Source organism: Streptomyces sp. NPDC048277, assembly GCF_040652235.1.
Lineage (GTDB): Bacteria > Actinomycetota > Actinomycetes > Streptomycetales > Streptomycetaceae > Streptomyces.
Genome location: NZ_JBEZLQ010000014.1, coordinates 112,837 through 160,940, shown reverse-complemented (window position 1 = coordinate 160,940; position 48,104 = coordinate 112,837). Strand labels below are relative to the sequence as shown.

The 48,104-nt window shown below is 73.0% G+C and carries 40 protein-coding genes and 1 pseudogene (1 of these 41 running past the window's edge); 23 read left to right on the top strand and 18 right to left on the bottom strand.

Annotated elements, in window-relative coordinates; all coding sequences use genetic code 11:
• Positions 1–698: pseudogene (locus tag AB0D85_RS28920) on the bottom strand (Toxic cation resistance protein); the annotation flags it as partial.
• A gap of 254 nt (positions 699–952) precedes the next feature.
• Here AB0D85_RS28920 and AB0D85_RS28915 point away from each other — a divergent pair.
• Complete coding sequence (locus AB0D85_RS28915) at positions 953–3,010, top strand: PhoX family protein (RefSeq protein WP_362326281.1); 2,058 nt, start codon at positions 953–955, stop codon at positions 3,008–3,010.
• Positions 3,011–3,021: 11 nt separating this feature from the next.
• On the opposite strand, the gene AB0D85_RS28910 is transcribed toward AB0D85_RS28915, so the two are convergent.
• Together AB0D85_RS28910 and AB0D85_RS28905 are read right to left on the bottom strand one after the other, a co-directional pair.
• Positions 3,022–5,001: an FUSC family protein gene (locus tag AB0D85_RS28910; protein WP_362326278.1), complete on the bottom strand. Its 1,980-nt coding sequence runs from the start codon at positions 4,999–5,001 to the stop codon at positions 3,022–3,024.
• A gap of 30 nt (positions 5,002–5,031) precedes the next feature.
• On the bottom strand, positions 5,032–5,820 hold the full coding sequence (locus AB0D85_RS28905; RefSeq protein WP_362326275.1) for an alpha/beta hydrolase: 789 nt from the start codon (positions 5,818–5,820) through the stop codon (positions 5,032–5,034).
• A 72-nt stretch (positions 5,821–5,892) separates the two neighbouring features.
• On the opposite strand from AB0D85_RS28905, the gene AB0D85_RS28900 reads away from it, so the two are divergent.
• Positions 5,893–7,293, top strand: a complete 1,401-nt coding sequence (locus AB0D85_RS28900) for a PLP-dependent aminotransferase family protein (protein WP_362326272.1) — start codon at positions 5,893–5,895, stop codon at positions 7,291–7,293.
• Here the strand turns inward: AB0D85_RS28900 and AB0D85_RS28895 are convergent.
• The 3 genes from AB0D85_RS28895 to AB0D85_RS28885 form a co-directional block, all read right to left on the bottom strand.
• Positions 7,272–7,868, bottom strand: a complete 597-nt coding sequence (locus AB0D85_RS28895) for an HAD family acid phosphatase (protein WP_362326269.1) — start codon at positions 7,866–7,868, stop codon at positions 7,272–7,274. The two genes, AB0D85_RS28900 and AB0D85_RS28895, sit on opposite strands and share 22 nt — an antisense overlap.
• Before the next feature lie 114 nt (positions 7,869–7,982).
• Positions 7,983–8,894: a hypothetical protein gene (locus AB0D85_RS28890; RefSeq protein ID WP_362326708.1), complete on the bottom strand. Its 912-nt coding sequence runs from the start codon at positions 8,892–8,894 to the stop codon at positions 7,983–7,985.
• A gap of 465 nt (positions 8,895–9,359) precedes the next feature.
• Positions 9,360–9,800: a hypothetical protein gene (locus AB0D85_RS28885; RefSeq protein ID WP_362326266.1), complete on the bottom strand. Its 441-nt coding sequence runs from the start codon at positions 9,798–9,800 to the stop codon at positions 9,360–9,362.
• A gap of 143 nt (positions 9,801–9,943) precedes the next feature.
• On the opposite strand from AB0D85_RS28885, the gene AB0D85_RS28880 reads away from it, so the two are divergent.
• Positions 9,944–11,068: a PP2C family protein-serine/threonine phosphatase gene (locus tag AB0D85_RS28880; RefSeq protein WP_362326263.1), complete on the top strand. Its 1,125-nt coding sequence runs from the start codon at positions 9,944–9,946 to the stop codon at positions 11,066–11,068.
• A 131-nt stretch (positions 11,069–11,199) separates the two neighbouring features.
• Entirely contained in the window at positions 11,200–12,255 is a 1,056-nt protein-coding gene (locus tag AB0D85_RS28875) for a hypothetical protein (RefSeq protein ID WP_362326260.1), read from the top strand.
• A 4-nt stretch (positions 12,256–12,259) separates the two neighbouring features.
• Here AB0D85_RS28875 and AB0D85_RS28870 read toward each other — a convergent pair whose 3' ends face one another.
• Complete coding sequence (locus AB0D85_RS28870) at positions 12,260–14,227, bottom strand: Ig-like domain repeat protein (RefSeq protein WP_362326257.1); 1,968 nt, start codon at positions 14,225–14,227, stop codon at positions 12,260–12,262.
• A gap of 206 nt (positions 14,228–14,433) precedes the next feature.
• Complete coding sequence (locus AB0D85_RS28865) at positions 14,434–15,198, bottom strand: NPP1 family protein (protein ID WP_362326253.1); 765 nt, start codon at positions 15,196–15,198, stop codon at positions 14,434–14,436.
• A 355-nt stretch (positions 15,199–15,553) separates the two neighbouring features.
• On the opposite strand from AB0D85_RS28865, the gene AB0D85_RS28860 reads away from it, so the two are divergent.
• A complete protein-coding gene (locus AB0D85_RS28860; protein WP_362326250.1) occupies positions 15,554–19,264 on the top strand; it encodes a hypothetical protein in 3,711 nt (1,236 codons plus the stop codon).
• A 43-nt stretch (positions 19,265–19,307) separates the two neighbouring features.
• On the opposite strand, the gene AB0D85_RS28855 is transcribed toward AB0D85_RS28860, so the two are convergent.
• Complete coding sequence (locus AB0D85_RS28855; RefSeq protein ID WP_362326247.1) at positions 19,308–19,481, bottom strand: hypothetical protein; 174 nt, start codon at positions 19,479–19,481, stop codon at positions 19,308–19,310.
• 112 nt (positions 19,482–19,593) lie between these two features.
• Here AB0D85_RS28855 and AB0D85_RS28850 point away from each other — a divergent pair, with 112 nt between their 5' ends.
• The 3 genes from AB0D85_RS28850 (at position 19,594) to AB0D85_RS28840 (ending at position 22,800) form a co-directional block, all read left to right on the top strand.
• The gene (locus AB0D85_RS28850; RefSeq protein ID WP_362326244.1) at positions 19,594–20,937 is read left to right on the top strand and encodes a tetratricopeptide repeat protein; all 1,344 of its coding nucleotides are present in this window, start codon (positions 19,594–19,596) and stop codon (positions 20,935–20,937) included.
• Positions 20,938–21,046: 109 nt separating this feature from the next.
• Entirely contained in the window at positions 21,047–22,051 is a 1,005-nt protein-coding gene (locus AB0D85_RS28845; protein ID WP_362326241.1) for a permease, read from the top strand.
• Positions 22,048–22,800 carry a TIGR03943 family protein gene (locus AB0D85_RS28840; RefSeq protein ID WP_362326705.1) on the top strand — a complete coding sequence of 251 codons (753 nt, stop codon included), beginning with the start codon at positions 22,048–22,050 and terminating at the stop codon, positions 22,798–22,800. The genes AB0D85_RS28845 and AB0D85_RS28840 overlap by 4 nt, the downstream gene beginning before the upstream one ends.
• On the opposite strand, the gene AB0D85_RS28835 is transcribed toward AB0D85_RS28840, so the two are convergent.
• The gene (locus tag AB0D85_RS28835; RefSeq protein WP_362326238.1) at positions 22,797–23,576 is read right to left on the bottom strand and encodes a hypothetical protein; all 780 of its coding nucleotides are present in this window, start codon (positions 23,574–23,576) and stop codon (positions 22,797–22,799) included. The two genes, AB0D85_RS28840 and AB0D85_RS28835, sit on opposite strands and share 4 nt — an antisense overlap.
• A gap of 176 nt (positions 23,577–23,752) precedes the next feature.
• On the opposite strand from AB0D85_RS28835, the gene AB0D85_RS28830 reads away from it, so the two are divergent.
• Both AB0D85_RS28830 and AB0D85_RS28825 read left to right on the top strand, forming a co-directional pair.
• Positions 23,753–24,316 carry a helix-turn-helix domain-containing protein gene (locus AB0D85_RS28830; protein WP_362326235.1) on the top strand — a complete coding sequence of 188 codons (564 nt, stop codon included), beginning with the start codon at positions 23,753–23,755 and terminating at the stop codon, positions 24,314–24,316.
• 101 nt (positions 24,317–24,417) lie between these two features.
• Positions 24,418–25,779: a prolyl oligopeptidase family serine peptidase gene (locus AB0D85_RS28825; protein ID WP_362326232.1), complete on the top strand. Its 1,362-nt coding sequence runs from the start codon at positions 24,418–24,420 to the stop codon at positions 25,777–25,779.
• A 383-nt stretch (positions 25,780–26,162) separates the two neighbouring features.
• Here AB0D85_RS28825 and AB0D85_RS28820 read toward each other — a convergent pair whose 3' ends face one another.
• Positions 26,163–26,612, bottom strand: a complete 450-nt coding sequence (locus tag AB0D85_RS28820; RefSeq protein ID WP_362326229.1) for a hypothetical protein — start codon at positions 26,610–26,612, stop codon at positions 26,163–26,165.
• 313 nt (positions 26,613–26,925) lie between these two features.
• Here AB0D85_RS28820 and thrS point away from each other — a divergent pair, with 313 nt between their 5' ends.
• Both thrS and AB0D85_RS28810 read left to right on the top strand, forming a co-directional pair.
• Positions 26,926–28,143 carry a threonine--tRNA ligase gene (gene thrS, locus AB0D85_RS28815; RefSeq protein WP_362326226.1) on the top strand — a complete coding sequence of 406 codons (1,218 nt, stop codon included), beginning with the start codon at positions 26,926–26,928 and terminating at the stop codon, positions 28,141–28,143.
• 66 nt (positions 28,144–28,209) lie between these two features.
• Positions 28,210–29,178, top strand: a complete 969-nt coding sequence (locus AB0D85_RS28810) for a nucleoside hydrolase (protein WP_362326223.1) — start codon at positions 28,210–28,212, stop codon at positions 29,176–29,178.
• Positions 29,179–29,309: 131 nt separating this feature from the next.
• Here the strand turns inward: AB0D85_RS28810 and AB0D85_RS28805 are convergent, their stop codons facing one another.
• A complete protein-coding gene (locus tag AB0D85_RS28805) occupies positions 29,310–30,257 on the bottom strand; it encodes an LAETG motif-containing sortase-dependent surface protein (RefSeq protein ID WP_362326219.1) in 948 nt (315 codons plus the stop codon).
• 268 nt (positions 30,258–30,525) lie between these two features.
• Here AB0D85_RS28805 and AB0D85_RS28800 point away from each other — a divergent pair, with 268 nt between their 5' ends.
• Entirely contained in the window at positions 30,526–32,172 is a 1,647-nt protein-coding gene (locus AB0D85_RS28800) for a glycoside hydrolase family 13 protein (RefSeq protein ID WP_362326216.1), read from the top strand.
• Between the two features lies 1 nt (position 32,173).
• On the opposite strand, the gene AB0D85_RS28795 is transcribed toward AB0D85_RS28800, so the two are convergent.
• Positions 32,174–32,929 carry a DUF4142 domain-containing protein gene (locus AB0D85_RS28795; protein ID WP_362326213.1) on the bottom strand — a complete coding sequence of 252 codons (756 nt, stop codon included), beginning with the start codon at positions 32,927–32,929 and terminating at the stop codon, positions 32,174–32,176.
• 326 nt (positions 32,930–33,255) lie between these two features.
• Here AB0D85_RS28795 and AB0D85_RS28790 point away from each other — a divergent pair, with 326 nt between their 5' ends.
• Both AB0D85_RS28790 and AB0D85_RS28785 read left to right on the top strand, forming a co-directional pair.
• Positions 33,256–33,900 (top strand): DUF6445 family protein, encoded by a 645-nt coding sequence (locus AB0D85_RS28790; protein ID WP_362326702.1) that lies wholly within the window; start codon positions 33,256–33,258, stop codon positions 33,898–33,900.
• Between the two features lie 139 nt (positions 33,901–34,039).
• Positions 34,040–34,762 carry a DUF4232 domain-containing protein gene (locus AB0D85_RS28785; RefSeq protein ID WP_362326210.1) on the top strand — a complete coding sequence of 241 codons (723 nt, stop codon included), beginning with the start codon at positions 34,040–34,042 and terminating at the stop codon, positions 34,760–34,762.
• Between the two features lie 23 nt (positions 34,763–34,785).
• On the opposite strand, the gene AB0D85_RS28780 is transcribed toward AB0D85_RS28785, so the two are convergent.
• Entirely contained in the window at positions 34,786–35,625 is an 840-nt protein-coding gene (locus AB0D85_RS28780; protein ID WP_362326699.1) for a formylglycine-generating enzyme family protein, read from the bottom strand.
• Positions 35,626–35,888: 263 nt separating this feature from the next.
• Between AB0D85_RS28780 and AB0D85_RS28775 the strand changes: the two genes are divergently transcribed.
• Positions 35,889–36,557, top strand: coding sequence for a hypothetical protein (locus AB0D85_RS28775; protein WP_362326207.1), 669 nt, complete (start codon positions 35,889–35,891; stop codon positions 36,555–36,557).
• Positions 36,558–36,591: 34 nt separating this feature from the next.
• Here AB0D85_RS28775 and AB0D85_RS28770 read toward each other — a convergent pair whose 3' ends face one another.
• Positions 36,592–36,969, bottom strand: a complete 378-nt coding sequence (locus AB0D85_RS28770; protein ID WP_362326204.1) for a hypothetical protein — start codon at positions 36,967–36,969, stop codon at positions 36,592–36,594.
• 156 nt (positions 36,970–37,125) lie between these two features.
• Between AB0D85_RS28770 and AB0D85_RS28765 the strand changes: the two genes are divergently transcribed.
• The 3 genes from AB0D85_RS28765 to AB0D85_RS28755 all read left to right on the top strand — a co-directional run bounded on the left by AB0D85_RS28765 (position 37,126) and on the right by AB0D85_RS28755 (position 39,621).
• Positions 37,126–37,803 (top strand): DUF4328 domain-containing protein, encoded by a 678-nt coding sequence (locus tag AB0D85_RS28765; protein WP_362326201.1) that lies wholly within the window; start codon positions 37,126–37,128, stop codon positions 37,801–37,803.
• A gap of 63 nt (positions 37,804–37,866) precedes the next feature.
• Positions 37,867–38,532, top strand: coding sequence for an SDR family NAD(P)-dependent oxidoreductase (locus AB0D85_RS28760; RefSeq protein WP_362326198.1), 666 nt, complete (start codon positions 37,867–37,869; stop codon positions 38,530–38,532).
• 141 nt (positions 38,533–38,673) lie between these two features.
• A complete protein-coding gene (locus tag AB0D85_RS28755; protein ID WP_362326195.1) occupies positions 38,674–39,621 on the top strand; it encodes an MIP/aquaporin family protein in 948 nt (315 codons plus the stop codon).
• 4 nt (positions 39,622–39,625) lie between these two features.
• On the opposite strand, the gene AB0D85_RS28750 is transcribed toward AB0D85_RS28755, so the two are convergent.
• On the bottom strand, positions 39,626–39,856 hold the full coding sequence (locus AB0D85_RS28750; protein ID WP_362326192.1) for an antitoxin: 231 nt from the start codon (positions 39,854–39,856) through the stop codon (positions 39,626–39,628).
• Positions 39,857–39,980: 124 nt separating this feature from the next.
• Between AB0D85_RS28750 and AB0D85_RS28745 the strand changes: the two genes are divergently transcribed.
• Positions 39,981–41,216: an amidohydrolase gene (locus AB0D85_RS28745; RefSeq protein ID WP_362326189.1), complete on the top strand. Its 1,236-nt coding sequence runs from the start codon at positions 39,981–39,983 to the stop codon at positions 41,214–41,216.
• 9 nt (positions 41,217–41,225) lie between these two features.
• On the opposite strand, the gene AB0D85_RS28740 is transcribed toward AB0D85_RS28745, so the two are convergent.
• On the bottom strand, positions 41,226–43,961 hold the full coding sequence (locus AB0D85_RS28740; RefSeq protein ID WP_362326186.1) for a LuxR C-terminal-related transcriptional regulator: 2,736 nt from the start codon (positions 43,959–43,961) through the stop codon (positions 41,226–41,228).
• Between the two features lie 533 nt (positions 43,962–44,494).
• On the opposite strand from AB0D85_RS28740, the gene AB0D85_RS28735 reads away from it, so the two are divergent.
• From AB0D85_RS28735 to AB0D85_RS28725, 3 genes are all read left to right on the top strand, one after another.
• Complete coding sequence (locus AB0D85_RS28735; RefSeq protein WP_362326183.1) at positions 44,495–45,148, top strand: response regulator transcription factor; 654 nt, start codon at positions 44,495–44,497, stop codon at positions 45,146–45,148.
• 112 nt (positions 45,149–45,260) lie between these two features.
• Positions 45,261–45,920, top strand: a complete 660-nt coding sequence (locus tag AB0D85_RS28730; RefSeq protein ID WP_362326180.1) for a DUF4255 domain-containing protein — start codon at positions 45,261–45,263, stop codon at positions 45,918–45,920.
• Positions 45,917–47,872 (top strand): ATP-binding protein, encoded by a 1,956-nt coding sequence (locus AB0D85_RS28725; RefSeq protein WP_362326177.1) that lies wholly within the window; start codon positions 45,917–45,919, stop codon positions 47,870–47,872. Before AB0D85_RS28730 ends, AB0D85_RS28725 begins: the two co-directional genes overlap by 4 nt.
• Before the next feature lie 4 nt (positions 47,873–47,876).
• Here AB0D85_RS28725 and AB0D85_RS28720 read toward each other — a convergent pair whose 3' ends face one another.
• Positions 47,877–48,104: the final stretch of a DUF4157 domain-containing protein gene (locus AB0D85_RS28720; RefSeq protein ID WP_362326174.1), read on the bottom strand. It continues 1,821 nt past the right edge of the window; only the last 228 of its 2,049 coding nucleotides appear in the window; its start codon lies beyond the right edge, outside the window; it ends in the stop codon at positions 47,877–47,879.

Here is a 48,104-nt window from a genome sequence, read left to right as displayed (position 1 = left end):
ACAGCGATCGGCTCGGCCTTGGGCTTCGCCTCAGCCTCGGTCACCGGCTCGACCTCAGCGACCGGCTCGGCCTCGACCTCAGCGACGGGCTCAGCCCCCGCCTCCGTCGTCGCCTCGACGTCGGCCTCCGGCTCGGTCTCGGCCTCAGCGGTCGCCTCGGGTTCGGCTTCCACCTCAGGCTCAGCCACGGCCTCAGCCGTCACCTCGGCCTCGGCCACCGGCTCCGCCTCGACCGTCACCTCGGCCTCGGCTTCCGTCACGGGCTCGGTCTCGGCCTCCGCCTCGGCTTTCGCCGCGGGCTCGGGCTCGGTCGGCGCCTCAGCCTTCGCTTCTGCCTCCGGCTTGGCCTCGGTCGCTGCCTCAGGCGTCGGCTCGGCCTCGGCTTCTGCCGCGGGCTCGGGCTCGGCCTTTGGCTTCGGGGCGGCTTCCGCCACCGGCTCGGTTTGGAGGGCGAGTTCCGGTTCGGTTGTTCGGGTCGCCTGCTTCGGTACCGTCACGTTGTCGAACGCCGCCGACACCAGGTCGTGCTCGTCGTTCGTCGCCGGGCGGGGTTCCGGGACCCCCGTCGGCGTCTCCGGTGTCGGTGTCGGCGCTTCCTGCTTCGACTGCGAAGGGAGCTGGTCCGCACCCTCTGCCTCGGCAGGGCGCGGCTTTCGCGACCTGCCGAATGCGTTCCGCAGGAGAGTGAGAATGCCCATGTGCGCAACCCTTCGCGTGAGTTGATACCCGTCAATCGCTGGCCAGGACGGACACGTAAGGTTAGCGGCCCCAGGTTGCGATCTTGGGGAGGGTCGATGACTCCTGTCGGGCGTACGGCGGTCGAGTCCGGGCCCACTCTCAACTTCCCCCCGGTTCCAGTCAGTTCATCTTTCGTTCATTTGGCTGCCCCTCTTGTGCACAGTCGCGCCCTTAGCGTCACGTTCACGCCAAGAGATCGCAAGGGGAGAGTAAAGTGCGCAAGCTGCTGCCCATCGTCGGCACGTCCGCCCAGCCGCATCCGGGCGGGCGGTCCGCCCTCACCTGTCGGTTCCGGTGCGGTGACGCCTGTTTCCACGAGGTGCCCAACACCAGCTCGAACGCCTACGTCGGTGACGTGATCGCCGGTGCGCTGAGCCGCCGTGGTGTGGTGAAGGCCGCTGCCGTGGTCGCCGTCGCCGCGGGGGGTGTGGGCGTCGGGGGGACCCTGCCCGCTGCCGCCGCCCCGGCCTCCGCCGCTTCCAAACCCGCCGGCGGTGCCCGCGGGCTCCGGTTCGCCCCGGTCGCTCCCAACACCGCCGACACCGTCACCGTGCCCGAGGGCTACGGCCAGAACGTGGTGATCCGCTGGGGCGAGCCCATCCTGCGGGGCGCGCCCGCGTTCGACCCGGAGAACCAGACCGGCGCCGCCCAGGCCGGGCAGTTCGGCTACAACAACGACTTCCTGGCGCTGCTGCCGCTGCCCGGCGAGCACCGCCGGCAGATCCTCGTGGCCAACCACGAGTACACCGACGAGGTGCTGATGTTCCGCGGCTACGACGCCGCGAACCCGACGCGTCAGCAGGTGGAGGTGGCCTGGGCCGCGCACGGGCTGGGTGTGGTGGTCGTGGAGGAGGACCGCAGGACGGGCGCGCTGAGCGTCGTACCGCGGCATCCGCTCAACCGGCGGGTCACCGCCACCACCGAGTTCCGGCTGACCGGCCCGGCCGCCGGGTCCGAGCTGCTCAGGACCTCCGCCGACCCGACCGGGCGCAAGGTGCTCGGGACCTTGAACAACTGCTCCGGCGGGACCACCCCGTGGGGCACCACCCTGCACGGCGAGGAGAACTTCAACCAGTACTTCGCCAACGGGACGCGGACCATCGACAAGCGGTACGGGGTCGGCACCGGGGCCACCGAGCGGAAGTGGGAGCGGTTCGACAAGCGCTTCGATGTCGCCCAGGAGCCCAACGAGTCGCACCGGTTCGGGTATGTCGTGGAGCTGGATCCCTACGACCCGGAGTCCGTTCCGCGCAAGCGGACCGCGCTCGGGCGGTTCAAGCACGAAGGGGCGACCGTCCGGCTCACGGATGACGGGCGGCCCGTCGTCTACTCCGGTGACGACGAACGGTTCGACTACTTCTACAAGTTCGTCGGCAGCAAGAGGATGAAGGGCGGCAGCGGCAGGGCCGCTCGCGAGCACAACGCCACGCTGCTCGACGAGGGGACCCTGTACGTCGCCCGGCTGACCGGGGACTCGCCCGCCATCGAGATCGACGGCACCGGGAAGCTGCCCGCCGACGGGGAGTTCGACGGGAGCGGGGAGTGGATCCCGCTGGCCACCGCCACCGCGAAGGGCGCCGTCTCGCATGTCGAGGGGATGACCGCCGAGGAGGTGTACGTCTTCACCCGGCTCGCCGGTGACAAGGTCGGGGCCACCAAGATGGACCGGCCCGAGGACATCGAGCCCAGCCCCCGTACCGGCAAGGTGTACGTCGCGCTCACCAACAACACCAACCGGGGTGTCGGCGCGAACGCCGCCGCCGACGAGGCCAACCCGCGCAACGCCAACAAGCACGGGCACATCCTGGAGCTGACCGAGCACCGGAACCGGCCCGAGAGCACGCGCTTCGGATGGCTGCTGTTCCTCGTCGCCGGTGATCCCGAGGACCCCGCGACCTACTTCGCCGGGTTCCCGAAGGACGACGTCAGCCCGATCTCCTGCCCGGACAACGTGGCCTTCGACCCGCACGGCAACCTGTGGATCTCCACCGACGGCAACCAGCTCGGCTCGCACGATGGCCTGCTCGGCGTCGCGACGACGGGTGCCCGGCGCGGTGAGCTGAAGCAGTTCCTGACCGTGCCGACCGGTGCCGAGACCTGCGGTCCGCTGGTGCAGGACCGGCGGGTGCTGGTGGCCGTGCAGCATCCCGGTGAGATCGCGGGGGCGAGTGTGGAGAGCCCGGCGAGCACCTGGCCCGACGGTCCCGGGAAGATCGTGCGGCCGGCCGTCGTCGCCGTGTGGCGCAAGGACGGGTGCGACATCGGCGTGTGACGCGGACGCGTTCAGTGCGGGGACGCGATCGCCCTGGCCGCCGCCACCTCCTGGCGCAGGGGTTCCAGGACGCTGTCCGGCGGGCCCGTGAGGTCCGTGCGGACCGAGATCAGGGTCTCCGAGCGGCGGACGCCCTCGGCCAGCTCGCGCAGTTGCAGGGCGACCTGGTCCACCTCGGCCCGGGCCGGGGGCGGTGCTCCGTGCCGTACCCGGACCCGGGCCGCCGTCGTCGCGTCGACGATGCGTTCCACGGCGACGACCAGGGGCCACCAGGCGGCGGCCCGGCGGCCGGTGGGCGGGGGTTCGGTCAGGGCGCGCTGGAACTCCGTGCGGATGACGGACAGGTCGCGGTAGAGGCGGCGGCGCAGCCGGGCGCGGGCGGCCGGGTCCGCGCCCTTCTCGTACGCCGGCTCCTCGAACGCCAGCTCCACGTACGCCGCCGTGTCCGCCACCGCGTCGGCCAGGCGGTCGCCGACCCGGGTGCGCCAGCTCTCCGGCCAGAGCAGATAGCCGGCGATCAGCGCGATCGCGCAGCCCATGAGCGAGTCGAGGAGACGCGGGAGGAGCAGGCCCGTGCCCTGGTGGTTCAGGACGTCGGAGAGGAGGAGGATCACCGGCGTGATGGCCGCGGTCTGGAAGCCGTAGCCGCGGGGCGTGAGGGCGGGGATCAGCGGGGCCAGGACCAGCATCACCGCCACGTCCCACCAGCCGCGCGGGACCACGGTCAGGACCGTCGCCGCCAGCACCAGGCCGGCCACCGTGCCCAGCGCGCGCAGCAGGGCGCGGGAGAACACCGAGCCGAAGTCGGGCTTGAGGACGAACGTGATGGTCAGGGCGACCCAGTAGGAGCGCGGCACCGGGACGAGGGAGACCAGGGCCTGGGCGATGCCGATGCACAGGGCCAGCCGGATGCCGTAGCGCCAGGAGTTGGCGGACAGCACGACGTTGCGGGCGGCGCGGGCGGTGCGGATGCCGAGGGCGGCGGGGCGGCCCAGGCGGTCGTCGATGCCCCGGGGGTCGACGTCGGGGGAGGTGGCGACCTCGGCGGCGTGGCGCAGGGCGTGGTCGGCGGCCCGGCCGGTCTCGTTGCGGGGCTCGGGCAGGTGCAGCCCTATCGGGCCGGTGTAGCCGGTCTCGATGGCGTCGGCGATGTGCCGTACCGCCGCCGGGAACTCGTCCGGGAGCGGCTTTCCGCTCAGGTGGATGGCGGGGGCGGCCTCGACGACCGGGGTGATCGCGTTCAGCTGGGCCAGCATGCGGGTCAGTTCGCGGTTGCGGCCGTGGAACCGGGCGCGCCGGGCGAGGATCAGGTCGTACGACTGGTTCAGCGACTGGGTGACGGTGTGCCGGGCGCTGTCGTAGGCGTCCTTGGCCTCCGAGTCCCCCTCGTGGCCCGCGCCGGTCGCGGCGAGCAGGTCGGCGACGGTGCGGTAGGTGTCGGCGACCGCCGAGCGTTCCGGTACGCCCGAGCGCAGCGGCCAGGCCAGCAGGGCGAGCAGCAGGACCCACAGCCCGCCGCCGGTCATCAGCACGGGGGTGAGCCACCAGGCGCCGGGCAGCGGCAGGCCCGCGCCGATCACGGAGTTGAGCAGCAGGAGGAGTCCGGAGACGGAGGACACCGCGCCGATCGTCGAGATCATCCCGGAGACCAGCGCGATGCCGGTGACGGTGGCGACGGTGACCCATCCCTGGCCGTAGGCGAGGGAGCCGAGGGTGACGCCGACGGCGCCGAAGAGCTGGGGTACCGCGATGTTGAGGATCCGCATGCGGTAGGCGTCGGCGGTGTCGCCGATGACCCCGGACAGGGCGCCCATCGAGGCGAGCGCCCCGTACGCGGGCTGTCCGGCCGCGAGTCCGACGGCGAGCGGGAGGGCCATACCGAGGGCGGCGCGGGCGAGGGCGGCCCAGCTGAGGGGCGGGGCCTGCTGGGGCCGGAGGTTCCTTACCAGCCAGTCGGGAGGGGTGAGGCCGATGGGGAACTCGCGGGACATGCGCCCATTATCGGGCCTTGCGCCGATTGACTACGATCCTTCGTCCACCCGTGCCAGGAACTCCCCCAGCACCCGGTTGAAGTCCGCCGGGCGTTCCAGGTTCGGCAGGTGTGCCGCCCCCTCGATGATCCGCAGCGTCGAGTGGGGCAGCGCCGCGTGCATGGCCTCGGCGTCGAAGACGGGGGTGTACGCGTCGTCCCTGCCGACCACGACCAGTGCGGGGACGGTGACCCTGGTCAGCAGGGGGCGGTAGTCGGGGCGTTCGGCGCGGCCGCGCAGGGCCGCCGCGGCGCCCTCGGGATCGGTGGCCGTCATCATGCGGTGGACGTGGGCCTTCACGTCCGGGTGGGCGTAGGGGGCGACCATCTTCTCCAGGACCTCGTCGGCGTAGCCGCCCATGCCCTCGCGGAGGAGGCGGTCGGCCATGGCGTTCCGGGACCGTCTGCCCTCCGGTGTCTCCGGGGCGGGGAACGTGTCCGCCAGGACCAGGCCGCGGATCCGCCCGGCGCCGAGGCGGTCGTAGCACTCCATGGCGATCTGGCCGCCCATGGAGAGGCCCGCCAGGACGCAGGTCTCCACGCCGAGTTCGTCGAGGAGTTCCTCCAGGTCCGCCGCGAAGCGGGAGAGCGGGGTGATGCCGGGGGCGACCGGGGAGGCGCCGTAGCCGCGCAGGTCGGGGGCGACGACCCGGCGGTCGGGGGCGAACGCGGTCCGCTGGGGGTGCCACATCGTGCGGTCGAAGGGGTGGCCGTGGACGAGGAGCAGGGGGGTACGGGTGGTTTGCGCGGTGTTGTCGTCGTATGCGAGGAAGGGGGGCATGTGATCGACCCTAGGGTTGCCCAACTCCTCGGTGCAATAAGATCTTTGCTCTCGGTGCAATGGGGAGGGGCCGTGGACGACTTCCGGGGGATCGCCGACCGGATCGCGCTGGACATCGCGCGGGGGCGGTTGCGGGCCGGGCAACGGCTGCCTCCGCAGCGGGCGTTCGCGCGGCGGCACGGGATCGCCGCGTCCACCGCCGGACGCGTGTACACCGAACTCGTGCGGCGCGGGCTGGTGGTGGGCGAGGTCGGGCGGGGGACCTTCGTCCGGGCGGCGGAGGCCTCGCCGCAGGGGCGGGCGCTCGTCGAGACGGGCCCCGCGCCGGTGAACCTGGAGCTCAACTACCCTTCGGTGCCGGGGCAGTCGGAGCTCCTGGCCCCCGCCCTCGCTCCCCTGCTGCGGCCCGACGCGCTCACCGACGCCCTGCGCCCCGCCCCCGCCGACGGCACCCCGCACGCCCGCGAGGCCGTCTCCGCACTGCTCGCCACCGGCGACTGGCGGCCCGACCCCGGCCGCATCCTCTTCACCGGCAACGCCCGGCAGGCCCTCGCCGCCGCGCTGGCCTCCCTGGTGCGGCCGGGCGGCCGGCTCGGGGTCGAGGCGCTGACGTATCCGCTGGTCAAGGAGATCGCCGCGCGACTCTCCGTGACGCTCGTGCCCGTCGAGTCGGACGCGGAAGGGCCCGTCGTCGAGTCCGTCCGCGCCGCCCACCGGTCCGCCCCGCTCTCCGCCCTCTACCTCCAGCCGACCCTGCACAACCCGACGTCGGTGACCGTCACGACCGGACGGCGCCTTCAACTGGCGCGCGCGGTGGGCGACATGGCGCTGCCCGTCGTGGAGGACCGGGTGTGGGCGTTTCTGCGCTCCGGTGCCGAGCCGCCGCTCGCCGCGCTCGCGCCCGGCCTCGTGCATGTCGTCGACTCGCTCTCCAAGCGGGTCGCGCCCGGGCTCACCGTCGGGTTCGTCGTCGTACCGGAGGGTCGGGAGGACCGGGAAGGCCGGGAAGGCCGGGAGGACCGGGTGGACGCGGTGGCGGCCGCCGTGCGGTCCGGGGGGTGGAACGCGGGGGCGTTCGCGCTGGAGGCGGCGGTGCGGTGGATCGGGGACGGGACCGTGGCGCGGCTCGTCGAGGCCAAGCGGCAGCAGGCCGGGCGGCGCCAGGAGCTGGTCCGCGAGCTGCTCGACGGGTTCGCCGTACGGGCGGATCCGTGCGGGTACTTCGCCTGGTGGGAGCTGCCGGCGCCCTGGCGGGCGGACGGCTTCACGGCGGCCGCGGCGGCGCACGGGATCGCGATCACGCCCGGCACCGCCTTCCGCGTCGACCCGAGGCGGACGCCGGACGCGGTGCGGATCGGGCTCGCCTCGGCGGGCGAGCCGGAACTGGTGGGGGCGCTGCGGACGCTGGCCGCGCTCGCGGCGCGCGGTCCGCGGCACCCCCACCCGGACGGTCAGTCCAGCAGGCCGTCGTAGTCCGGCAGCTTGTAGGTGGTGTCGGCGTAACCGCCGGTCAGGTCCGTGGTGTTGTTGCCGATGTTGGCGACGATGTCGTAGCCGTTGGCCTCGATCGTCTTGCGCGAGGAGGTCTTGAAGTCGGCGACGGACTCGGTCAGCAGCTGCGCGACCGTGCGCGCGTAGAGGCCGTCGACCGTGTAACCGACCGACGTCAGGTTGGACTTGGTGATCGCGTTGAACAGGTTGCTGCGGGCGCTGACGAAGAACACGCTGACACCCTTGGCGTGCGCGTCCTGGGCGAGCGCGAGCACCGGCGGGGTGGCGGGGGTGCTGGTGCCGACGCCCTCGAAGTAGCTCTCCAGCGCGGTGTTGTCGATGTCGAGGACGATCGCCAGCTTGGCACCGGAGGTGTTGCCGGCGACGCGGGAGTCGATGTAGGTCTGCGCGGGGCCCGTCACGGCGGCGACGTCGGACAGCCACTGGGCCTCGGTGACGGTCGAGTCGGCGGCCTGGGCGGGCAGGGCGGCGGCGAGCGACAGGGCGAGGCCGGCGGTCACGACAACGGCGGCACGGCGCGCGGTGAGACGGTTCATCGGGTGGGGGCTCCTCAGCTCACGTCGGCCCCCGGTGTTCCGTACCGGCGGCCGTCGTTGCGCCACAGTGCTCGGCCGGGGCGCCCACCGTGTGACACCTGGCGGAGCGGACGGTTACGTGACTGGCATGTTCTGGTCAGGAGACTGTGAATCCGCTCTGAGAGAAGGGGAATTGGGCGTGTCGGAGTTCGGTTCCTGCGTCTCGTCCCGGCCGGACCGGCGGACGAGTCCGGCGATCCAGGCCAGCGCGGCCACCGTCAGGCCGACGCCCAGCAGCAGCCAGGAGACCGTGCGCAGGGTGGACGTCAGGGCGTCGTAGACGGCGCCCGCGGCCGGGTGCGAGACGTCGGACGGCAGGTCGGCCAGCGTGAGCCGGCGGCCGACGGCGAGGGCCAGGCCGAGCAGGGCGCCGCCCACGGCCGTGCCCAGCGCGGTCGCCATCACGGCACGGCGGCGGTGGACGGCGAGGGCGATACCGCCGACCGCGAAGACGACGGCCGCGACGGGAAGCCAGAAGCCGGCGACTTCGAGCACGTGGAACCCCTTCCGGAGCCGGTCCAGTTCCGGCGCCGGGAGGACCGCGACGGCCGTGTGCTGGACCGGGATACGGGCCGCGAACGGCACATGGTCCTGGGTGAGCTGGTCTCTGACCTGGGCGGTGACCGGGGCGAGGTCGACGGTCACGGTCTCCTCGCGCCCGTCCTCCAGCGCGCGCAGCACGGCGTCGTGGGTGGCCCGGTTGCCCGCGTCCCAGGCCAGCCGGAACGCCCGCGTCTGGGTGAACGAGCGGACCGCCTCGCGCACGAACGGCGCCACCGTGCCGCGCATCGGCAGGCCGACGTCCACCTCGCGCATGATGCCGTCGCCGACCGTGTCCGCCACGGCGTCCCGGACGTCCGGGTCCTCGGCCAGCGGCGCCATCGTGGTGACGTACTGTCCGGTGTCCGCCAGCCCGTACGCCGCCCAGGCCGCCAGCGCGCCGAACGGCAGCAGCAGGCAGGACAGCGCGATCAGCAGCGCCGACAGGGCGCGGCGCAGAGGCGCGGACCGGGTGGGCCGGGCGGGCCGGGGAGACCGGGGAGGCCCCGCGGGCCCGGGGGGCGCTGGGGGCACTGAGGGCACGCTTCCAGGCAAGCCCCTGAGGGCCGGTCAGGCGAGCGGTGTGACTCCATTCGGGGCATGCCGGGCCACAAGTCGAGCCGAACGGACGGTACGCGAACGGACGGTACGGCGGCCCGGGGCGCGGCAAACGCGCGCCGCGAACCCGCGCCGGAATCCTTGGGGCACCGCGCTCCGGTGGAGGGTTCACCCGAACGGGTGTTTCCTGGTCTCGAGGAGATCTCCGGAGATCTCCTTCCCGCAGGAACGACCGGAGCGGCTTCGCAGGGACGTCGTCGAGCCCCCCCCCGAGTGGCGTCGACGACTGGTGAGGGGAAAAGGGGAATGCGTGGGCCCCGGCCGTGGCATGCCGGGGCCCATGCGTCGGAGCGGCTACCGGATGCGGTGTCCGGCCGCGTCCTCGTGCGTGTAGAAGCGGTAGAACGTGATGATCAGGGTGACGGCCGCGACGGACAGGGCCATGCCGATGGACCGGATGACCGCCTCGCCGGTCGAGCTGTACAGGAAGCCGAACGCGATCCCGGCGAAGGCCGCCCACACCACCGCGTGCAGCTCGCGCCGCAGCCGCGGGGCGTAGGTCATGACCGCCCACAGCACGACCGCGAACACGATCGCGCTCACGAAGCCGGTCAGCAGGTTCCAGCCGGTGATGGGACCGCCGCTGCGGCGGTTGGCGGCGACCCAGTCGCCGTAGATCAGCCCGGTCACGACGGAGATGGCCACCCGCGCCCTCGTATGGGTCCGGGCGCTGAAGATGTCGGGCGTACCGCCGCCCCGGGGCCTGCTGCCGGTCGTGGGTGCCGCTTGAGCCATGAGAGTGCTCCTCTCTCCTCGCCCCCACCCTCCAGAGCACACCTGCGGGTACCCCGTGGCAAGTCGGTCTCACGATTCCGTACGACTCCGTACGACATGCGCCCCGCCCCGGCGCGTGTTTCCCTGTCTCTCGTGAGTCTCTCGTGAGCGACCACCAGGCCCCGTGGCGGCGGCGGGATCTGCTGCGGGTCCGGGGCAGGAGCATCGCCTGGGTGCCGCCGCTCCTGCTGCTGGCCGGGATCACACTGGTCGACCTGAACACCACGGAGCGGTTCCGGATCATCTCCTGGATCGTGCTGGTCCCCGGCATCGCGGCGGCGATCTGCGGGGTCTGGACGACGGCGGCCTTCGCGGTGCTGTCGCTCCTCGACTACGCCACCGTGAACGCCCTGTGGCCCCACCGGTACCAGGCCGCGCTGCCCGACTTCCTCCTGGTCGCCCTCGCCGGTCTGCTGGCCGCCCTCGCGTGCGCGGTCCGGCTGGACGGCGAACGGCGGATGCTGCACATGCGGGACATCGCCGAGACGACCCGGCGCACCGTGCTGCGTCCGCTGCCGCCGGGGTGGGCCGGCCTCGAGCACGCGGCGGTCTATCTCGCCGCCGACACGGAGGCCCGGGTGGGCGGCGACTTCTACGACATCCAGCCGGGCCCGCACGGGACGCGGGTGCTGGTGGGGGACGTCCAGGGGAAGGGCCTGGGCGCGGTGGAGACGGCGGCGGCGCTGCTCGGCACCTTCCGGGAGGCCGGCTACCACGAGAAGGACCTGGCGACGGTGGCCGACCGTCTGGAGACCCGCATGATCCGCCACCGGAACCACACGGTGGCACTGGGCCGCGACGACGGCGACCGCTTCGCGACCGCGGTCCTCCTGGGCTTCCCGCCGGGCGCCCCCGACGTGGTGGAGGTCGTCAACTTCGGCCACGAGCCCCCGCTGGCGGTGGGCCCGGCAGGGGTCCGCTCGCTGCCGCCGGGCGACGGACTCCCGCTGGGCATGCGCGAGTTGGCGACCGGTTCCGGCCCGCCGCCCACCCGCACGATCGCTCTCGCTCCGGGCGAGACCCTCCTGATCACGACGGACGGTGTGACGGAGGCGAGGAACGGCGACGGCGAGTTCTACGACCTGCCCGCCCAGGCGTCCCGCGCGGCCACGGCCGACCCGGCCCGCCTGGTCGCCGGCATCCGCGACGGCGTACTGCGCCACAGCCAGGGCCGCCTGTCGGACGACACCACGGTCTTCGCGGTACGGCGGGCCGCAACGCCGCGTTAGGGGCGCGGGGTTGTGGGCGTACCCCGCAACACCCCCATCCCGTCCCAAACCCCTCCCGTGCCCCCCGCTTTGCAAGCGCAGCGGTTAACGTGCTGACGTAAGTGAACCCGGGGAACAAAGGGGAGGGCCCGATGCCCGGAACCGTGCTGCTGATCGCGGCCTCGCCGACAGGCAAAGCGCGTCTGGTGGACGCGGCCTCCGTGCTCCCCGTGCTCGCGGCCGTGCCCCCGGCGATACTCTCCGGCACCGACACCGCCAACGTCGTCGAACTCGCCGACCCGCTGGAGCCGCAGGCCGTGCTCACCCGGCTGCGGGCCGCCGCGGCCGCCCCCGGTCCGCTGACCGTGTTCGTCACCGGGCAGCTGCACCTGGACCGCAAGCAGCGTCTGCCGCATCTCGCGCTCGCCCGGACCACGCCGGCCACCGTCCGCTACACCGGGCTCCCCTGGCACTGGATCCGGGAGGAGCTGAGGCTGCGGCCCGCCGGGGCCACGACCCTCGTCCTCGATCTGCACGCGGAGCACGAAGCCTGGGAGCGGCTGCGTACCGTTCCCCTCGACTCCGGGCGGAACAACGCCGTGCACGGGCGTATCGCGCCCCCGCCCGCCCGGCGGGAGGTCGCCGTGCCGTCGTACATGAAGGCCGTGGCGACCGTGTTGCGCAGTGGGCACCGGCCGCCGATGGAGCAGTTGCACCAGCAGGTGCTGGCCCGGATCGGGGCGGAGGCCGCCACCAACGTGCTGTTCAGCACGCACACCGCCGACAGCGGGGATCCGCACGACGCCATCAGCGCGGCGGTGCGGGACGGGCGTTATGCCGAGGCCGACGAGCTCGCGGCGCGGTGGGAGCAGGCCGCCGCGCGGGCGCACGGGCCGGCGTCGGAGGACGCGTTGCACTGGTCCGAGGTGCGGGCCGATCTCGCGATGTTCGCGGGGGACGCGGCGCGCAGCTGCCGTACCTGGCTGACGGTGGCGAAGGCCCGGCTGGGCGCGGGGCAGCCCGCCGACGCGCCGCAGGTCGAGGCCGCCGTGGACCGTGCCCACCACCAGTGGGGCGCCATCAAGGACGCGGCGCGGGCCCGTGAACTGGGGCCCGCGCTCGCGGAGTTGAGACTCAGGGTGCCGGGCCGCCGGGAGGGTGCCCTGGACCACGTCCAGCAGCACCTCCGGCAGCTTCAGGCCAGTTGAGCCGTTAGCTCGTGAAGGTGAAGTACTTCCAGGCGCCGTACGTCGTGGAGTTGACGGTGTCGCCGGACGAGCCGTTGATGTAGTCGGAGCGCACCCGGAAGCGCCAGCCGACGTCCTCCGCGTGGTTGCCGGTGATCTCGACCGAGGAGAGGCCGCTGCCGGCGAGCCCGAAGTACTCGGAGTCGCCCGCGTACCACTTGCCCTGGTAGTAGACCTGGAAGTCGAAGCGCTGGGCACGGCCGGTGTAGTACGGCATCTTGGTCGTGAACAGCGGGTTCTTGTTCTTGTGGAAGAAGGCGTAGGTCTGGCCCCAGGCCTTCTTCGTCTTGTACTGGCGGCTGGCCGTCATCGAGACGCTGACCTTGGCACCCACGGTGCTGGACACCGAGCGCGGCTGCCAGCGGGCGTCGCCCGAGAACTTCGCGGTGACCTTGGTGTCGCGCTTGAGGTCGAGGACGACGGACAGGTTGCCGTGCGAGTCGACCTTGCCGGACTTCACCAGCTTGTTGGGCTTGTCCGAGCCGAACGGGTCGGCCCAGATCTCCACCGTGCGGTTCTTGTACGTCGTCCCGAGATGGGCCGTGAACTTCACGTCCTTCCCGTACGAGTACACCTTGCCGTTGTTGTTGATCGACAGCGTCGGCTTCGCGCGGGAGACATCGACGGTGTCCTTGCCGGCGGCGGCCGCGTGGTCGGCGTCGCCCGCGTAGGAGACCTTGTACGTCACCTTGCCGCCGGCCGGCGGGGTGTCGGTGAAGGAGAACGTGCCGTCGGCCTTGGTCGTCACGGCGGCGAGCGCCTTGCCGTTCGGCGAGTCCAGGTCGGTGCGGGTGACCGTGAGCCGCGCGCCGGCCGGGACCGCGACCGTCGAGGAGAGCTTGCCGGTGACGGTGAGCTGCTTGGCGCGCGTCGCCGACGCCGGGGCGTTCACGGTGAGGGTGGTGGCCGCCTTGGCCGGGTCGTCGAACTCGCGCAGGGAGTAGACGCCGTTGCTGTTGTACGACACCGCGAACAGCCGGGAGGCGTCGGGCGCCCAGGCGAGGGCGGAGTCGGCGAGTTCGTCGGAGCCGCTGGTGCTGCCCGTGTTCGGGAAGTCGTACGTGTGGACGGCCTCGCTGCTGCCCGGGTGGAAGATGTAGACGTCCGGGTCGTACCAGGCGTCGCTGCCGCCCGCGACCGTGCCGTCGGGCGCGATGGCGACCGCGTTCGGGTAGGCGGTGCTGGTGTACTTGCCGTCCTCGGTCAGGTCGGCGGTCTTGAACACCTGGTGGTAGTACGGCGCCCCGCTGGCCACCACGACGTCCTTGCCGTCGGGGGTGACCTGGAGATCGCGCAGGTTGCTGCCCGCGTCGGCGCCCGCCAGCCTGGTGGGGGTGCCCGAGGAGACGTCGTACGACGTGATCGTGGCCGGGCTCTGGCCGGGCTGGCCCGCGACCAGGGTGCCGGAGCCGGGCGCCGCGTCCAGGATCGGCGCCGAGTAGGAGCCGGCCTGGTCGAGGGTGACCTCGTGCTGGTCGCTCGTCAGGTCGACCGAGCCGATGCGGCCGGCCCCGGCCGCGCCGTAGCCGAACCACAGCCTGCCGCCCGCGAGAGCGACGCTCAGCGGCTGGTCGCCGACCGTGTAGCGGGTGGTCTCGGTGTCCGTCGCGGTGTCGATGACGGCGATGGCGTCCATGTCCCGCACGGCCGCGTAGAGCGTGCCGGAGTCGGCGGACAGTTCGAGGCCGGTGACCCCGGACAGATCGGTGCTGAGCTGCTTGAGCACACGGCCCGAGTAGTCGGTGACGACGATCTTGCCGTTGCTCGGGTCGCTGATGAAGACCTGCTGGTGAGCGCCGTCGACGACGATGTCACCGGACGACTTGATCGGCAGCAGCCCGCTGGTGTCCGCGAAGGCCGGAGTGGCGGCCAGGGCGGCGGAGCTGAAGAGGACCGCCAGGGTGGTGGCGGCCGTGACGGTGCGCATACGCACGCTGATTCGAACCCCCCGGATCGAATGAAGTGGACGCCACGGAAGGCGGCCCACGGATGTGTGTTCGCTGTGGGCCGTGTGTGGCGGATGTGTTGAAGACTAGGTCATGCCACTGACAATCGGCACCCGGGATTCCCGGGGGGTGTGCGAACCGGCCGCCGACGCCGGGGTGCGTCGGCGGCCGCCGCTGCCGGGTGCCGGCCGGCTCAGGCGTACGGGTCGAACGTGATCGCGCTCGGCTTCGCCTTGTTGAGGTGGTCGTCGAACTTGGAGTCCTGGAGCGGGAAGTTCGCGCTGCCCCAGTCGGAGGCGTTCAGGATGTCCCGCAGGTTGGACGCCATGTTCTCCCAGGTGAGCAGGTTCTCCTGGTGCCAGGCGGCGTCGTCGTTCTCCGGGGTCTCGCCCCACTTGGCGAACCGGAAGTCGTGGGTGCTCAGGCCGTCCTTGTGGTAGACGACCTGGACGCGCTGGCTGCTCATCGGGACGTCGGCGACGGCCTCGGTCTCGAAGTCGCCGTGCTGGGAGGCGGACAGGTACGACGGGGTGGAGTCGCCCTGCTTGACCCAGACGACGATGCACTCCCAGTCATGGCGGTGGCCGATGCCGGGGGACGCCTCGTCCTTCTCGAAGTAGCTGGCGTAGATGGTCCCGCACCAGCCGTTGTTGCACTTGGTCCGCGAGTAGGTGTTCGCGTGGTCGAGGTGGCCGGTGCGGCAGCTGCCGGTGACGGAACCGGTCGGCTTCAGGCCGCCGTTGAGGTTGCCGTCGGGGTCGATGGCGGCGGCCGGGTAGCAGCTGTCCGTGTCGTAGTCGTACAGCGGCTCGAAGTTCTTCTCGTACGCGGTCGCGTTCTCCGGGAGGTTCTGCAGCACTCCCGCGAAGGCGCTGGAGGGGAGGGCGAGGGTGAGCGCGGCGGCGCTGCCCACGACGGCGGCGGCTCGGCCGAGGCGGTGGGTCCTGGTTCGGGACATCGGGGGCTCCAGTCGACGGTCCAAGGTGCGGTGGTGCGTGCGGTGGTGCGTGCGGTGGTGCGGTCCGCTGTTCGTCCCGGACATGACACCCGGGTAGGAGGAAAGACTGGCAAGTTGAGAGTTCAAAGGAAGGGCTTTCTGCCAAACAGGGGGCGGCATTTCGCCGAACTGATCAAGGTGCGTTCACAGGAAGCGGGCGCGTCCCTTCCATGGGTGCGGTAGGAGCTGGAGCGCGACAGCACATCGGACCGGTGTCACCCGGGCGTCACCTGCGGTCAATGCACCCGTTTCCCGCCGACCCGTATGGTCGTCGCTCCCGATGTCGCTTTCGCCAGGTGTACGGAGGTGCGCGAGCATGGGGCGTCCCGAGAGACCGGTGGACCCGGAGGCCGGTCCCGTCCAGTGGCTCGCGCACGAGTTGCGTGAGCTGCGCCGGACCGCGGGCGGTCCGTCGTACCGGACGATGGCGAAGGCGGCCGGGTTCTCCGCGACCACGCTGTCCCAGGCCGCCGCGGGCGAGCGGCTGCCGTCCCTCGCCGTCGTCCAGGGATACGCCCGCGCCTGCGGCGGCGATCCCGACGACTGGGCGCGCAGATGGAAGGAGGCCGACGCCGAGGCGAGCCGGGCCCCCGCCGAGGAGGCCGAGGAGGCCGCCCCGGCGCCGTACCGCGGGCTCGCCCGGTTCGAGCCGGACGACCGGCACCTGTTCTTCGGCCGGGACCGGGTCGTCGCCGAGGTCAACGAGCTGGTGTGCGAGCACCGGTTCGCCGTGCTGTTCGGCCCCTCCGGCAGCGGCAAGTCCTCGCTGCTGCGCGCCGGGCTGATCCCCCGCCTGCGCGAGGAGATCGCGGCGCGCGGCTGCCCGGCCCGGCTGCGCATCCTCACCCCCGGCCCGACGCCCGCCACCAGCTACGCCCGGCTGCTCGCCCCGGCCGCGGGGGAGCCGGAGAGCTGGGTGGTCGTGGACCAGTTCGAGGAGGTCTTCACCCTCTGCCGCGACCCCCGGGAGCGCTCCCGCTTCCTCGACCTCCTGCTCGCCTCCCGCGACCCGGCGAGCAGACTGCGCGTGCTGGTCGCCGTACGCGCCGACTTCTACGCCCGCTGCGCCGAGCACCGGGACCTGGCCGACGCGCTGCGCGGCGCCGGGCTGCTGCTCGGGCCGATGACGGCGGAGGAACTGCGGGAGGCGGTGGTCGGCCCGGCCCGGGCCGCCGGACTCATCGTCGAACGGACCCTGACCGCCCGCCTGGTGGAGGAGGTCCTCGACGAGCCGGGCGGGCTGCCGATGCTCTCCCACGTCCTCCTGGAGACCTGGCGCCGCCGCAAGGGCCGGCTGCTCTCCCTCGCCGGGTACGAGGCGGCGGGCGGGGTGCGCGGCGCGATCGCGGCCACCGCCGAGGAGGTGTACGGCGCCCTGACCCCGGCCCGGGCCCGCACCGCCCGCCAGGTGCTGCTGCGGATGGTCGAACCGGGCCAGGGCACCCCCGACACCCGCCGCCCCCTCACCCGCGCCGACCTCGACGCCTGGGCCGACCCCGGGGCCGGGGCCGTGGTGGAACGGCTGACCCGGGCCCGCCTCCTCACCGCCGACGAGGACGGCGTCCAGCTCACCCACGAGGCCCTGCTCACCTGCTGGCCCCGGCTGCACGGCTGGGTCGAGGCGGACCGCGAACGGCTGCGCCACCACCGGCTGCTCACCGACGCCGTCGCCACCTGGGCCGAGCACGACCGCGACCCCGGCGCCCTCTACCGGGGCACCCGGCTGGCCCGCGCCGAGGAACTCTTCCCGGACCACGCGGGCGACCCCGCGCTCACCGGACCCGAGCGCGCCTTCCTCACCGCTGCCCTGGAGGCCCGGGAGACGGAGCGCCGCACCGCCGCCCGGACCGTGCGCCGGCACCGGCTCCTCACCGGCTCCCTCTCGGCCGTCCTCGCGGTGGCCCTGCTGACGGCGTTCGCCGTCTACCGCGAGCACAGCGACAACCAGCGCCAGCGCACCCAGAACGCGGCCCGCCGGGTCGCCGAGGTCGCCGACGCCCTGCGCACCACCGACCCGCGCACCGCCCTGCTGCTCGGTGCCGCCGCCTGGAACACCGCCGAACTGCCCGAGACCCGCCGCGCCCTGCTCGGCTCCCTCGCCCAGCCGGAGACCGACACCTTCACCGACCCCGCCCCCGGCGACGGCCCCGTCCGGATGCTCACCGACGGCGGCCGCACCCTGCTCAGCGCCACCGGCGCCGGCTGGCGCACCTGGGACGTGCCCACCCACCGCGGGACCGCCGCCGGCCGGGTGCCGCGGGGCACGGTGACGGAGTCCGGCCCGGACGGGAGGATCCTCGCGGTCACCGGCACCGACAACGCCGTACGCCTGTGGGACACGGCGGCGGGCCGCTGGACCACCGGACCCCTCGCGGACGTCGGTGACGTGCGTTTCACCGCCGACGGCCGCTCCGTCCTCACCACCGAGGGGGACCGGCTGCGGCTGCGCTCGGTCACCGACGGGCGGGTGCTGTTCGGGACGGCGGCACCGGACTCGGGGATCGCCGAGGTGAGCGCGGACGGCCGGCGCGCGGCCGTCTGCCCGTCCGGGCGGACCCCGCAGGTGTACGACACCGCCACCCGCCGAGCCCTGGCCGGCGACTGGCAGCGGGACCGGGTCTGCGACGAGTACACCGGGCTGCTCGCCCTCGGCACCGGCCGCCTCGCCGCCGCCACCGGCACCGGCATGCGCGTCTGGGACACGGAGAGCGGCCGCAGAACCGCCGACATCCACGACAGCGGCGTGCAGTACGCCTCCTTCAGCCCCGACGGCGCCTTCCTGGCGACCGCCGACGCCGGCGAGATCCGCCTCTGGCGCCTCACCGACCCCGGCGCCCCCGTCCTCCGCCAGGCCCTCAACAACCAGCACCTCTACGGCGGCCTGGTCTGGGACCGCGACGGCCGCACCCTGCGCTATCTGGAGGGCGGCACGGTCCACACCCTCGACCTCGGCGCGGCCGTCACCCCGGCCTGGCGCTCCGCCCCGCTCGCGGACGTGCGCTACGACCCCGGCGGCCGTACCTACGCGACGGTCGAACGCACCGGCTCCGCCTACCTGTTCCGGCTCCACGCGACCGCGGACGGCCGCCTCCTGCGCACCCTTCCCCCGGTCCCCGTCCCCGTCTCCAGCGACCCGGCCCTTCCGACCGTCCCCGCCGACACCCTGCCGCTGCTGGCGTTCAGCCCGGACGGCGGCCGGCTCGTGTACGGCGTCTCGGCGCCGGGCCGGGAGACGGAGTCCCAGCCGTTCACCGTCTGGGACGTGCGGCACGGGAAGGCCGCGGCCACGCTGAACCTCCCCGGCTCCGCGGTCCTGCAACTCGCCCTCGGCCCCGGCGGCCGCACCCTGGCCGCCGCCCGCTCCACGGCCATCGGCGCCGTGGCGGACGAGGTCTGGGACACGGCCCGCGGCCGCCGTACGACGACCCTGACCGGGGTGACCGCGGCCCATATGGCGATCCGCCCCGACGGCTCCCTGCTGGTCGGCGACGGCCGGGTGGCCCGGCTGCCCTCGGGGAGAGCACGCGGACAGGACCTGGTCCAGGGCGACGAGCTCGGCGCGCTCGCCTTCGCGGGCGACGGCTCCGTGCTGGCGGCCGGCGACCAGACCGGCCGGGTCGCCCTGTGGGAAGGGGATCCGGGAGCGCGCGAGGGCGTGCTGCGCAACACGTTCCAGGCCCCGCTCGACACCACCCCGGAGGGCGTGACCGCGCTCGCCCTCAGCCCCGACGGCGGCACCCTGGCGGTCGGCGGCGCGGCGGGCGGCCTGCAACTGTGGGACGTGGCCACCCGGCAGCCCCTCGGCAGCCCCCTCACCACCCCCGGCGAGGCCATCGACTCCGTCGCCTTCGCCGCGGACGGCACGACGGTGTACGCGGGCAGCGCCCATGTCCCGCTCCAGCGGTACGACATCGATCCCGGGCACGCGGAACGCACGGTCTGCAGCCGGGCGGGCGGCAGCGGGCCCACACGGGAGCTGTGGCGGACGTATCTGCCGGATGTGGCGTATCGGGCGGTGTGCGGATGACCTGACCTGCGGCGGAGTTCTGAGCGCCGCCCCCCGAGACCCTCTAGCGGGCGGTGGCGTGCTGGGCCATGGCCGGAGCCGGTGAGGCGGGGGAATCGTCCGTCGCTCTGGCCGGTCCGGCGTTGGCGGCGATGATGAGCGCGGCCACCGCGAGCACGGCGGCGGCGAGACTCCGGACGTAACGTGCGGTGGGGCGTGCGGATGTGCGTCCGAGCACGGCGACCTCGCAACGACAGGGGCGGGTTAACCACGTTTAATTCGCGGTTTAACCTAGGGGTAGTCAGAGCTCAACGGCAAGAGGTTCAGGGGGAGTTGGGGGGAATGGCGAAATGCGGGAGCGGGACGATCCGGAGACCATCGGACGGCGCGTGCAGCAACTGCGCACGGAACGGGGGCTGACCCAGCGGCAATTGGCCGAACCGGCCTACACACCCGCCTACATCTCCACCCTGGAGGCGGGGCGGGTGCGGGCCTCCGACGAGGCGCTGCGGCACATCGCCGGGCGGCTCGGCGTCGGCTTCGAGGAACTGGCCAGCGGGCACCCCGCCCATCTCGCCACCGACCTCAGGCTGCGGCTCACCGAGGCGCAGCGCACCCTGGCCACCGGCGCGGCCGAGGAGGCCGCCGCCCAGTACACGGCGCTGTTCGAGGAGGCCGAGGCGCACGGGCTCGCCGTGGAGCAGGCCACCGCGCTGCTCGGCCTCGGCGAATGCGCCATGGAGACAGGGGAGTTGGGGCAGGCCCGGGAGTTCTTCGAGCGGGCCGAGCTGTGGACGGCCGACGAGCCGCTGCCGGTGCGCGTCCCGGCGATCCGCGGCCGGGCGGTCAGCCACTACCTCGCGGGCGAACTCCGCTACGCCGTCTACCTCCTGGAGACCACGCTCGACGAGCTGAACCGCAGCGGACTGCACGACCCCGACGCCCTCCTGCTCCTCTACGCCTCCGCCATCGGCCCCTACATGGACATGGGCGCCCACGCCCGCGCCGCCCAGGCCGCCGAACTCGCCCTCGCCCTCGCGCCGCAGGCCGGCGACCCGGCGCTGATCGCCCGGATGCACCGCTCCGTCGCCCGCACCCTGCTCGCCGAGGGCCGGGTCGCCGAGGCCGACGCCTCCCTGGCCAAGGCCGCCGAGCTCTACCGCCAGCTCCAGCTCCGCACCGAACTCGCCAACTGCCACTGGATGCGCGGCTACGTCTACGCCCAGAACGGCGAACTGGAGCGCGCGGAGAGCGAGTTGCGGGAAGCCCTCGCGATGCTCTCCGAGACCCGCGCCGCCCTGTACCGCAGCCAGGCGGCCGTGGAACTGGCCGACGTACTGCACCGCCTGGGCAAGTCCGACGAGGCCGCCGTACTCCTCCACGAGGTCCTCGGCGACTTCTCCTCCGAGCGCGGCGCCGTCCACGCGGCCGCCGCGCACCGCCTCCTCGGCATCATCGCCGAGGACGCCCGGGACACCGAGGCGGCCGAGGAACACTACGTACGGGCACTGAGCCTGCTGGAACGGGCGGGCGCGGCCGGCGACCTGGCCGACCTGTGCCGCCTGCTGGGCGACCTGCTGCGCCGCACGGGAAGGGTGGAAGCGGCACTGGACGCCTACCGCACGGGCCTGGGGCACCGTACGGCCCCGGGTACGACGACCTTGGGGCCAGCTCCTGCCCAACCTCCCCTGTAGCGCCCCCTTGGGGGCGCGGGGAACTGCGCGACAAGCCCCCACCGGACCCGCACCCGACACACAGCCTTCTCTGTGCCGGGCAACAGCTCCCTTCGTTACCGTCCCCGAGGTGCAAAACCAACGGACAGTAGCCGACGGCCTGCGTCTTCTGACTCGGGCCGTCGTCCACGTGGTCCTCGGCGGCACCGCCCTCCTCGCCATAGCCACCGTCGTATCCGTCCTCGGCCCCACCCTCGCCCTCGACCTCTACACCCCACCGGTCGCCGCCTGGTGGACCGTGTTCACCGCGGTCGCCGTCCAGGGCGTCCCCTTCCTCCTCCTCGGCACCGTCGTCTCCGCGGCGATCGGCGCCTTCGTCCCGGAACGGGTCTTCACCCGCCTCCTCCCCCGCAACCAGGCCCTCGCCGTCCCCGTGGCGGGGGCCGCCGGCGTGGTGCTGCCGGGCTGCGAGTGCGCCTCCGTCCCGGTCGCCGGCAGCCTGATGCGGCGCGGGGTCGCCCCGGCCGCGGCCCTCGCCTTCCTCCTCTCCGCCCCCGCGATCAACCCGGTCGTGCTGGTCGCGACCTCGATCGCGTTCCCCGGCCGGCCGGAGATGGTCCTGGCCCGGCTGCTCGCCTCCCTCGGCACGGCGGTGGTGATGGGCTGGCTGTGGGCGCGGTTCGGCCGCGACGAGTGGCTACGGCGGCCCGGCCCCGCCCGGGAGCCCCACACCACCGGCGCCCGCGCCTTCGTCACCGGCCTCCAGCACGACTTCCTGCACGCCGGCGGCTTCCTCGTGCTGGGCGCGGCGGCCGCGGCGACCTTCAACATCGCCGTACCGAGGTCGGTCCTCGACGTCTTCACGGGGTCGGCGTGGACCGCCGTCCCCCTGCTCGCGCTGCTCGCCGTCGTGCTGTGCGTGTGCAGCGAGGCCGACGCGTTCGTGGCGGCCTCGCTCAGCGCGTTCCCGGCTACGGCGAGGCTCGCGTTCATGGTGGTGGGCCCGATGGTCGACCTGAAACTGATCGCCCTCCAGGCGGGCACCTTCGGCCGGGGCTTCGCGGTCCGTTTCTCCTCGGCGACCTGGCTGGTGGCGCTGTCGGCCAGTGTCCTGGTGGGCTGGTGGCTGCTGTGAGCCGGTACGGCGGCCCGGTCCTGCTCTGCCTCGTCGGCGCGGCGGCCCTGCGGATCACGCTCTTCAGCGACCTGTATCTGCGCTACGTGCAGGCGTCCCTGCGCCCGTACCTGATCGTCGCAGGGGCGACCCTGATCCTCCTGGGCATCACGACGGCGGTACTGAGGGGCCGTACGTCGGAAGACGCCGCGGACCACGACCACCACCACGACCACCACCACGACCACCACCACGATCACAGTCACCGTCACGGCCCCCGGATCGCCTGGCTGCTCGTCCTCCCCGCTCTCGCCCTGCTCCTCTTCCCGCCGCCCGCCCTGGGTTCGTACAGCGCGGAGCGCGAGGCGGCGCAGCGGGCGGAACAGGGGGTCGGGACCTTCCCGGCGCTGCCGGCCGGGAACCCGGTGGAGCTGACCCTCGCGGAGTTCGGCTCACGGGCGATCTACGACAGCGGGCGCTCGCTGACGGGCCGTACGGTCCGGATGACGGGCTTCGTCACGCACGGAGCGGACGCCGGCACCTGGTACCTCACCCGGCTGATGGTCACCTGCTGCGCCGCCGACGCGACCACCAGCAAGGTCGAGATCAGGGGCGAGGACGCGCCGCCCACCGACACCTGGGTCACCGTCACCGGCACCTGGCACCCCAAGGGCGCGCTGGGCTCGGACGCGGCGTGGCCGCCGGTGCTGGACGCGGGGTCGCTGAAGACGGTGAAGCAGCCGTCGGACCCCTACGAAACGCGGCCCTAGGCCTGCGCCCGTCCCAGTTCGCGTACCTGGGCGAGTCGGCGTACGCCGAGGTCGAGGGCCTGTTCGGTGGTGTGGGCCGGGAGGGTGCCGAGGGCGCCGTCGGTGAGGACGATCGCGTCGTCGCCGACGCGGACGACGGCGACGTCGAGGGTGAGGGTGGTGGGGGCGTCGCCGTTCTCGGGGCTCTCCCCGGTGAGGGTGACCCGCAGGCCCTGCCGTGCGTCGCCGAGGGCGGTCAGCCCGGCGTCGGCGACCTGGACGGTCTCGGTCCCGGACCGGGTCGTCCGGGCCGTGAACTGCCCGCAGGTGCCGGGCATCGCGCGCAGCCAGGCCAGCGTCCGGTCGATGTCGGCGGAGTGGCTCGCGATGACGTGGTAGCGGAGCTGGGCCTCGTCGTCGCCGTCGTCGAGGGCGGCGACGGCGTGCGGGCCGGCCGGTTCCAGCAGTTCGTCGGCGTACAGGGCGTCGAGGAGGTTCTGGCAGTCGGGCAGCCCGGTGGCCGCCTTGAGCAGGCCGTCGTGCCAGGTCGCCGTACCGCCGCTCAACGTCCACGGCACCCCTAGGTCGGCCTCGCTGATCAGCGCGGACTGCGCCTGCTCGGCGGTGAGCGCCGGGGTGCCGGGGGAGCCGGGGGAGGTGCCGGGGCTGGCCGGGGCGGGGCGCTCGGCGGCGGTCGGGGAGGAGCCGGGAGCGGATGCCTCCGGCGGCACGACGGCCGTACAGGCGGAGGCGGCGAGCAGGCCGGCCACGGCAAGACCGGAGGCGATGACTCTCATGACGGGGTCTCCCCGGGAAAAGGAGCAGCGGACGCGTGCTCACACGCCATCACCCCCGGCGCCCGTCCACCACCGCTCCGGTCCGTCCGGGTGAGGGACGGCCGCCACGCGGGCGACCCATGCGAGAGTTGAAAGGAGTCCTTGCAAACCCTCTTTGCAACTCGTAGCCTTCCGGTATGGCCGAACAACCGCCCGCGCAGGAGATCACCGATGTCGAGGCGCTGCGCGCCTTCGCGCACCCGATGCGGCAGAAGATCGAACAACACCTGCGCCGAGGACCGGCCAACTCCGCTGTGCTGGCACGCGAGTTGGGCGAGAGCACGGGGCTGGTCAGCTACCACCTGCGGCAGTTGGCCAAGCACGGCCTCGTCGAGGAGGTCCCGGAGCTGGCGAAGGGGCGGGAGCGGTGGTGGCGGGCGGTGCCGGGAGACCGGCGGTTCCCGCCGTACAGCCGGCAGACACCGGAGATGCGCGAGGCGCTGACCGAGATGCACCGGCTCAACCTCGCCGAACTGATCGACTCCGCCCGGCGGTTCGAGGAGGCACGCGACACGCTCGGGCCCTGGGCCGACGCGGCGCTCTTCTCGCGTGCCACGCTCTGGGTCGACCCCGGCCAACTCCGTGCGTTCTTCGAGGAGTACATCGCGCTCCTCTACCGGTACTCGGCCCCGGAACGGGGGGACGCGTCCGAGGCGCGGACCGTGTTCGTCCGGCTGCTCGGAATTCCCGAGACCGACTGACCGCGCGGCCCGACCGACAGCGAAGGGGGACGCACGCCGTGCCGCACTCGACTACGTCCGCACCACCGATACGTGCCGTACTGGCCTTCTTATCCGGGGCGTTGGCAGGCGCCCTCCTCCTGCTGGCCGCGCCCATGGCGTACGCCGGCGGGGACGGGCTGGTCCGCCGGGAGGTCACCTTCCGGGGCGGTGGCGGGCTCGTCCTGCACGGCACCGTCCTCAGCAGGAACGGAGCACCCGGCCCGGCACCCGGCATCGTCCTCGTCGGCGGCTCGGGCGCCGGCCCCCGGGAGGAATACCGGCAGGAGGCCGAGGCGTTCGCCCGCGCCGGGATCACCACGCTCGTCTACGACAAGCGGACCGTCGGATACTCCAGGCTCCATGTGGACTTCGGCCTGCTGGCCGACGACGCGCTCGCCGGAGTGCGGTTGTTGCAGTCCAGGAACGGGGTGAACGCACGCCAGGTCGGGCTGTGGGGGTTCAGCGAGGGGGGCTGGGTGGCGCCGCTGGCCGCGTCGCGCTCGACCGACGTCGCGTTCGTCGTCACCATCGGCGGACCCGGCTACGACCCGCTGCGTACCCAGGCCTGGAACCTCGCCACGCATCTGCGCCATCAGGGGGTGGGCGGACCGTTCCGCCGCACCGTGGCCGGCCCCGCCGCCCGGTTCATGGCCTCGACCGGTCTGTTCCCCGAGGCCGGCTATGACCCCGTGCCGGTGCTGGAGCGGCTCCACCGAACTCCGGTGCTGGCCCTGTGGGGCGATCACGACACCCAGGTGCCGCCCCAGGAGAGCGCACGGATCTTCCGCGAGGCCCTGGCCCGTGCGGGCAACCGGCATGCCGTCATCGGCTTCGTCGCCGGCGGCGCGCACAACGGCCACCGCACGTCGGACGGGTTCGACCGGATCGGTGGCCCGCTCTTCCACGGCAAGAAGCTGGGGGAACTGGCCCCGCGCTATGCGCAGACCATGACCTCATGGGTGCGGGCCGTCGCCGCCGGCCACCCACCGGCCTCGACCGCCGCCCCCGCACCCGGGCAGGCCTTCGCCACCACCCCCGTACCGGACCACGCCTGGTACGCCTGGCTCGCCCCCGCGCTGCTGCTCCTCGGCTTCGCCGCCTACCCGATGAGCGCTCTCGCGCGCCGGGGCCCGGTCCTGCGCCCCGTGCGATGGCTGGCCGGACTCGGCCTGCTGGCGGTCGTGACGACGGTGGCCTGCCCGCTCGCCGTCTTCGCGGCGGGCACCGGCGCAGCGGCGCCCGTCGTGTGGGGCCGTCCGGCTCTGTGGCTGGTGGTCCAGGCGCTCGCCGTCGCCGTGGTGGCATCCGCCTGCGTCTCGGCAGCCGCCCTCCGACGCCGACGCCTGACACCGAACCACGCGGCCTGGCTGCGCCTCGCCCCGGCCGGACTGGCCACGCTCGGCTTCATACCGTGGGCGGTGTGGTGGGGCGTCGCCGGGTGACGACCACCGCCTTCCAAGCCGACGACAACCCTGACGGCAGGGACGACATGGAAGTGGCTTGCCCGAGCGGCCTGAGAGGGAGCGGTCTTGAAAGCCGTTGAGGCGCCAGGTCGTTGTCAGTGCTGCTTGCTAGTTTGCCCAGTGGAGTGAGACCGGTCAGAGAACCTTCGAGGTCCGCGGTCAAGGGGGGTGGGCACAAAGGTCCCCGGGAGCCACCTCGGGACTATGTTGCATGCCGTGGATCCCCACCCCCCTCATCCTCCGCGGGACAAGCGGCCGGCGCTTCATGGACACTCCTGCCGAACAGCCTGCCCCGTGAGTCCCCGAGCGTTCTGGCACGCGAGTGGCACGGCCCGGTGGCGGCCCAGGTTTCTGGCGAGTGGTCAGCGCTGCCTCCTCCTGAGGGCGCGAGCATCGCCGCCGCCGATCTCATAGAAGAAGCCGTAGACCCAGACGAGCAGCATCGGCACAAGCACCGCCAGCCAGAGCAAGGCCCAGCCTCCAAGGAGCGCGACCCAGATGGTGAGGCCCATCTCCACTGCTCCGGCGATCAGAACGCCCGTGATGGTGGGCCAATGGACCTTCCGATCTACCTGCGCAGATCGCTCGGGGATGTACCTCTGAGTCATCCAGTCCAGATGAGTCTGAAGCCGGCGGTGCGCCGAGGAGGTTTCCGGCAGCTGAGAAAGCAGAGCAGCCTCTTCCTTCATCGCCTGTAACAGCTTGTCCGCCACGGTCACGTTGGCCGACTTGATTGCCACCCAAGCCGTTGCCATGCCCGCAAGCAGTGTTCCGACCGCACCGGCCACTGCGGTCATGACGTCTATGGACATCAGCCCCCTCGCTCAGACGGCCCGACCCAGTATGCGCCCGACCGCCCCAGCCGCGACGTACCCCATCTCTGACATCAGTTGACTGAACGCGCAGTGCGCGGGGGACGGAGCCGCCTCGAAATTCGTTCGTGTCCCGCTCCGGCCGTTGCTACCGTCGTTGGCATGAAGCGTGCCCTGCCGTGTCCGTTCTGCACGACGACGTCGGAGACCGTCCCGGCGCGCTGACACCTGACCAGTCCGAAGCCCCGGGGTGAACGTCCCGGGGCTTCGTCGTGTCGCGGGTCGTTCGCCTTCTTGAGGGAGGAGACCCGCCATGCACGACCACCGCCGACTCGGCCGTGAACTCGGTCTGTTCGACACCGACCCGCTGATGGGCGCCGGCCTGCCGTACTGGCTGCCCGACGGGGCGGTCGTACGGCACGCCCTGGAGGAGTACGTCCGGGACGCGGAACGCCGGGCCGGGTACCGGCATGTGTACTCGCCCGTGCTCGGCAAGCGGGAGCTGTACGAGCTCTCCGGGCACTGGGCGCACTACAGGGAGGACATGTACCCGGCGATGCGGGTGGGCGCGGAGGAGGTCGTGCTGCGGCCGAGCCTGTGTCCGCATCACGCGCTGATCTACCGGTCCCGTGCGCGCAGCTATCGCGAACTGCCGTTGCGGATCGCCGAGGTGGGGACCATGTACCGGTCCGAGCTGTCCGGTGTGCTGGGCGGACTCACCCGCGTGCGGGCCATCCAGCTCAACGACGCGCATGTCTTCTGCACCCTGGAGCAGGTGGTCCAAGAGGCCCGCACCGCCCTGGAGCTGATCGGCCGCGCCTACGCCGACCTCGGGATCAGCGCCGTACGGCACCGGCTCTCGCTGCCCGGCGAGGGCGGGAAGTACGTCGCCGACCCGGAGCTGTGGCGGCGGGCCACCGCGCTGCTGCGCGAGGTGCTGGACGGGGCAGGGGTGGTTTACGAGGAGGCCGAGGGGGAGGCCGCGTTCTACGGGCCGAAGATCGATGTGCAGATCGCGGACTCCGCCGGGCGGGAGTCGACCTTGTCCACCGTGCAGATCGACTTCCACCAGCCGGAGCGGTTCGATCTGCGGTACGTCGGCGCGGACGGCCGCAAACACCGGCCGGTGATGGTGCACCGGAGCGTCATCGGGAGCGTCGAGCGGGCCGTCGCGCATCTCGTCGAGGTGCACGGCGGGGCCTTTCCGGCCTGGCTGGCGCCGGTGCAGCTGCTCGTCCTGCCGGTCGGCGAGGAGCAGCTGGCCCGGGCGGAGGCGCTGGTCGCGGCCGCGGTCGCGGGCGGGTTGCGTGCCGAGGTCGCCGGGCCCGAGGAGGGGAGTCTGGGCGCCCGGGTGCGAGCCGGCCGGCTCGTGCCGTACCAGGCGGTGATCGGTGCGCGGGAGGCCGAGGCGGGGGTGGTGGCCGTACGGCTGCGGGACGGACGACAGCCCGGCGCGTTGCCGCCGGCGGACCTGGTCCGGCGGATCGGCGAACGGGTGGCGGGCCGCGGGACCGCGCTCTGGACCGACTGACGGAGGTCGAGGAGGACGGAGGTGCGGTCGGGCCCTTAGGGTCGTGGCTGACGGAAGGAGCCTCCCGTGGCCGGTCAGCCCATTCCCGTGATCATCGACTGTGACACCGGTGTCGACGACGCCCTCGCCCTCCTCTTCGCCGTACGGCATCCCGGGCTCGACCTGCGGGCCGTGACCTGTGTCGCCGGGAACACCGATGTCGACGGGGTGGTCCGGAACACCCTGACCGTGCTGGAGCGGGCCGGTGCCGGGGACGTTCCCGTCGCCCGGGGTGCCGAGCGGCCGTTGATAGAGGCGGCCCGGTCGGCCCGGCATGTGCACGGGGCGGACGGGATGGGCGACCTGGGGCTGCCCGCGCCGGCCCGCCGCCCCGTCGACGTCGACGCCGTCACCCTGCTCCGCCGCGAGATCCTCGCCTCGCCCCGCCCGGTCACCCTCGTCCCCACCGCACCGCTCACCAACATCGCCCTGCTGCTGCGCACCCACCCGGAGGTGACGCGGAACATCGAGCGGATCGTGTTCATGGGCGGCGCCGTCGCCACCGGGAACGCCACGCCGGTCGCCGAGTTCAACGTCTGGCACGACCCCGAGGCCGCCGCGGTCCTGCTCACCGCCGGAGTTCCGATCACCATGTACGGCCTGGACGTCTTCCAGCGGGTCCTGGTCCCGGGCGCGGAGGTACGACGGCTGCGCGCGAGCGCGGAACCGGGCGCCCGGCTCGCCGGTGAACTGCTCGCCCACCGGCCGGCCACCCCGGACCCGGACGCCGGTGACCAGGATGCCGGCGGCCTCGGTGACGCGGGCGCGGTGTGTGCCGTGGCCGACCCGGCCGGTCTGACCACCCGGCTGCTGCCCGTCGAGGTCTCCCTGGCCCCGGGCCCGACCCGGGGCCAGACGATCGTCGACCGCCGCCCCCGCCCCGGCGAGTCAGAGATCCACGGCGGCGGCCGCGAACAGGCCATGGTGGACGTGGGGTTGGACGTGGACGTGGCGCGGTACGTGAAGCTGTACCTGGAGACCGTCGGGGGGCGGTAGCAGGGCCCGGGCTGCCGCGCCCCCGAAGGGGCGCGGGGAACTGCGCGACCAGCCACGACGGCGCCGCAGACGACCGACGGCCTCTCGCGGCCCCGCGGCGGAGCCGCATATCGGCACAACCAGCGGAGCGCCTACGCTCGGGTCGTCTTCCGCCGCCGCGTGGCGACGACGATCGCCGCGCCGCCGGCCAGGAGCACGGCCGCGCCGCCCGCGAGGTAGCCGGTGCTGGAGCTCGCGCCGGTGTGGGCGAGGTCGCCGCCGTTGCCGGAGTCGGTGCTCGGGACCGACGCCGGGGTGGGCGTCGACGAGGACGAGGAGGAGGATGACGGGGACGGGGTCGCGCTGGGCGTACCGGTCTCCGAGCTCTCCGAGGGCGCCGGGGTGGTGGTCCCCTCGGCCGGGGTGGACTCCGAAGGGGAGGCCGAGGGGGTCGGGGACGGCGAGGACGACGACTCGGTCGTCGAGCAGTCCTTCGTACCGCCGTTCCAGGACGCGATCAGCTTGTCCTTGATGACCGCGTGGTCGGGGCCGGCCGGCAGGTCACCGTGCTCGAAGCCGTCGCCCGCGTCCTTCTTCCCGTCGAACTTGACGGCGCCCCGGTAGAGGTCGATCTGCGCGAAGCAGCCGGCGTCCGGGACCGCGATGTCGAGGGAGTCGGTCTGGCCCTGCTTGACCGTCACCGAGTCGAAGTCGACGAAGATCTGCTGCCCGGAGGTGGCGAAGGTGGCGCCGTGGGCGAGGTAGGAGGCGAGCGAGGCGGTGCAGCTGGCGGCGTCACCCGCGGCACGGACCTTGAGGTGGACCTTGCCGTCGCCGGTGACCTTCAGGTTCTGGTCGTCGACCTTCACCGAGTCGTAGAAGTTCGAACCGTCGATCGAGAACTGGCACTTGTCCGTGCCGGTCTCCGTGCCCGCTCCCGTGCCGGGGCTGTAGTGGCCGCCGGACTTCCAGCCGTCACCGCCGGAGGTGTCGTGCGCCCAGGCGCCGGACGCCCCGGCGACGGAGACGGCACACAGCGCGAACGACGCGACGCCCGTCCCCAGCAGGCGGCGCGCGGTGACATGTCTGGCTATGGACATGGATATCCCATCGTGGATGCTCGCGACGAGCAGCAGAGGTCTGCGGAGGTCAGAAAACACCGGGCTCACTGGTCACATGTGCCACGGCGTGGGCCCATCGTGATCGGGGCCGCCGAACCATGTCAACTTGCGGTGACACCAGGGGAGTTCGCTGGTCATCACAACTTCATCACACGGGGAATGATCCACTCCGTGAGGTGTGAAGGTTCGCCTTCGCGGCATTCTGGACAGACTTCCCCTTGTTGTTCTCCGCCCGGAAGGAGCACGCGTGGTCGACCTCTCGTCCAGGAACCCCGACTGGTGGCGTCAGGCCGTGATCTACCAGGTGTATCCGCGCAGCTTCGCCGACGCGGACGGCGACGGACTCGGTGACCTCAGGGGACTCACCGAGCGGCTCTCCCATCTGGCCGCGCTCGGCGTGGACGCCCTGTGGCTCAGCCCCTTCTATCCGTCCGAACTCGCCGACGGCGGCTACGACGTCGCCGACCACCGGGACGTCGACCCCCGCCTCGGCACCCTGGACGACTTCGACGCGATGGCCGCCGAGGCACACCGGCTGGGCCTGAAGGTGATCGCCGACATCGTCCCGAACCACACCTCGCACCTCCACCCCTGGTTCCAGGAGGCGTTGCGGGCGGGCCCCGGGTCCGCGGCCCGCGAGCGCTACGTCTTCCGTCCGGGGCGTGGCGAGCACGGCGAACTCCCGCCCTCCGACTGGCAGTCCGTGTTCGGCGGCAGCGCCTGGCGCCGGGTGCCGGACGGCGAGTGGTACCTGCACCTCTTCGCTCCCGAACAGCCCGACCTGAACTGGGAGCACGCCGACGTCCGCGCCGACTTCCGCACCACCCTGCGCTTCTGGTCCGACCGGGGAGTCGACGGCTTCCGGATCGACGTGGCCCACGCCCTGGTGAAGGACCTCGCCGAGCCGCTGCGCGACGTGGCGGAGTTCGGCGCGACCGGCGAGGAGGCGCTGGAGCGGGTACCGCCGGGCACCCACCCCTACTGGGACCGCGACGAGGTGCACGAGATCTACCGGGACTGGCGCAAGATCTTCGACGCCTACAGCCCGCCCCGCACGGCGGTCGCCGAGGCCTGGGTCCCGGACGCCCGCCGCGCCCTGTACGCCCGCCCGGACGAACTCGGCCAGGCCTTCAACTTCGAGTATCTGCAGACCCCTTGGGACGCGGCCGCGCTCCGCGAGGTCATCACCGGCTCCCTCGCCACCGCCCGCGCCGCCGGCGCCTCGGCCACCTGGGTGCTCTCCAACCACGACGTCGTACGGCACGCCTCCCGGCTGGTGCTGCCGCCGGGCACGGACGAGAACGCCTGGCTGCTGTCCGGCGGACGGGACCCGGAGATCGACGGGAGCGCGGGCCTGCGCCGCGCCCGGGCCGCCACTCTCCTGATGCTGGCGCTGCCCGGATCGTCGTACGTCTACCAGGGCGAGGAACTCGGCCTGCCCGAGGTCGCCGACCTGCCCCTCCCGGTCCTCCAGGACCCGATCTGGGAACAGACGGGCCATGTCCGCAAGGGCCGCGACGGCTGCCGGGTGCCGCTGCCGTGGACGGCGGGCGGTCCGTCGTACGGCTTCGGGTCCGGCGGTGCCTGGCTGCCGCAGCCGGAGTGGTTCGCGTCGTACGCCGTCGAGGCGCAGGCCGGTACGGAGGGCTCCACGCTGGAGCTCTACCGCACCGCGCTGCGGCTGCGCCGCAAGCTGCTGGAGGGCGAGACGCTGACCTGGGCCGAGGCGCCCGAGGGGGTGCTGCACTTCGCCCGGTCGGAGGGCTGGCGGTGCGTCACGAACGTGTCGCACGCGCCGGTTCCGCTGCCGCCGGGCGAAGTGCTGCTCGCCAGCGTGCCGTTGCCGCTTGACGGCACGCTGCCGCCCGACACCACGGTGTGGCTGGGCGTCTGACTCAGCCGGCGGTGGGACTGGGGGTCCCGCCGTTGCCGACACCGGCGCCGCTGCCCGTGAAGCCCGCCTCACCCGGCAGTGCCGGCGGACTGGTCGTGCTGTTGACCGGCGGGGTGAGCACGACCTGTGGCTGGCCCGGGTCCGGCGGCGGCGGGGTCAGGTCGACGGCGGGCAGCTTCGGCGCGGTCGTCTCCTGGAAGAGGACCGACGGGAAGTCGACCAGGCCGGTCTGCTCCATCACCGTGATGTGGTCGAGGACCGTGGCGTTGGCCTGGTCGGCGAGCGTGCGCACCAGCGTGTTCTCGGTGGTGGAACGAATCTTCGCGATGGTGTTGAAGATCGAACCGTGCGTCACGCGCAGGATGTTGGCGAAGTCGGTGTCGAACTTCTTCCCGCTGTCGGCGGTCAGCGTGCTGACGAACCCCTGCTGCTGCGGGGAGGCCACGTTCGGGATGGCGATGTTGAGCATCTGGCTGATCTTGCGGCAGCTGGTGTCCAGCGCCGCGTGACCGTCGATCAGGTGCTTGCTCGCGGTGATGACCGCCGGGGTCGTGCCCTTCTTCAGGCCGAGCTGGCCCACCGGGTACTCCCAGAGCCCGGCCGCGCGCACCTTCACCACGAAGTCGCGGTCGCCCTCGGTCAGCGGCCCCCACTGTGTGTTGGCGATGACTCTGGTGGTCGCGCTGGACGTGGTGGTCACACCCAGCATGCTCGGATAGGCGAGCGCCGCGAGGGTCAGGCTCAGAGCTCCTCCCACGAAGAGAGTGCCTGTCGCGTTACGCGAAAAGGGCATCGGTGCCTCCGGCCAGGGTCGGGGGTCCCGCGCGCGGCGGGGGTCGGACGCAGAGAAGTACGGACAGGGATGCGCTCGAAACCTTTTGGTTTGGCAAAGAACTTGTGAGGCCTTGCCCTGTCGGGGTGACTGTCTCCCCATGTCTTGCCCAGGGGGTGGTGATGATTTCCCCTGCTAGGAGTGGTCATGACAAAGACGCGGACTAGCTTCGCCCCATGCCCCCACACTCATCCCCCCGCGTCCCGCGTCTGCCAGGCGGAGCGGCTCCCCGGGGTCCCGCCGCGCTCCCCGTGCTGCCCTACCGCAAGCCCACCAAGGGCCGTGACTACTGGGTGTTCGACGACGTCCTCCCGGACGTGGACGCCGTACGGGAACGCTGTCTGGCCAAGGACGACTGGGTCCAGGGATACCCGTACACCTCGGAGACCTGGCCCGGACTGCGCACCATGCCCGGCCTGGAGCCCGCCGAACTCGCCGTCGTGGAAGGGCTGGTGAAGCAGGCGACCGGCGCCGGGAAGCTGTGGGTGCAGCAGGCGCCCGGCGGCGGCACCCTCAACCACAACTGCGTCCAGGTCGTCGGCGAGGGCGAGAGCGAGCCGCGCCCGCACACGGACTCGCGGGCGCTGTGCCGGTACGCGGCGGTGCTGTATCTGAACCCCGGGGTCGCCAAGGACTGCGGCACGGCGTTCTACCGCCAGTCGCTGCCCGGCGGCCGGCTCGGCGGCAACATCGTCCAGGCCCCGCACAACAACCTCGTCGAGGCGCTGGGAACGCGGTTCGTCCCGGCCGACCACTTCGAGGAGGACGTGCGCGTCCCGCACAAGTACAACCGGCTGCTCCTCTACAACGCCAACCTCGTGCACAGCGCGACCGGTTACGCGGGCAGGACGCTGGAGGAGAAGCGGATGACGGCGGTGTTCTTCTGGATGGCGTGAGCGGGCGCCGTTTGTAACGGCGGGCGTGACACGACCACGACGGGCCCGTGACGGCGATCTCCGAACTTCTCGTCCCGGGGCCGCATCGAAAGGGGTGTCCGGCAGAGAGCCGGGGAGATCACCACCGCTGGGGGACCCCATGTCGAACCGCCGTCGCACCCACGTCCGCAAGTCCGCCGCCGCCCTGGCCGGTGCCGCCGCGCTGATGGCCCTGCTCACCGCGTGCAACGGCACCGCGACCGGCTCCGTCACCACCACCGACGGCGGTACGGCCGCCCCGGCCGCCGGCGACTCGACCGGCGGGTCCGGCTCCACCGGCTCTGCGGCCCCGTCGAACGGGGGCACCGGCTCGGGGAGCAGCGGGAGCAACGGGAGCGGGAACACGTCGGGCTCGTCCACCTCCGGGGGTTCCTCCTCGGGCGGTTCCTCCTCCGGCGGCACCGCCGCGGGCAGCTCGGTGCCCGCCTGCAAGGCCGGCGATCTCGACTACTCCTGGCCCGTCGGCGACCCGTCCGCGGGTCAGCAGCAGTCCGTCGCCATCGCGCTCACCAACAAGAGCGGCCACACCTGCACGATGTACGGCTTCCCGGGCGTCGACCTGGTCAACAGCGGTACGCAGTGGTCGCTCCAGCGCACCAACGCCACCCCGCAGCGGGTCACCCTCGCCAACGGCGCCGCCGCCCACTTCGTGATCACCTACCTGAAGTCGGACGACGCCGGCACCGCGTTCAGGCCGTCCACGGTGGTCATCACCGCGCCGAACCAGCGCACCTCCTATGACATCCCGTGGCAGGGCGGCCCCATCGTGCTCCAGGACGGCGCGACCCACCCGGGCACCTACGTCGGCCCGGTCGGCAAGTAACCGCGGGCCGCCGGCCCCATGCTTCACGCCGCGTCGCGCACGCAGCGGAAGCCGGTGTGACCGGTGGAGCTGTCGGGGGTGTTGGCGGTGCGGGCGGCGACCCGGTAGCGGTTGCAGTAGGAGGCGTGGCAGAGATGGGAGCCGCCGCGCATGACGCGCGCGGTGCCGTGGGCCGGGCCGGTGGGATCGGCCTCCGTACGGCGGTGGTCGGTGGCCCACCAGTCGGCGCACCACTCCCAGACGTTGCCGGACGTGTTGTGCAGGCCGTACCCGTTGGGCGCGAAGGCGTCGACGGGGGCGGTGCCGCGGTACCCGTCGGCGGCGGTGTTGCGGGTGGGGAAGGTGCCGCGCCAGATGTTGCACCGGTACTCCCCGTCCGGGTCCAGTTCGTCCCCCCACGGATAACGGGCCTGTTCGAGACCGCCCCGGGCCGCGTACTCCCACTCCGCCTCGGTGGGCAGCCGCTTGCCGGCCCAGGAGGCGTAGGCGGCGGCGTCGTACCAGGAGACATGGACGACGGGATGGTCACCGAGCCCGTCGAGCCCGCTGCCCGGCCCGGCCGGCCGGTTCCAGACGGCCCCCGCGACCGCACACCACCAGGGTGTCTCCGGCGGTCGCGGCGCGCCCCGGCGCAGCGCGGCGGGCAGGAACCCGGCGAAGACGTACGACCAGCCCAGCCGTTCGGCGTCGGTGACGTACCCGGTGTCGGCGACGAACGCGGCGTAGTCGTCGTTGCGCACCGCGCAGGCGTCGATGAGGAACGGCGACACGCGGACGGTACGGACCGGCCCTTCGCCGTCCGCCGGGAACCCGTCGTCGTCCTCGGCGCCCATACGGAACTCACCGCCGGGGAGCGCGATCATGCCGGTGCTGTCGGGGGTGCCCTCGGGGGTGTCGCCGGGTGCGGCGAGGGGGCGTACCGGCAGGGCGTCGGGGGCGGAGGGCGCGCAGCAGGCGGACGGCGGACGGGTGGGCTCCATGGGCGGAGTGTGCCGCAGGCGCCTGTGGACGCGTCGCGTGGGGTGCGGGCGGATGTCCGCACCGGCAGGCTCGTCCCGACCGGCGATAATGAGCCCATGGCATCCCCTTCGGCCCGCCGACTCCCGGACGGGACACCGGCCGCCGCGTGAACCTGACCGAGCTGCACCGCCGTCTGCTGCCCGATGTGCTCTCGGTCGGCGCGGTCTATCCGCTGGCCCTGACCGGCGATTACGCGGCCCAGGCGCACGGCCTGTTCGACCGCCCCGGCCGGACCCTGGACGTCGCCACGCAGCACGCGGCGCCGATGCGGATGGTCGCCGGAACGGTCGCGACGGGTCTGCGCGAGCGCGGCTGGCAGGTCGCGACGCGCGAGACGGACCCCCTCTCGGCGCAGCTCGTGGTCACCGACGCGGTCACGGAGGACGAGGGCGAGGTCGACATCCTCAAGGAAGTCCTCTGGTACCCGCCGGTCCGGACGGAACTCGGCCTGACGCTCGCCCCCGAGGACGTGGTGGGCATGCGGGTCTGGACGCTGACCGACCGCGGCCTGCCCCGCGACCTCCTGGTCGTGCACGCCGCCGCGGACCGCTGGACCCTCCCGGACCTGGAGGACCTCGGCCGCCGCCACGCCCGCGACACCTTCGACCTCGCCGACCTCCAGTCCCGCCTGACCGGCGCCGACCGGATCGACGACAGGGAGTTCGCGGCCTGCGGACTCGACGACCGGGCCGTCACCGAACTACGCCGGTGGGCCCAGGCCTGGGCGGACGACATCGCGGAACGCCTGATGGAGGCTCAGCCGCCCGAGGACTGAGGCCGCCCGGCCCGTTCACGGGGCCACGGCAGGGTCAGCAGGACCGCTGCGCCTGGCGGAATCCGGCTTTGAAGCCGTCCTTGAAGCCGTGCCGGTAGTCGTCGCCCGAGTCCTTGTGGGTACGGGCGGAGGACTGCTCCTGGGACTGGTTGTTGCCCTGGTCGTTGCGCTGGTTGTGCATGTTGCCCCGGTTGCAGTCCCGCTGGCCGCTGCGCAGCCCGGACCTGAAGCCGTCCTTGAAGCCCTCCCGGTAGTCCTGGTTCGACTTGGAGACGCTGACGGTCGTACCTGTGTGGGTCTCGCTCGGTGTGGCCGCGGAAGCCTGCTGAAGGCCGACCGGGGCAAGAGCGAGGGTCGCGGCGATGAAGGCCGAACCCAGGAGCGTGGCTCGTGTTCTGGTCGAGGCGGGCATCACAACCCCCTTCGTAAAGTTCGCATATGGGTTAATTCATACTTTAGTCACTCTTTCGGCCTAGTCCAACTGGCGGAAAGTTGAGAGCGCAACGGGCGGGTCCCAGGCCCGTAACAGGCATGGCTCCCGTCGTCGCCGGTGCGCGAGGATCGGCCCGTGAGCGAACACATAGTCACCCTGGGCCCCGTCCGGACCGCCGGGCTCGTCGCCTCCTCCAGCCTGCTGCTCGCCGGTGCCGCCTGGGCCGTGCGGGCCGGATGGGAGGTGCGGCTGGCCGGAGCGGGAGAGCCGGCGAGCGGGCCGCCGGACCAAGGAGACGGCCGGCACCGGACGTTGACCTCGCTGGAGAACGGGTACCACCTCGTCAGTTCCGCCGGGGGCGTGATCACCGTCGTGTGCGCGATCGCCTTTCTGGTGTGGCTCGGGCGGGTGCGGGGCAATGCGCGGCTCCTCTCCGGGCGGGCGCCCCGCTACTCCGGGCTCTGGGTTCTCCTCGGGTGGGTCCTCCCCGTCGCGAACCTCTGGATCCCGCGCGGGATCGTCGCCGGCGCGTACCGGGACAGCGCGGGTGAGCGGCCGCTGCCCAGGGCCGTCAACGTGTGGTGGGGGCTGTGGCTGATCGGCACGTTCAGCGGGGTCGGGCTCATCTACCGCAACTCCACCGACGAGCTCATCGCCCGCGCCTACGACAACGTCTGGCCGCTCGTCCTGTCCGACCTCGCGCTCGTCGGGGCCGCCGTCGCGGGGGCGATGGTCGTGCGGGCCGTCACACGGGTGCAGACGGAGCGGGAAGGCGAGGACTTCGTCCGCGCGGAGGCCGGCGCCCACGTGTGAAGTCCGGGGCGGCGCGGTACGCCCTAGGAGCAGCCTCGCCGCCCGGCCGTCAGGAGTCACGTCGTGAGCACTATCGCCATCGTGGGGGCCGGACCCGGGCTGGGAGCCGCCGTCGCCCGGCGGTTCGGGCGGGAGGGGTACGGCGTGGCGCTCGTCGCGCGGGACGGGCAGCGGCTCGACTCCCTCGCCGCCGAGCTCGCCCGGGAGGGCATCCGGGTCCGTGGGTTCTCCGCCGACGTGCGGGACCCGATCGCCCTCGCGGCGGCCCTGAGGCGGGCCGCCGAGGAACTCGGGACCATCGAGGTCCTGCAGTACAGCCCCGTACCGCACCGGGACTTCATGCGGCCCGTGCTGGAGACCACCTACGCGGATCTGCTCGGGCCGGTGGAGTTCTCCGTGTACGGGCCCGTCGCCGCCGTGCAGCAGGTGCTGCCGGGGATGCGGGAGCTGGGCAGGGGGACCATCCTGCTCGTCAACGGCGGTACCGCCGTCATCCCCCATCCCGACCGGGCCGGGACCTCCATCGCCTTCGCCGCGGAGAGCGCGTACGGGCATCTGCTGCACGACCGGCTCGCGGCGGAGGGGATCCATGTGGCGCAGCTGGTCATTCCGGGGGAGATCGTGGCCGGGCACCCGCGGAAGGACCCCGTCGTGCTCGCCGACACCCTGTGGGGGATGCACCGGGACCGGCACGGCTTCCGGCACTACGCCGACGACCTGGAGAGCTGACCCGCCGCTGTCCCGCGAGCCGACGCTCCACGCTCCTCAGCCCCGCCCGGCCGATCTGCGCGGACATCATTTGTGGGCGAAAATGGTGTTCGGCCTGATTGCTCCGCAAAGGGAGCCAGCGATGGCTGAAGGGGGCCAGCGATGGCCGTGGAAATATCTCCGCTCCTCAAGCCCTCCCGGCTCAGAAGCCGTGGAGGCCTGCTCGGTGAGTGCCTGGCAGAATTTCTCGGGACCTTCGTTCTCATCTCGTTCGGCTGCGGTGTCGTGGCGATGGCCGTCGCGGCGCTGCCCGGGTCCGGACGTGCGGCGACGCCCACGACGATCTTCCTCGCCGCCGGTGACTGGCTTCTCATCACCTGGGGCTGGGCCCTGGCCGTGACCTTCGGCATCTACGTGGCCGGCGGGGTCAGCGGCGCCCATCTGAACCCGGCCGTGACGCTGGCGTTCGCCGTGCGCCGCAAGTTCCCGTGGGTGAAGGTGCTGCCCTTCTGGATGTCACAGGTGCTCGGCGCCCTCGCCGGGGCGGCGCTGGTCTTCCTCGTCTACCACGACGCGATCAACGCGTTCGACGCCGCCTCCGGTCCGCCCAAGGTCGGCGGGCACACCGAGGCGACCTTCTCGATCTTCGCCACGTTCCCGGCGCCGTACTTCCACGGCGGGAACTGGGGGCCGCTGATCGACCAGATCGTCGGTACGGCCTTCCTCGTCATGTTCGTCGTCGCGGTCATCGACCTGCGCAACACGGCCGTGGGGTCCAACCTCGGCCCGTTCGTCATCGGCCTCGTCGTCGCCGCCATCGGCATGTCCTTCGGTGCGAACGCCGGCTACGCCATCAACCCCGCCCGTGACTTCGGACCGCGGCTGCTCACCTGGTTCGCCGGGTGGCGGAGTTACGCGTTCCCGGGGAACGGGGCGTGGTTCAGCAACTACTTCTGGATCCCGATCGTCGGTCCGCTGATCGGCGGTGTGATCGGGGTGCTGGTCTACGACCTGTTCATCGGCGACACCCTGCACGCCCGGCTCCGGCTGGGCGAGGAGCTGCCGGAGTCGGGCGTGACCCGTCAGACCGTGGACGAGGGCGAGGGCTGAGGGTTCACGACTCCTTCGGCGGCTCGGCCTGCCGGCCAAGGCGCTCCACGAGTTGCCGCGCCTTGGCGACCCCCGTGTCGATCTGCTCGGTGTACTTGCCGTCGGTCCGTTCGTCGACCAGGTCGCCGGCCTTCTCCAGACCGGTCCCGATGACGTCGCCGTGTTCCTCGGCGATGTCCTTCGCCTTGTCCGCCAGGTTCTTGAGTCCGTCGATTCCATCGATTCCATCGAACATGCCGGAATCGTCGCCAGTCGGGGCCGACGATGGCAAGACGGCGCCCGGGGCATCCGACGGGGCGTGAGAGGTTGGTCCTCGACTCGGCAGGCACACGACGAAGACACCCCCGGGAGACGACGCCATGAGCACCAGCCCCCTCCTCACCGGCCTGAGCGGGAAGCTCCCCGGACTGCGGGCGCTGTACGAGGACCTGCACGCGCATCCGGAGCTGTCCTTCCAGGAGGAGCGCACCGCGTCCCTGGTCGCGGAGCGGCTGCGGGAGCAGGGCTGGGAGGTCACCGAGGGCGTCGGCGGCACCGGAGTGGTCGGGGTACTGGCCAACGGGGACGGGCCCGTCGTCCTGCTGCGGGCCGACATGGACGCGCTGCCGGTCACGGAGGAGACCGGGCTGCCGTACGCCTCGGAGAACGACGGGGTGATGCACGCGTGCGGGCACGACATGCATGTGGCGTGGCTGCTGGGGGCGACCGGGCAGCTGGCCGGCGCCCGGGACGGGTGGCGCGGGACGGTGGTGGCCGTGTTCCAGCCGGCCGAGGAGGTCGGCGGGGCGCCGAAGATGCTCGCGGACGGGTTCGCCGAGCGGTTCCCGCGGCCGGACGTGTGCCTGGCCCAGCATGTGGCGGCCGCTCCGGCGGGGCTGGTCGGGACCCGGGCCGGGGCGCTGATGGCGGGCGCGGACAGCATGCGGGTCACGCTGTTCGGGCGGGGCGGGCACGGGTCCACGCCGGAGGCGACCGTGGACCCGGTGGTGCTGGCGGCCGCCGTGGTGATGCGGCTGCAGACGGTCGTCTCCCGGGAGGTGGCCGCGGGCCAGCAGGCCGTCGTCACGGTCGGCTCGATCCACGGCGGGACCAAGGAGAACATCATCCCGGACACCGTGGAGCTGAAGCTCAACGTACGGTCCACCACGGCGGCCGTCCGGGACCGGGTGCTCGCGGCGATCGAGCGGATCGTCCGGGCCGAGGCCGCCGCCTCCGGCGCGCCGAGGGAACCGGAGATCGTCACCATCGACTCCTTCCCGGTCACCCGTAACGACCCCGAGGAGACCGAGGCCGTCCAGGCCGCGCTGGCCGCCGAATTCCCCGGCCTCACCTTCGAGTTGACGTCCCCCGTGCCCAACAGCGAGGACTTCGGCGCCTTCGGTACGGCCCTGAAGGTGCCCTCCGTCTACTGGTTCGTCGGCGGCGCCGACCACAAGCTCTACGAGGGCGTCGACCTGGAGGCCCTGGTCCGCGACGGCATCCCGCCGCAGATCCCCTCCAACCACTCCCCGCACTTCGCCCCGGCCCCGGAGCCGACGCTGGAGACGGGCATACGGGCCCTGCTGGCCGCGGCCGGCCACTGGCTGGCCCCCTGACCGCGGCCCCTACGGGAGCGTCCCGCCCTGGTCCAGGGCGGGACGCAGATCGGTCCGCCGGCGGATGCCCAGCTTCTTGTAGGTGTGGGTGAGATGGGTCTCCACGGTGCGGCGGGCCAGATGGAGCATGGCCGCGATCTCCACGTTGGTGCGGCCCTCGGCGGCGAGTTCGGCGATCCGGCGCTCGCTGCCGGTGAGGGAGGCGGCGCCGGTACGGCGCCGGGGGGAGCGGGCCCCGCCCTGCCGCAGCACCCGCTCGGCCAGCTCCATCAGCCGTACGGCGCCCAGCCGTTCGGCGTGCTCGGCGGCCTCCCGCAGACAGTCGCGGGCCCGGGCCGCCTCGCCGGCGGCGGTCAGCCGGCCGCCCAGGGCGATCAGGGCCTCCGCCGGCTCGGTACCGGCGGCCGGGGCCTGCCGCAGCAGCCGTACGGCCTCCTCGGCGAGGTCCAGGCCGCGATGGCCGCCCGTCGCCGTACCGAGGACGCGCAGCGCCCGGCCCACCGTGCGCGGAGTGCCCCAGACTCGGGCCAGCCGCAGCTCCTCCTCGGCCAGGGCGATGGCCTCCAGGGGCCGGCCGAGGGCCAGCCGGCACTCCGCGGCGGCCGTCCGCCAGGGGGTGACGACCGGGCTGACCACCTCGCGGGCGGACTGGCGGCGGCCGCACTCCAGGAAGTCGTCCAGCGCCCCGGCCGGATCACCGGCGGCGGCCCGCACCACGCCCCGCGCGTACAGGAACCGGTTCAGCTCCCAGGAGTCCGGCGCCTCCCGCAGATCGATCCCGGCGACCAGGCTCTCGGCCTGTGCGCAGCGGCCCGTCTCCACCAGGGCGATGAGGGTGTGCGCATGGGCGTTGGTGGGCGTGACCGACTCGGGGAAGCCGGTCAGGTGCGTGTAGTCGGCGCGGGCGGCAACGATGTCGGCGCGGCTGTTGATCAGGGCCTGGTGCATGGGGTGCAGCAGGTCGGGGCGCTGCCCGGCCAGGCCGCGGTCCACCAGCCGGTCGGCCTCGTCGAGTTCGTCGGCCCACTGGGCGACGGTGGCCGCCGTGCCGACGAGGAACGGCTCGGTGAGCGGGTCGGCGGGTTCGGCGAGCAGGGCGCGCAGCTGCCGCATGGCGTCCCGGGCCGAGGTGAGGCCCGCGGAGGCCGCGTGCCGCACGAGCAGGGCCTGGGAGGCGCTGCCGAGCAGTTCCGGGGAGCGTTCGGCGGTCTCGGTCAGCCGGCGGTAGACCTCCTGCCGTACCTCCTGGTCCTGGTCGGAGAGGAGGACGGAGGCGGTGTGCAGGGTGCGGGTCAGATCGGGCCGGCCGGTCACCTCGTCGTGCAGGGAATGGAGCATTTCGAGGGCCTTGCGGGTGCGGCCCCGGCCGGTCAGCGCGGTGCCCAGCGCGACGGCCGCGCGCACCCGGTTCTGCGGGGTCGCGGGCAGCCGGACCGCCTCGGCGAGCCGGGGGATCGCGGCGGAGGAGCGGGGCACCGCGTACTCCAGCGAGCCCAGCTCGGTCAGCAGCCGCTGCCGGTGCTCGTCGGCCAGGGGCTCCTCCAGGGCGCGCCGCAGATAGGTGACCGCGTCCTCGGTCCGCTCGTCGAGGAGGGCGAGCGCGGCCGCGTCCTGGAGCAGGGGCGGCGCCCAGGGGGCGTCCACCGGTCCGGACGCGAGCAGTTGGCGGGCCACGGCCTCGGCGGGGGCGTCCTGGCGCAGCAGCGCCTCCGCGAGCGCCCGGTGCGCGGTGCGGCGGTGGGAGGAGGGGACGCCGGTGAGGACCGCGTCGCGCAGCAGCGGGTGCGGGTAGTGGGCGTGGCCGTCGGGACCCGGGGTGAGCAGGCCGAGGTTGGTCATGGCGGTGAGCCAGCCGGCCACCCGGGTGGGGTCGGCGTCGGCCAGTTCGGCGAGGAGCGGGGTGATGTCGTGCTCCGGCAGGCCGGTGCCGGTGCCGGTGTCCTCGTCGAGCACGGCGAGGGCCCGGGCGACCTCGGTGGTGGCCGGGCCGGCACTGTCCAGCCACCACCGCACGGCGGCCGGGTACGAGCCCGGGTACAGCGCGGCCGTGGTGGTGGGCACGGCGGTGTGCCGGGTCTCGTCGAGGTCGTCGAGGAGGGCGCGCAGCAGCAGCGGGCTGCCGGCGGCGGCCCTGACACAGGCGTCGACCCAGCTCCGGTCCGCGTCCGGGAAGGCGCCGCGGACCCGGCCCGCCGCGGCCTCGGGGGTGAGGGGGGCGAGGGTGTGGGTGCGGACCAGGGCCGGGGGCAGGGTGTGCGCGAAGCCGGGGGTGGGCGGATCGAGGTCGTACTGGCTGCGTTCGCTGACGACCAGCAGGATCGGTAAACGGTCTATGTGGCGGGCGGCCTCCACGAGCCAGCGGTGCGAGGGGGCGTCGGCGAGGTGGACGTCGTCCACGGCGACGAGGAGCGGGGAGGCGTCGGCGTAGGCGCGCAGCACCCGCCAGAGTCCGGCGGCGGTGGCCCGCTCGTCGCCGTCCACCGCGAGGTCCGCGAACTCCGGTACTGGGCCGAGGAGTTGGAGGACCGTCGCGAAGGAGATGGGGGTGTCGGCGGGGGAGCAGCGGGCGCGGAGCGTGCGCAGACCGAGGGCCGCGGCGTGCTCGGCGGCGGCCTCCAGGACGGTGGTGCGTCCGGTCCCGGTGGCGCCCCGCAGCAGCACGAGCCGCCCGCCGGTTCGCGTGCGCTCGGCTTCCTCGGCCAACAGGCGGATGGCGTCGGCGAGTTCAGGGGACGGATGGGTCATTCCTGGCTCCTCGCGGTGCGCTGGTGGGTTCGGGGGGTTAGAGGGGGTGGGCACGGGAGAGGTTGAGGGATGGCGGGGGTGGGGACGAGGTTTGTTGCCGGGGCGGCACATTTGATACGGGGCCGTGGAATTGGGTGGGTGGGGGGTGGGGGTCTGGGGTCGTGGATCGCCGCGGGCCGGTGGGGGTTGCTCGCGCAGTTCCCCGCGCCCCTTTGAGGTGGGACCAGTGGACCCACTTTCTTGGGGGCGCGGGGAACTGCGCGACCAGCCACAACGCACCCGCAGCGGACCCACGACCCCACGTCCCCAAGGATGTGGGTCCAGCGATCCCATCCGAAAAGGGGCGCGCGGGACCACATGGACAACCAGCACGGCCCGCAGCCGTCCACAACCCCACGCCCCCCCCGAACATCTCGTGGTCCCTGTCGTGGTGGTCCACGATTGTCCTTGCCCCTTTGGTCACAGCAGGCTGGTTACTCCCGTCCGTCACCGTTCCCTCAGGGGTGACGGGCACGTGGACATAGGGGTAGCGCTTGCTCAGCCACAGCTCATCCTCCGCCTCGGGCGCCCGCACGCCCGTCACCGTGTACGCACCGGACCCGATATCCCGGGAAGGCGCCCTCAGCCAGTTACGGCGACACCCCGAGATCGAGTTGCGCGAGGAGTCCGAGACCGGGCCCGGCACCGTGGCGCTGCTCATCAGCGACAGCCTCGACGAGCCGGAGCTGACCCGGCTGCGCCGGGTGGTGCGCAGCGAGGGCGCGCAGGCCGTGCTGGTGATCGGGACACTGCGCGAGACCGAGTTGCTCGATGTGATCGAGTGCGGGGTCGGGGCCATCGTATGGCGGCACGAGGCCACCGAACACCGGCTTGTGCAGGCCGTGTTGGCGGCCGCCCGGGGCGACGGGGACCTGCCCGCCGATCTCCTCGGCCGGCTCATCAACCAGGTCGGCACCCTGCACCGCAGTGCCGCCGGACGTCCGGGCGCCCCGGCTTCCGGACTGTCCGCCCGTGAGGTGGACGTCCTGCGACTGGTGGCCGAGGGGCTCGACACCGGTGAGATCGCCAGCAAGCTGTCCTACTCCGAGCGCACCGTCAAGAACGTCATGCACGGGCTGACGACCCGACTGCATCTGCGCAACCGGGCCCACGCCGTGGCCCATGCCCTCCGGGAAGGCTACATCTGACCGGAAGGGCAGCGGACACCGGTCGCGGGGCAGCGGGTTCTGCCCGGCCGTTCCTGCGGGGCGCGCGCGGTGCGCGGCAGGATGACGATGAGCAAGGGATGGTGAGTACGGCGTGATCCACGAGGTGGACCAGGTGCTGCGGGACCTGTTGACCAGCGGTGCGCTGGCCGGTTCCGGCATCGACGTCTCCTTCGACGCCCCGACCCGCGACTGGGCGGCCCGCCGCAACGGTCCGGTGATCAACACCTACCTGTACGACATCCGGGAGGACGTGAACCGGCGCCAGCGCGGGCACATCGACATCCGCGACGAGCGGGACGTCGTCGTCAAGCGCCGCCAGCCGCCCCGGTGGTTCCGGCTGTCGTACCTGGTGACGGCGTGGACCAAGCGGCCCGAGGACGAACACCGGCTGATCAGCGCCGTGTTGGCGACCCTCATCCCGAGAGAGCTGATCCATCATTCCGAACTCCCGGGATCCCTGGGCCGGTTGGGGCTGACGGTTCCCCTCTCGGTCGCCGGCATCCAGACCGAGGCCCGCTCCCTCGCCGAGATCTGGTCGGCGCTCGGCGGTGAGCTCAAGCCCTCCCTGGACGTCGTGGTCACGGCGCCCTTCCCGGCCTACCCCGAGTACGACGCCGGTCCGCCCGTCACCGAGGGCGCCGCCGTCCGCGTACGCGGCGGACTCGACGACACCGCCCCGGTCCTGGAGGAACGGGCCCACCGGCCCGGTCAGATCGCCGAGGCCAAGGCCGCCCGGGGGCCCCGGGCGTGACCCTCTCCCTGGAGCCGGCCGCCCCGCTCCTGGCCCGGCTGTCCGGGCTGCGCGACCGGGTCGCCGCCCTCGTGGAGCACCGCTCCGCCGACGACCCCACGGCCACCGACCCCCTGCGCGGCCTCTACCTCTCCGAGGAGGCCGTCGGGCACCTGCTGCGCCCGGACCAGGCCGCACCCGAACTCCCCGCCCTGGAAGGGGACTTCCCCGACCGTCTGGCCGCCCTCGCCGCCCGCCTCGCCCTCACCCCGCTCGACACCGCGATCCTCCTCATCGCCCTCGCCCCGGACCTCGACCGCACCTTCGAGCCCCTCTACGGCTACCTCAACGACGACGTCGGCCGCCGCCGCGCCACCGTCGGCCTCGCCCTCGACCTGTACGGCGTCCCCGTCCACCTCGCCGAGGCCCGCGCCCGGCTCCATCCCACCGCCCCGCTCACCGCGCTCGGCCTGCTCACCGTCGAGGAACCCGAACGCCCCTTCCTCAGCCGCTCGTTGAGCGTCCCGGACCGGGTCCTGGCCCACCTCCTGGGTGACGACACCCCGGACGCGGCACTGGCGGGACACCTGCGCACGCCGTCGCCCGGCGGCGGCGAGGCAGCCGACGAGGAGTTCGTGGGGCGGCTGGCCGCCCGGATCGCCGCCGGGCCGCTCCTCGCCTATCTGCGGGAGCGACGGGAGGGGGAGGGACTCGGGTCGGCGACGGCCGCGGTGCGGCTGGCGGGCCGGCGGGCCTGGCACTACACCGGACCCGAGGAACAGGTCCCGAAGGTGCTGCGGGAGGCCCGGCTCAGCGGGCACGCGATACTGGTCGACAGCGGGCAACCCGGCCCACTGGTACGGGCGTTGAGCACGGCCGACGACGTCACCGTGGTGATCGCGAGCCCCCGCCCCTACGACCCCGACTGGTGCGACCGCCGCGACCCCCTCGTCCTGGACGTCCCCTCCCGCCGCGCCGCCGCCCTGGACGCCTGGGCGGCCGCACTGCCCGACACCCCCGGCTTCGACCTCGCGGCCACCGTCGCCCCGTACCACCTCGGCGGCGACCGTCTGGTCCGGGCCGCCCGGGCGGCGCAGGACCTCGCGGCCTTCGACGGGACCCCGCTGGCCGCCGCGCACCTGCGGCTGGCCGCCCGCCAGCAGTCGGCCTCCGGCCTCGAACAGCACGCCCGCCGCATCCGGCCCGCCGTCGACTGGCGGGACCTGGTGCTCCCCGAACGCCCGCTCACGGAACTGCGCGAACTGGCCCTGCGCGCCCGCCACCGCGACCGCGTCCTCGGCGACTGGCGGCTGAGCGCGGGCGGCGGCCGGGGCCGCGGGGTGCTGGGCCTGTTCGCCGGCGAGTCGGGCACGGGGAAGACCCTGTCGGCGGAGGTCGTGGCCGCCGAACTCGGCCTCGACCTGTATGTGGTCCAGCTGTCCTCCGTCGTGGACAAGTACGTCGGCGAGACCGAGAAGAACCTGGAACGGATCTTCACCGAGGCCGACCGCACCGACGCCGTGCTCCTCTTCGACGAGGCCGACGCCGTCTTCGGCAAGCGCTCCGAGGTCAAGGACGCCCACGACCGGTACGCCAACCTGGAGTCGGCCTACCTCCTCCAGCGCCTGGAGGCCTTCGACGGCATCGCGCTGCTCACCACCAACCTGCGCGCCAACATCGACGAGGCCTTCACCCGCCGCCTCGACCTGGTGATCGACTTCCCGTTCCCGGACGAGGAGCAGCGGCTCGCGCTCTGGCGGCACGGGCTGGTGCACGTACCGACCGAGGAGGCGGTCGAACTCCGGCCGCTGGCGGCGGAGTTCGAGCTCGCGGGCGGTTCGATCCGGAGCGCGGTGGTGACCGCGGCCTATCTCGCCGCCGGCCGCGGTGCCCCGGTCACCGCGGCGGACCTCCTGGAAGGCGCCCGCCGCGAGTACCGCAAGGCGGGGCGGCTGGTGCCGGGGACCTGGTAGCCGGTCACGAGGCGGAGTGGCGTTTGCCGATCAGGTCCCGGTAGAGAGCCGCCTTCTCCTCAGTGGTCTTCGCCTTCTCCAGCTCGGCCGTCCAGTCCTTCTCCAGCTGCTTCAGCGTCGCCAGCCAGTCGCCGAACTCCCGCAGGTCGACGAGGCGCTGGTTCGCCTCCAGGGGAGCGCCGCCGGCGACCTTGTCGTCCTTGTGGCCGCCGAGGTTGCTGAACGGGTTGGC

Coding starts and splice junctions, on each gene's coding strand:
- AB0D85_RS28910 (WP_362326278.1), bottom strand. CDS start 5,001: ATGTCCCGCGAGTTCCCCATCGGCCTCACCCCTCCCGACTGGCTGGTA.
- AB0D85_RS28905 (WP_362326275.1), bottom strand. CDS start 5,820: ATGCCCCCCTTCCTCGCATACGACGACAACACCGCGCAAACCACCCGT.
- AB0D85_RS28895 (WP_362326269.1), bottom strand. CDS start 7,868: ATGAACCGTCTCACCGCGCGCCGTGCCGCCGTTGTCGTGACCGCCGGC.
- AB0D85_RS28885 (WP_362326266.1), bottom strand. CDS start 9,800: ATGGCTCAAGCGGCACCCACGACCGGCAGCAGGCCCCGGGGCGGCGGT.
- AB0D85_RS28875 (WP_362326260.1), top strand. CDS start 11,200: ATGCCCGGAACCGTGCTGCTGATCGCGGCCTCGCCGACAGGCAAAGCG.
- AB0D85_RS28865 (WP_362326253.1), bottom strand. CDS start 15,198: ATGTCCCGAACCAGGACCCACCGCCTCGGCCGAGCCGCCGCCGTCGTG.
- AB0D85_RS28860 (WP_362326250.1), top strand. CDS start 15,554: ATGGGGCGTCCCGAGAGACCGGTGGACCCGGAGGCCGGTCCCGTCCAG.
- AB0D85_RS28850 (WP_362326244.1), top strand. CDS start 19,594: ATGCGGGAGCGGGACGATCCGGAGACCATCGGACGGCGCGTGCAGCAA.
- AB0D85_RS28835 (WP_362326238.1), bottom strand. CDS start 23,576: ATGAGAGTCATCGCCTCCGGTCTTGCCGTGGCCGGCCTGCTCGCCGCC.
- AB0D85_RS28830 (WP_362326235.1), top strand. CDS start 23,753: ATGGCCGAACAACCGCCCGCGCAGGAGATCACCGATGTCGAGGCGCTG.
- AB0D85_RS28820 (WP_362326229.1), bottom strand. CDS start 26,612: ATGTCCATAGACGTCATGACCGCAGTGGCCGGTGCGGTCGGAACACTG.
- thrS (WP_362326226.1), top strand. CDS start 26,926: ATGCACGACCACCGCCGACTCGGCCGTGAACTCGGTCTGTTCGACACC.
- AB0D85_RS28805 (WP_362326219.1), bottom strand. CDS start 30,257: ATGTCCATAGCCAGACATGTCACCGCGCGCCGCCTGCTGGGGACGGGC.
- AB0D85_RS28785 (WP_362326210.1), top strand. CDS start 34,040: ATGTCGAACCGCCGTCGCACCCACGTCCGCAAGTCCGCCGCCGCCCTG.
- AB0D85_RS28780 (WP_362326699.1), bottom strand. CDS start 35,625: ATGATCGCGCTCCCCGGCGGTGAGTTCCGTATGGGCGCCGAGGACGAC.
- AB0D85_RS28770 (WP_362326204.1), bottom strand. CDS start 36,969: ATGCCCGCCTCGACCAGAACACGAGCCACGCTCCTGGGTTCGGCCTTC.
- AB0D85_RS28755 (WP_362326195.1), top strand. CDS start 38,674: ATGGCCGTGGAAATATCTCCGCTCCTCAAGCCCTCCCGGCTCAGAAGC.
- AB0D85_RS28750 (WP_362326192.1), bottom strand. CDS start 39,856: ATGTTCGATGGAATCGATGGAATCGACGGACTCAAGAACCTGGCGGAC.
- AB0D85_RS28745 (WP_362326189.1), top strand. CDS start 39,981: ATGAGCACCAGCCCCCTCCTCACCGGCCTGAGCGGGAAGCTCCCCGGA.
- AB0D85_RS28740 (WP_362326186.1), bottom strand. CDS start 43,961: ATGACCCATCCGTCCCCTGAACTCGCCGACGCCATCCGCCTGTTGGCC.